Genomic DNA, 57,671 nt, shown 5'->3' with positions numbered 1-57,671 from the left:
TTCGCAAGCCACGCGTACTGGATAGTGATCTCTATGCGGTTCACGATCCTTCTTACCAACGAAAAAAAGAGGCGATCCTCCAAAAAGGAACGTCTCTCTTGCTAACATCTGGGCTCGGTATGATCTTGTTTTCTCTCGTCCTTACTTGCTTCTACTACGTATAAATAGTAGTCGCTCTCCTGTACACCGCTGTTCTCGCAACCCATCCCACACATACATAATGACGCTCTCGTCATCAGAGCGTCTTTTTTCTATTCGGTTTCGATGGTTAGTTCTCGAACAAATGACAGGCGACCCAGTGCCCGGCTTCCGCCTCTTGCCAGATCGGTTCTGCTTGCGAGCAACGCTCCATGGCAACCGGACAGCGAGTCCTGAATCCGCATCCGCTAGGCTTGTTTGCCGGACTTGGCAGATCCCCTTGTAACACAATCCGCTCCCGTTTTATCGTGGGGTCTGGCACAGGAACGGAGGAAAGCAGCGCCTTTGTATAAGGATGCAGTGGTCTTGCGTACAAAGCGCTACTGGAGGTGAGCTCCACCATTTTCCCCAAATACATAACACCGATCCGGTTGGAAATATGCTTCACCATCGATAGATCATGAGCGATGAACAAATAGGTCAACCCTCTGTCGCGTTGCAAATCCTCCAACAAATTGACGACCTGTGCCTGAATAGAAACGTCCAGCGCAGAAATCGGCTCGTCCGCAATGATGAATTCTGGCTCAACCGCCAACGCTCGGGCAATCCCGATGCGCTGACGCTGCCCACCGCTGAATTCATGAGGGAACCTCTGTGCGTGGTCTTTATGCAAGCCGACCAAGGAGAGCAGCTCTGCCACGCGTTCGCGGCGCATTCCTTTGTTGAGTCCGTGGATATCTAGACCTTCGGCAATGATATCTTCCACCGTCATGCGCGGGTTCAGGCTGGCCTGCGGGTCCTGAAAGATCATCTGGACATCGCGATTAAACTGCCACGCTTCTTTTCCACGCAGCTTGTGCACATTCTTGCCTTTAAAGAGCACTTCCCCGTCCGTATTTTCATAGAGTCGGATAATCGTGCGGCCAAGCGTCGATTTGCCGCATCCGCTCTCTCCGACTAGACCTAGCGTCTCACCTTTTTGAATGGTAAAGGAAACCCCATCTACTGCCTTGAGCTCAAAATCAGCGCCAACAGCAAAGTACTTTTTCAGATCGCGAACTTCTAGTAATGCCTCTGTCATATTTCCTGCCTCCCTGCAGCTACCAGCTCATCGATGCGAGGCGCACGCGAATCGTGCAGCCAGCAAGCGGCTCTGTGTTCGCCACCAAACTCCGTCGTCACTGGCATCTGCTGATCACAAATTTCCATCGCAAACTCGCAGCGAGCTGCAAATGGGCAGCCTGTTGGGGGATTAAACAGGTCAGGAGGCGTGCCTTCGATGGGAACCAGTCTCTGTCTTTCTCCTTCGTCCAATCGAGGTAACGAACGCTTCAGTCCCCACGTATACGGATGCCGCGGGTTGGCGAAAACATTTTCTACTGTCCCTGTCTCCACCACGATCCCGGCGTACATCACAACCATGCGATGAGCAATCTCGGCCACGACACCTAAATCGTGCGTAATAATAACGACGGACAGCTCCTGCTCCTCCTGCAGTCGCTTCAGCAAATCCAGAATTTGCGCCTGGATCGTCACATCGAGTGCGGTAGTCGGCTCATCGGCGATCACGAGCTTGGGCTGACACGCGAGAGCGATCGCGATGACGACACGCTGTCGCATACCTCCACTGAACTGATGGGGATATTGGTCGATCCGCTGCTCCGGGTCCGGAATACCGACAAGCCGTAGCATCTCGATGGCTCGTTGGCGTGCTTCCTCTCGCGTTACCTTTTGACTGCGGACAAAGCCTTCTACAATTTGCGTGCCCACTTTCATTGTGGGATTGAGCGCCGTCATCGGGTCCTGAAACACCATGCCGATCTCGGTACCGCGAATCGCGAGCAGCTCTTTTTTCGGGAGATGGCTGATTTCTCTTCCTTCAAACAAGACCTTTCCACCCGCCATCTTGCCCGGTGGATTGGGAATCAGCCCCATGATCGCTTGCGCCGTCACGCTTTTTCCGCAGCCGCTCTCACCGACAATCGCAACCGTTTCTCCCTTGTCGACATGGAAGCTGACACCGCGAACCGCCTGCACTTCTCCGCCGTACGTTTTAAAATTCACTTTCAAATCATCGATCTCAAGCAAATGTCTGGTCATCTCTCTATGCTCCCCTCCGTTCCTAATCGCGCAGACGTGGATCCAGTGCGTCCTGCAAGCCATCACCGAAAACGTTGAACGCGAACATCGTCAGCGAGATCATCAACGCCGGGAAAAACAGCCGCCACCAGTCTCCGGTCAAAATAACGCCCAATCCGTCGTTCGTCATCGTCCCCCAGCTCGCGACAGGTGCCTGAACACCCAGCCCCAAAAAGCTCAGGAACGACTCAGCAAAGATCGCAGACGGAATCGTAAAGGTCAGGTTCACGATGATGACACCAAATGTATTAGGGATCAAATGCTTCAGCAGGATACGCGAAAACTTGGCTCCCAAAACTTGTGCAGCCAGGATGAACTCCTGATTTTTCAACTGGAGAATCTGCCCGCGCACCAGCCTCGCCATTCCTACCCAGCCTGTCGCGGAGAGCGCGATGATGATGGTCAAAAGCCCAGGTTCCATCACGACCATAAGCAGGATGACCACGAGGAGGTATGGTAAACCGTACAAGATTTCGATGACCCGCATGATGATCGTATCGATCCTCTCCCCACGCTTGCCACGTCCTGCCATATAGCCAGCCACGCCACCTACCGCCACGCCAATAATTAAATCGATGAGCGCAGCGACCACCCCGATGGTCAACGAGATTCTGGCACCGTACCACGTACGCGCGAACATGTCTCGCCCGAGCTCGTCTGTTCCAAACCAATGCTCGGAGGATAACTCCTGATTTTTCATTAAAAGACTTTGATCCGAATAGCTGTATGACACCAGATTGGGCCCAATGATCGCCATCGCGATCAGCGCCACGATAATGATGAGCCCTAGCATCGCCAGTTTGTTTTTGATCAGTTTCCTGATGACTTGCTGCCCATTACTGAGGCTCGGCCTCGCGATCACAGTGGCCTGCGTGTTCTTGGTCAACGGGCGAAATAACGGGTCTATTCTTTGTTCCATCGCCACAGTCTATCTCTCCTTGTTGGTCAGCTTGATCCGCGGGTCAATCAGCGTATACGCGATGTCGATAAGGAAGATCGTGACGATCAGAATCGCGCTGTAAAAGATGGTCGTACCCAAAATGACAGGATAGTCCCGATTGAAAATGCCATCCACGAAATATTTCCCGATGCCAGGAATTGCAAAGATCTTCTCGACGACAAAGGTTCCCGTAATCAGAGAAGCAATGAGCGGCCCCAAAAAGGTGACGACAGGCAGGATCGCATTGCGGATGCCGTGTCTGACCACGATGAGAAAGGTAGGTATTCCTTTTGCCTCCGCTGTTCGGATGTAGTTCTGATTCATGACCTCGATCATGCTCGCGCGCATGTACCTGGTGATGACAGCTACGGGCCCAAATGCGAGAGCGAGAGAGGGTAGTACCGTATGCATCCACGTCCCCCACGTCGCAACTGGGAAGATCGTCAGCTTAATTGCAAAAAAGTTGATCAAGAGCGGCGCCATGATGAAGCTGGGTACGGCCACCCCGAGTACGGCGAGTGCCATCGCCACGTAATCCAGCCACTTGTTTCGATTGAGAGCAGCAATGATTCCAAACGTGATCCCGAAAATCAAGGCAACCACGATCGCTTGCCCCCCTAGCCATGCGGACGCGCCAAATCCGTCTGCGATCATGTCGTTGACACCGCGTGAGTCTGATTTGATCGAAGGTCCCAGGTCCAGCATGACCAGATTTTTCAAATACAACAGATACTGAATTGGCAAAGGCTCGTCCAAGTGATACTTGGCACGCAGATTGGCAAGAATTTGCTCCGGCAGCTGATCGGATTCAGAAGCAAATGGGTTTCCCGGAATGGAATGCATCAAGGAAAATGTCAGCGTCACGATAATCCACAAGGTGACCAGCATCATCAAAACGCGTTTTACCAGATAGTTGGACATGAAGCGCCTCCTTGTTTATTTGGCAAGCTCGCTGATGGCGTCCGCATAGATCGCCATTGCACGCAGCAGGTCGTCGATTTCGGCATATTCATCCGTGAGGTGCGCCATGGATTCCTTGCCTGGAAAAAGAGGGCCGAACGCTACTCCCTCGCTCATCATCTTGGCGTAGGTAGCTCCTCCTGACGATAGCAGGTTGGCCTGCAAGCCCGTATGCTCCTCATAGACGCGCGATAGCGTCTGAATGACGGGACGGTCTTTCGGTACGTAGTGAGATTTGGATGTGCGGAGGTGGGAGATCTTCCAGCCGAGCTCCTCCACTCTACGTTTGAGCTTTTCCACGTACTCCTCGTAGGCGACAGTGGCAGGATAGCGGATATTGAGACGCACGCTTCCCCCATCACTTCTGCTATAGCGGAGAATGCCCGCGTTGACTGACAGTTTGCCTGATACCTCATCCTCACATGCGATGTGAAGATTTTGACCGTAGTAATCCTCATGTAGCACTTGGCCTAACAGGGATAAGAACGAATAATCAGAAGCTTTAAATGGCAGTGATAGCAAAAAATACGCGAGCAGTGTACCAGCATTTTTCCCTTGCTGAGGGATCATCCCATGCGCGGGCTTGCCATGGAGACGGAACGTTACTTCTCCTGCTTCCGAAATGTCTACGTGCCCTGTCGTCGCCTTTGCGTGCAAAAACGCTTCCCAGCTCGCAGTCATTTCTCGCTGCCACTCTGCGTTCAACGATTGCTCTGCGCTTACCACTGCCTTCGCCTTTTCCGGTACACTGTTTCCCTGATCCCCTGATACAAAGGAAAGCAGCTGATAACCTGCACTCTCTACCTCCTGCTCCTGTACCGAAAGTGCTAAGGTCGGATTGATCTGTCCTTTTTCGGCGTGCGTCATCGGAAAAGAGGAGTCCGGTGAAAACCCTACCTCTGGAACCTTGTCGTGCTCGGCAAAATGCTTCATACAGAGCCATCCGCTCTCTTCATCCGTACCGATGATTAGTCGGACCTTTTTTGATAATGGAAGCCTCGAGTCCTTTACCAGTTTCAAGGCGTAGTAGGCTGCCAGCGCAGGTCCCTTGTCGTCAATGGCGCCACGCGCATAGATCCTGCCACCACGGATATTGGGTTCAAAGGGAGGAGTCGTCCAGTCATCTCCCACTGTGACGACATCGACGTGGACCAGCAAGCCGATCTCTTCCTCTCCCTCTCCGTACTCAATCACCCCTGCATAACCGTCCACATTTTTCGTACGAAAGCCGTCTGACTCTCCCCGCGCAAGCAGATACTCCAGTGCCTGTGCGACTCCCTCGCCAAAAGGCTTGCCCTCAGCCGCGGTCGCCATGTCTTCGATGCTGTTGATGGACAAAAACGATAGCAGCTCTCCCACAAACCTATCTCGTTGTGAGAGCGCCTGCTGCTTCCAGTATTCACTCATGGACACCCTCCTCTCATCATTTTGTTGATTGCAAAAAGGCGAGGAACGATTCTCCTTTGGAGGAAATTTGACTGCCTTGTCTTCCTTTACCGACGTGAATCAGCTCATCCTGCTGGAGCAGTTTCAACCGATAACGAAGCTGCTGCGAAGAAACTTGCAGACCTTGCTCTTGCAGCTGCTCCACGAGATTGTACCGCCCTTGGCCACCTTGCTTAAGCTGATGTAAAATGGCTGTCATTTCCTCCAGAAACCCGCGCTTTGCATATTCGGCAATCATCCCTTCACACTCCTGATCCATTACTGCTGCCTGCAACGAATCGTGTGAAACCTCACGTAGAAAGGGAAGATGACACACGTACGCCTCGTCGTCTACGATATGTGCCATATACTCCACGACGTTTTCGAGCTCACGAATATTTCCTGGCCAATCGTAGTCGAGTAGGGCTTTCATCGTTTCGTTTGACAGCGTAAAAGGAGGACGGCGCAAATCAAAGGAATACTTTTTCACGAAATGATCGACCAGCCAAGGAATGTCTTCTGGACGTTTTCGCAATGGAGGCAAATGAATCGGAAGGATGTTCAATCGGTAGTACAGATCAGCACGGAAGGTTCCCTCCTGCACCATTCGTTGCAAATCCTGGTTGGTCGCTGCGATGACTCGAATGTCCGTAGGAATAACCTTGTTACCTCCGACCCGCATGATTTGGCGCTCCTGTAGCACACGCAAGAGTCTGTTTTGAATCGCCCCGCTGGCATCCCCGATCTCATCGAGGAAAATCGTCCCCTTGTGGGCTAGCTCGAACCAGCCGATATGGCCGCCTTTTCGCGCCCCTGTAAAGGCACCTTCCTCGTACCCGAACAGCTCGCTTTCCAGCAAAGACTCAGAAATGGCTGCGAAATTGACACCCACAAACGGTTCTCTGCGGCGCGGTGAAGCGTTGTGGATAGCCTGGGCGAGTAATTCCTTACCTGTCCCCGTTTCCCCTAGCAGCAAGACGGTAGAATTGCTCCGGGCAATCTTGCGCGCGATTTGGATCACTTGCTGAAACGTGGCGCTCTCTCCGTAGATGTCGTCAAACTGGTATTTGGCTACAAGTCCTTTGCTGTAAAGACGCATCCGGTAGTCGTGCTCCAGTTTTTCAATATCCGCTGCCTTGCGAAACAGGATCAGGCTGCCGAGAAAGCATCCTTCCATCACAATGTGCATCTTGCGAAAAAAGTAGGTCTTGTTCGCCCAATCTACCAATACATCCTCATTTTCCTCACATTGTCGGATGGATTCATAGAAGTCCTGCGGCAGGCAATCCACTGACTTTTCCCCTACCACTTGGATCCCGTGAAGATTGAGGGAATCCACTGCCTTTTGATTTACAAACCGGACGATCTCGCTTTCATCAAACGCGATGACAGCATCCTCGATGCGGTTTACAATTGCCTCTAAATATTTGCTCAAGAGGTGTGCGTGCTGAATTTCCTTGTTTAATTCCTTCGTGATGTAGACCAATGACTGCATGGCTCGCGCCGTCACCTTTTGGAAATTGTCGCTATTGAAATGAGCGTAGATCGCAAGCAGTGTAGACAGGTCGATGACGCGAAAGCCGATGTCCACAACTTTTCGGATATGAGCGGGAACGTGCTCGGCTTCCCCTGGTGTCACGGCAATCTCGACGTCTGGTGGGTAATCTGCACCCGGGGAGTACGGATACACCTCGAAGTCCATCCCAGATGCCCGTAGGAGCTCTACGTTTTCCTGAGCCGTTTCCGGAGTATCACTCACTAACAGCACTTTGACCCCTTTCGGAATCTCCAGCATTTCTCGTAGATTGTGATAGGGCAGCATTCGTTTGGCGACAATCAGCTTTGACCCCTGCGGCAAATACGACTCTACTTGTGCCACAATACTTTTGGTCGAGAGCACGACCAGCGCCCCCGGAGTAATAGGGCGCAACGGAAGCTGATCGACTCGAATCGCCTCAATGTGAATGTCCTCCGAGATTCCAAGCTCGTGGCATTGGCTGACAACGGATTGCAAAAACTCATCCATTTTGGCTACAAACGTGACTGTTTTTTTCTCCATAGCATTCTCTCCATACTCTTCTTAGGTGATCGTCGTGCCAAATAGGGAAAGAGGCTTGATGGAAAGGGAAGACAAGGGCTCTTCTCAGGCAGCCCTTGTCTTCCTTTTTACCTACTTTTTCCCGATTTCCACCCATTTGTAATCAAGGGTTCCTACTGGATGGCGGATGATTCCTTTAATAGTAGACTGATCCATGTACACTTTAGTTCCAAAATAGATCGGTACGAGCGGCATGTCATCCATAAAGATTTTCTCAGCGTCATGCATTAGCTTGAAGCGCTCGGTCTCATTTGCCGTATTGCGAATTTTTTCCACGATCGCATCGTAGTCTTTGTTGCTGTAGTTGATGCGGTTGCCTGGGTGATCGGTCACGAACAGCTCCAGGTAGTTGACTGGATCGCCGTAGTCGGCTGGGATCGTGGAACGCGAGAATTGCAGCTTGCGTGCACGCTGATCAGCCAGGAACACGTTCCATTCTTTGTTCTCCAGCTTCACGTCGACACCGAGATTTTTCTTGTACATTTCTTGCAGAACTTGTGCAATGGCTTTATGTGTATCGCTCGTATTGAAGGTCATGGTGACTGGAGGCAGCGTGGTCCAGCCCTCTTCTTCCATTCCCTTCTTCAACAGAGCTTTCGCCTGTTCGACATCATTATCCTTGAAGAAGTCTCCCCCTTTTTCGCGGAAGTCTCCTCCTTCAGGCTCTGGGAAGCCCAGTGGCACATGCGCGAGCGCAGCAGGTTGTTTCCCTTGCACGACGTTGTCAATTAACGTTTTGCGGTCGATGGCAAGTGCAAAAGCTTTGCGCACATTCGCATTCGTAAACGGTGGCATTGTAGTATTCATGCGATAGTAGTAGATCGAAGCTTCCGGCTCTACCTTAGCTTCCCCGGAATCAATCAATTGCTTTTTCATATCGATCGGAACGGTCTGCACCATGTCTAGCTGACCAGTCTTGTACATTTGATATTGAGTATTTTCGTCGTTGACCATGACCCAGTCGATCCCCGCGAACTTGACGGAATCCTTGTCCCAGTACCCGTCGTTTTTCACTACTTTCACGGATTGGTCATGCACCCAATCCTCCATTTTGAATGGTCCATTCGTCACGAGACTGGAGGCGTTTTCTGCCCACTTCGGGTTGTCCTCCACTACTTTTTTGTTTACAGGGAAGAAGGTCGGCTGGGTAATGATGTGCAGGAAGTAGGCGGCCGGTGCTTTGAGATGCACCTCAAACGTCTTGTCGTCTACCGCTTTCACCTTTACGCTGTCCGCATTCCCTTCCCCTTTATTGAACGCTTCGCCGCCATCAATGTAGTACGCGAGGAATGCAGACGGGAAGGCATTATTAGGATCGAGAATTCGCTTAAAGGCAAACTCGAAATCTTGAGCGGTCACCGGGTCGCCATTGGACCATTTGCTATCACGAAGCGTGAACGTGTAAGTCTTTCCGTCTTCGCTCACCGTCCATTTTTCCGCCATCGCTGGTTGTGGCTTGTGATCCTTATCCAGTCGGACCAAACCCTCCATCGTTGCATTCAGTACCTCATTGGAAGTACTATCAAATCCTTTCGGCGGATCGAGGGAAGGCGGCTCTGTTTTCAGATTGAGTCGCAGCTTGGCTGTCATGTCAGCTTGTCCGCCCGCATCTTGTGCCGGTTGTCCAGCTGTAGAGCCAGAACCCGTTCCTTGCTGGGACGGTGCAGCTGATTGGCTACAACCCGTAATAGCAAGTACTGCCAGAAGAGCGGCGGTGCTCAGAACCTTCCATCCTTTTTGAAGCTTCATTACCAAAGTCCCCCTTTTTCTTTCTCACAGGAATGTATTTAGATAAACAGCCCCGAGTATAGGCGCCATTTATGCACGGAGAGAATGATTGACAGGTTCGAGAGTAAACACGGTCTCGATGCGGCCGACCGTCTCCCCACTCATGTTCGTAATCGTCGGGTTTGTGTAAGCAACAAGTTCTTCGAGCGGCCCATCTGTTCCAATGCCCAGCTGACGGAGCACTTCGTTTACGACAGGATTGATCGCACGGGCGCCCCCATCCTCGATTTTCACTGCAATGCCCAGACCCGTTTTTCGATCTCCCAGGCAGTAGACCGACTCTGCTCCCGCTTTCCCGACGATTCTTCCGCGGAAGGCGGTCATCAGATCTGTACAGTACCGGTTGTTGCCGCCTACCATTTCGGGATGTGCTGTCATGGCGTCGGTAATCCGCTGAATCGCTTTTTGACGGACAGGGTTTTCGACGACTTCAGGCTTGGCCAGCTTGGCAAAAGCCCAGGCGTAATGGGCGAGCGGCAATTGATGAACGGGGACTCCACAGCCGTCTGTTCCCATGTAGATCTTCTCTTTCGGGTACCCCGCGATGTCTTCCACAACATCTAGAATTCGCTGCTGTACTGGGTGGTCGGGCAAGTGATAGGTCGTGACGTCCTCTCCCATGTGAGTCGCTGTAGCGATCATGCCGGAATGCTTGCCAGAGCAGTTGCTAAAAACGGGCGTGAGTGTCTTTCCTTCGCGGATCAGCTGTTTGTAACTCTCCTCGTCACGCGGCACGTGCGTCCCACATTGCAGCACGGCTTCCGGTTGTCCGGCGCGATCGAGTATTCCCATTGCCCTTGATCGATGGCGCTGCTCGCCACTGTGCGAGGCGCAGCATAGGGATAAATCAGCAGGCTCGAGCTGAAATCGATCCGCTGTCCCTGTCTCCACGATCGGGATCGCCTGCAACGGTTTCATACTGGATCGGGCGTACGTGAGTCGATGCGGATCGCCAAATGAATAAAGTAAAGTACCATCAGGATGGACGACAGCAATATGGCCGAGATGGGAGCTTTCCACCATCTCGCCCCGGTATACGTTGGCTACCACGTTCATAACAAGTCTCCTTTGACTGCGAAAGTTTGAATGTTTGTACTTTTCTTTCGAAGCAAACATCGTGCCAAATATGATAATCCGTACGAAGCATCGATGCTTACCGCTGATTCTCACAGAATGGGACAGCCCGTCCCCTCTTTCTCTGCGAAAATAGGTTAACCTATTGATAAAATGGGTTCGTGTCATTCAACAACAGGGTGACATTTCTTTTTCCAGGTTTGTCTTATCATCGATTCCCAAACAAAAAACACCCCTTCTCCCTCTCTGTCGGGAAATAGGGGTGCCATATGGGCAAATCACATGGTCTATTATTCGTCTAAGGGGAAAAACGGACATTGCGGAGGAAAAACAGATGGCGGACAACGGAATGCGGGAGTCGGTGAAGGAAGGGGGATATTGTTAGGACGCGGAGAACAAAATTCCCCAAGCACTTCCATCTTGATCTCTGCCTCTACCTGAATCTCCTTGCATACCACGATATCCAGCTCTACCATCCCGCCAAAGAGAAAGTGCGTATTCACGCTACACTCGATACCGGTGATCCGGCAGAAGATGTTGTTTTCGTCCAGCGGCTGTGGCAGGCACAGAAGCACCTCATCGTAGAACTGAACAGTAACCGGGAACTCGCAAAGTAAGTCTCCATCCGCAAAAATGCTGACCAATACGGTTGCCCGGGATACAAAGCGTACAATTCCTACGAGAAAACTCGTTTGATTGATGGTCATCTGAGCTCTGCGAACGCTCACGATCCCGCAGGAAAAATCGGGTACAGATTCGAGCCTCGGGCTCTTGCTGAGTGGAAATACTGGGGGAACGGCAGGTTCGATACACCGCACAGCAATGTCCATGCCTGACTGGATGGCAGCATCGACCATCGGCAGGCATTCCTCTGGGACAGGAACTTTGCTTCGTTCCCGATTGGAGGAAACGATCCAGTCGTACACCTTCTGCACTCTGATGCAACTTGCCTCCAGATTGATGGGTGCCGGAGGTGTCTCAGTGGGAAAAACTTCGAATACGGTCACGGTAAACGTACAGGAACTCGTATTTCCAGCCGCATCAGTCGCCGTGCACGTCACCTCCGTCGTTCCACGCGGAAACATCATGGTCTCATCCGCTTCAGCTATGGGGACGGACGGGAAATTGTGAACGACACCGGACGGGCTGCAGGAAATCGAAACGATGCCGCAGCCAGGACTTGCCGCTGTTACCGTGTACGTTACGGTGGCGAAATCCTCACCTGGATCCGTACCGGTGAACATATTGGGGGGGCATGTGATGATCGGGGGCTCGACGAAAGGAAAACTGAAGATGACCACGCCATTGTCAAGCCCAATCCTCGTCAAGTTAAGCTGATTGGTGCCCCCGTTGAATGAGCCGCCTCCGCCGCCGCTCCCGGCGATTATGGGAAACGCGGGATCTAAGCCGTTTCCGCCGCCTCCTCCACTAAAGCCTCCGCCACCTCCTCCACCACTAGCTCCGCCTCCGCCTCCGCCTCCAAAACCGCCAGTTCCCCCGCTTCCGTCAGGTGCTCCACCCGCGCCACCGGCATTGATCGCGAATCCGCCGCCTCCACCCCCTGGGGAGGAGAAGCCATTTCCGACTATGCCTCCCCCCCCTCCCCCTCCATCGTCTGGCGCTCCCGCAATGCCACCTAACCCATTGATCCCTCCTGTACCGCCAGGCGATCCGGCCGTTCCGCCTGTGGTTAGCACTGCATCCTTTCCAGGCAATAAACTGGTGCCTTCCCCACCGCCTCCACCCGCTGCTACGAGCAGATTGGCAGCTGTCACCAGGTTTGTAGTCCGCCATACAAATGTACCGCCACCGCCGCTATGATTTACCCCCTTTCCACCAACCAGAACGGTCAATTCCTCACCGGGCGTGACGGGAAAATCCCCCTGGATGAACGCTCCTCTGCCGACGTCAAGAAAACCGCCGGTAAAGCCGCCTCTCGCCCCTACTGCCTGAATCGTCAGCGAAGTAACGCAAGGAGGGACGACGAAGGTCTGAAGCCCGCCCGTAAAATTCAGTGTGACAGCCGCAAACGTGATGACGACGGCACCATTGCCTGTTCCCACCCCGGAAACGTTTTTCTGATTGGTGCCAGAATTAAAGGAACCTCCGCCTCCACCACCTCCAACCGCTTCCAAAAGGTTTGTGCCGCCTCCACCTCCGCCGCCGCTATATCCTCCACCTCCGCCGCCACCGGAGCTCCCTTCCCCGCCGCCGCCAAAACCTCCAGTAACTCCTCCCCCGGCTCCCCCAGTACTAATCGCTTTTCCTCCTATGGCACCCGTGGAGCCGTTGACACCGTTTCCAATGATGCCTGCTCCACCAGCGCCTCCACCTCCTACGAACCCGGCGCCCCCGTTTCCTCCGAGGCCATTCATTCCCCCTGCGCCTCCTAATGTCTCTGCTCCTGCTTGACCCGATGTACTCTCCTCATTCGCATTGCCGCCTTGGGAGCCTTGGGCACCGCCCCCTCCACCGCCTGCTGCAATCAAAATGTTGGCAGCATCAACGGGACTCGTGGTGCGCCAAACGAATGATCCGCCGCCACCTCCCCCTGCAGTAAGGTCATCTCCGCCGCCTGCTCCTCCTACGAGAATAGACAATACGTCACCGGGTGTAACGGGAAAGTCGCCCTGGATATATGCCCCCCTCCCCCCGGTTGAGAGTCCGTCGCCTCCTCTCGCGCCTACCGCCCGGATCGTCAACGAAGTAACGGTTGGAGGAACGATAAAGCTTTGAATTCCGCCTGTAAAAGTAAAGTTCTGTGTTGGCATTGCCGATCATTCCTTTCCTAGCGTGGTTTTCTACGCACAAATCCCCACTTCTATGTATATGTGCGGAGGGTAAATGCGCCCTGGGCGGATGCAAGGAAAAAAGACGTCCCTCAACTGGACATCTTTTTGATTGGAACATTTTGTTCTTCACCAAGGCCCCGAAAACACACGTCTCAGTCTGTCACAAACCTTTTGGCAGGCGGCAGGATAAGCCCCCCCCTTCACCGCTTCACGCGGATTGGGAGGGGGCGCTTCAAAGCGTATACGTTTACTCCGATGCAAGACGCAGTTGGCCCGCAATCGTTACATGTGCCTCGCCTGCGACGCGAATGACCGGGTTAGCAGCAGATGTATCTACGCTGATGTACAACGTGCTTGGACGACCGATGGCGTTCCCTTGTTCCTCTTCTCGATCGGGCTAACCTGTTTCTACTACCTCTAGTTCACTCCAACTTCTAACATGTGGCAAGCCACCCAATGCCCGGCCTGCACCTCCTCCCACTTCGGTTCCTCCTGTGCACACAACTATCGTGTTCGTACACTATTTGCTTCTAGAAAGGGAACAGCGAATGCTTTTGAACCATCTAGTTACACCTCTCCTTTGCATATTTAGTTAATTTTTGCAAGAAAGGTGAAATTTTCTCTTCGACGCTCATTGCTTTTTTCAATTTACGAATGATCTCACTTTTTTCTTTTGATCCTGTCGCTCTCTCATATCGAGTGAGAATTCTGCAAGCCTTGCCGGGAAATTGGAGCCAGACGCTTAATAATCCATACTCGTCGCTCGTAAGCTCAGATACAGTACAATAGCTGTCTACTATCGTTTGGGCAATCGAAAAGTCCCAACCGTTTTTCTTGCTAGCTAAACGAATTAGACGGAAAAGGTCGTATACACGTAAATCGATTCGCAATGTCTCGAAATCGATAAGGGATGGGCCTTCAGCGGTAATCACAAAGTTCTTAGGTCCGCTATCACCATGACATAAAGTACCTTCCCTTTCTGCCTTTTTGCAAGTCGCTTGATAATCGCTTTTTTTTAATATCTCAAGTGCTTTATTCGCTCGCTCTACTAACTGATCCCCATGCGCTCTAAGTATGAGATCCAGTTCAGATTCGCCTTTCCAATATTTTGCTTTATCTACTTCACGTTGTAGTACCTCAAAACGAGCCTTTAACATGCTCGGCCACTTTCCAAGCAGGTTTTGTTCCCCTTTTTTCGAAACCCTAACAGCTCGACCCGCTAAATGAAAATAGGATAAGGCTTTTGCCACTTCGATCATATCTTCCGAAGATGTTGGGTCCGGGTGACGACCTTGTAACCATGGTGTTAAGATATAGGGCGAATCACTTGGGTTCGCCATTTCAAAAAGAATTTTTCCTTGGGGTGCCTGCGGATCACGCCAAGCAAAGGATTTAAAGCCCTGACGTCTTAAATCGTGCAAGGCAGAATCCATCCAGCTTAGATAATCCAGCGGATAACCCATGCGTTTTAAACAGTGCTGCTCACCTGTTCTGGTAACGAGACGATAAACATCGGGTTTAACCATATCTACGGTAGTTACATCTAAGTTAAACTTTTGTGCAACCTCAACAATTGATTGGTTCGCCTGCATCTGCGCTCTCTCCCTTTTTTCCATTTTTTAGTATATGGCGACAGCAATCCACAAGAGCTAGAGAAAGCGTACATATTACAGGAACAAGCGGGCCTTTGGCTCGTGATCGGTCAACAATCTTTTCCAACTCAAAAAGAGTGGGGTATTTCCCACTCTTTTGTCCTTGTCCTTCCGTATCATACATGAACCATGATGCTGTAGGTTAACGAATGGCTATCTCCGAAGCTTTGAACACGCGCGTTGTCTACAAATAATCCGGACCATCATCTGGCTACATAGCAGCATTTACCTTATATCCTCCTGCGCGATCATTTGTAACTTTTTCAAAGCAACCTGAATCATTTCTTGACTCCTCGTTTCTATTCCATGAAATAACTTCCAAAAACTAGTCACTTTTAAGTAAAAATCATTGATTCGCTTAAAAAATGCATGATCAACCGTTGCGCCGTAGGAACGTATGACCTTTTTTGCGAATTCCTCACCATATGCTTTGTGCAAGCCTACAAAGTCATATGCCGGGTCTCCTACCCACATGGACCCAAAATCGATTACGCCTGAGAGTTTTTTCTGTTCAGGGTCATAAAGAATGTGTTCGGGTTTAAAATCATTGTGCAGTAGACAAGGGGAAAATTTGAAGGAATCTGAGTCGGATAAGAAGTCGGTAAATACACGATCAGTCCACGCTTTAAGAGTTGGATCCATATAAGGAAAAGCATTTTTTTTAATTCTTTCGTAGATTCCCTGCCACGTACTTCTTGTTCCTGAGGCATCAAAAGCGTACGAAAAAGCATTTTCTATTGGATAGGTATGAAGAGCCGTCAAAAATGCCCCCAGTTCTTGGGCCAACTGCTCCCTTCGTTTTTCCGTAAAAGAATTAAGCACTTCTTTTTGTAGAGGAATCCCCTTAATGATGGGATAACCGACATGAATGATTTCATCCGACGGTCCAGATGAATAAACAAAGTTAGGGACAAATAGAGGAAGATAATGACTCAACCCCGGCAAGAGACGCTGCTCCATTTGTAATACTTTTTTTGCGTTTTCCGTTCTTGGAAAGCGGAAAATTAATCGTCCTCCTACCATTAAAACAAGATTTGACCATCCGGAATCATTTATTCGAATCAACTCTTTTGATAATTCAGGATACTTGGTTTTTATAAATGTGATCAATGTATTTCCAGGCAACAACTCCATCATCCTCTCGCCTGTAAATTCTCAATGATGCATCATATGAAGTATCCAAAAAAATGGGAAGCGAAGATGTCGAAGGAGAAACAAAAAACGAGCTGAAGACGGGGCTGAACGGTGCCGATGCTCTCCACCGTGAGAGGCGCAGCAAAGGAATAAATCAGCACCATGCCAATAACTGAAACCAGCTGGCAACATCGATATTCCTGCTATATCCCAGAGAATAGAGACTGCCTGTTCCTTTTACTTGTGTATTAACATATGAACCCATTGCGTTTAATTGGTTCATCGCATTCCGCAACAGGGTAACAATTCTTTCTCCAAACAAAAAAACACCCTACTCTCCCACTCTTTCAGGAAGTAGGGTGCCATTTTTGCAAATAGCATAGTCTGTTATTCACTTATGGCGCGAACCCTTTTTGGCTCAAATAGAGCTGATCGTCTGCAAACACACGTCTCAATCTCTCATAGACGATTTTGTACGCCGCAGGATGATACCATTCTTCCAGCCCCAACTCCTTGTACAGCTTGTAGATACCGAGGCTGCGCGTACGTTTGCCCCCACTGCCATCCCCCATAAAATAATCGTCCACACAGACGCGATTGACGAGCGGAGCTAGCAATTCCGGAAAGGCTTCACTGCTCGGCAGTAATGGAGCAATCGTCGCTTGTGTCGGCACTCCTGCCTCTTTTAGCTGAGCAAGCGCCTTGAGCCTCGCCTGAATAGGAGGTGCCTGTGGGGAATAGGCTTTGCGTATGTCTTCGCGGTCCGTCTCTACCGTCATGCTGACCCGGACGCGCTCTCGCAGTCGCAGCAGTAAATCACTATCGCGGGTAACGAGTGGGCTACGGGTCTGCACGAACAAAAAATCAGGAGGCTCTTGGACCATGACTTCAAGCAGCGATCTCGTCACTTGTTCCTTGTATTCAATAGGCTGGTACGGGTCTGTGCTAGAGGACATGAAGATGGTGACTTTCCCCTTTGCTTTGGCTCGCGATAGCTCTTTTCGCAAGAGACTAGCCGCTTCTTTCTTGATGTCCACCCAGGTTCCCCACTCGTCCTGTCGGAAAAGCGAAACGGGCATCTGCCGGACATAGCAGTACGAGCAGCCAAAGGAACAGCCCGTATAAGGATTCAAAGAATGACTATAATCCGTCAGAAATCCTGTTCCTTTATTCAGCAAGGTCTTCGGATACTTTTCACGAATCTCCATGTTCATTTCAAAACGTCCCTCTCTGCACGTGCCTACTCACTTATTTCGCATCATGAAAAATGATCCCGAGACTATACCTTGTCCCAGATGTGATCGTGCTCACGCCATGGCGAAGAGTGGTCTTGTAATAACCGCGCGCACCTGCCACCGGTCTGTGTTGGGTAGGAAAGATGAGGCCCGCTCCCTGCTCTAGCGACAGGACATGACCTCTGCTCTGTGCACGTGGTCGCTGTTCGACGAGCAGGAACTCTCCTCCTGTATAATCCTTTTCCTTTTGATTTAAGACGAATACGACCTGGAACGGGAAAAATACGTCACCGTATAAATCCTGGTGCAGACAGTTATATCCGCCAGCTTCGTACTTTAAGATCAGCGGTGTCGGACGTGATTGTCCGTGCTGGTGGCAATGATCGAGAAATTCTGACAAGCCAGCCGGATAGATCGCTTCTCGTCCGAGCTGATTCAGCCAACGATTCGCAGCTATCGCCAGCTGAGGGTAGAATCCTTTACGCAGCTCCTGGAGTAAATCCGGCAACGGCGCAGAATAGTATTTATATTCTCCCATTCCGAAGCGATATCTGGCCATATCGATCGTGCTACGAAAAAGGGGTGGCTGTTCATACGTCTCTATCATTTTCTGGCATTCCTCAGCGCCTAGCAAGGGCGGCAGTACCGCATAGCCTTGTTCGTCCAGCATTTGTTGCAGATTCTCCCAGTCAAGTGCGGCGATTCGATCCATCATACGCTCAGGCACGCAATGGCCTCCTCTGGGCACGCGTCTCTACCTGTTCGATCTGGAGCAGGACTTCTTTCATTTCCATCCCGCCACGATAGCCAGTCAGTGCACCATTTTTTCCGATCACCCGATGGCACGGCACAGCAATCAATACAGGATTGGCTCCGATCGCTGCTCCTACCGCACGCACCGCCGCAGGCCTTTGAATCTGCGTCGCGATTTCGGAGTAAGTCCGTGTCTGCCCAAAAGGAATCTGGCAAAGTGCCTCCCAGACAGCGAGCTGAAAAGGCGTGCCGTGAACATCGAGAGCAATGTCAAAGCTTTCTCTCTCACCGCGAAGGTATTCGATCAACGGCGCAACGTACGGCTGCAGCCTCTCATCATCACGTACCAGCGTGCTGCCAGGGAAGCGCTGACTGGCCCACTGAGCCAGTTCGTCCCACGGCTGATCCTGGGAACCGACGAAGCATAAGCCTCTTGAGGTCGCTGCCATGTACAGATTCCAGCCCTCATAGCTCAGCCATGTCCAGTACAATTCCCGTTTCTTTTCATTTTTCATGAACAAACACCTCCGCAGACGGTAGATTATGAGTAAATTGGCGATACTCTGTAGGGGTACGCCCTGTCATTTTTTTGAATAAAGTCATGAAATACGGCGTGTTTTGCATACCTACCGACGAGGCGATCTCCGCAATCGAATGGTCTGTATGAACGAGCATCTCCTGTGCCGCTTGGATCCTCGTTTGCTGCACGTACTCGACCGGAGTGACTCCCTTGATTCGTTTGAAGGTGCGATGCAAATGGTACGGACTGCCATGGCATTCCTCTGCCAAGCTCTCGAGCGTTAGCCTCTCTCGGAAATGCTCATCGATGTACTGGGTGATTTGCTCCACCCACTCCCTGTCAGGCAAACGTTGACCTGTCGGCTTGCATCGTTTACATGGACGAAATTTGGCGGTAAGAGCTTGCTGCGGATTCGCGAAGATACGCACATTTTCCTTATTCGGTGCTTTGGACTTGCAAGACGGCCTGCAAAAGATGCGAGTAGTCTTGACCGCGTAGAAGAAGCTCCCATCATACGAAGCGTCATTGTGGATTATTGCCTGCCATTTTTCATCCGTCAGCTGATGTTGATTGGTACTTGCTGTTTCCATTCCCACTTCACCTCCTTCGTCAGTATACCCTCTGCCAAGGCGTTCTGTACTCATTCTCGAATAGGTTAGCAAGATATCGAAGCTCGAAATACTCCAATTTATATACCATCTGGATGGACTAATTGGGCATCTTACGCTATTTTATGAAGGAGACACTTGTAGCTTTGCGCTCTACCAGAAAAGAGAGGAATGATTGCTGTATGGTAAAGATCGGATCGCACGTATCGTTCTCTGGCAAAGGACTGCTGAATGCAGCGGAAGAAGCTGTCGCTTACGGCTCGAGCACGTTCATGATTTATACAGGAGCCCCGCAAAATACACGGCGCAAACCCATTGAAGACCAGTATATCGAGGAAGGCAAAGCTGTGATGGACAAGCAAGGCATGGACGAAATCGTCGTCCACGCGCCATACATCGTGAATCTGGGTTCTTACAAGGATGACACCTACGAGCTCGCCGTCAATTTCTTGCAGGAGGAAATTCGCCGGACGAACTATCTGGGCGTAAAGAACATCGTACTACACCCGGGTGCCTTCACAGATAAGGATGCAGAATTCGGAATCGCACGCATCGCGGAAGGCTTAAATGAAGTTCTCAGTGGCATCAAGGACACAGATGTCAACATTGCCCTGGAAACGATGGCGGGCAAAGGGACTGAAATCGGCCGCAGCTTTGAAGAGCTGGCGGCGATCATGGAAAAAGTAGACGACAACAGCCGACTCAAAGTATGTATGGACACTTGCCATATTCATGATGCTGGCTATGATGTCGTCCACGATTTCGATGGAGTACTCGACCAGTTTGACCGCGTGATCGGTCTGGATCGACTCTCGGTTGTCCACTTAAACGACAGCAAAAACTTCCGCGGGGCGGGCAAAGACCGTCATGCTCCTGTAGGTGCAGGGCTGATCGGCTTTGACGCCATGAAGTACATCGTGGAGCACGAAAAGATTCGTCACCTGCCACTCATTCTGGAAACCCCTTGGATTTCCAAGGAAAAAGGCAATGAACGCCCGATGTACGAAGCTGAAATCGCGCTGCTGCGAGGAAAAGCAGAAGAGCGTTTCGGTAGTGATTTCCTCGATCATGTCGAGCGAATCGAATTTTTCTTTCACAAGCAAGAAGTCGACCGCCGCGACTTTGTCGTACACACGTGGGAGCTCCTGAAAAACGATGCCAAAGCAAAAAAAGCAGATGGCCGAGAGCCGATGGAACGCCTATACGACATGATCGTAAACGCCCGACTGTTTGAGGATCTCTCCGAGGAAGAAATCAACAAGCGCATGATTGCGTGGTTCGCGGGAAAAGCTGCTTTTTAATAACCTGGATCATTATGTACATGAAAAACGAGGTTGCTCTGGGCAGCCTCGTTTTTTTCGTCTTCGTCATCATGGAGTCTTTGCCACACGCTGCAAATCTGCCTCGACCATCATGTGAATGAGCTGCTCGAGCTTGGTCTTCGGCGTCCAGCCCAGCTCCTGCTTCGCCTTTTCAGGATTGCCCAGTAGGATGTCCACTTCCGCGGGCCGATAAAACTCAGGATCGATGACCACGTAATCCTGGTAATTGAGGCCGACATAGTCAAAAGCAATTTTGCACATCTCCTCGACCGTCGAAGTTTTGCCTGTGGCGATAACAAAGTCGTCTGGTTTTGACTGCTGCAGCATCAGCCACATCGCTTCTACGTAATCCCCCGCAAAGCCCCAGTCACGTTTCGCCTGAATATTGCCCAGTCTCAGCTCTTTTTGCAGATTGGTTGCGATCCGTGCGACTGCGTGTGTTACTTTCCGTGTGACGAATTCAAGTCCGCGCAGAGGAGATTCATGATTGAACAGAATGCCATTGCAGCTGTACATCTGAAAGCTCTCCCTGTAGTTTTTCGTCATCCAGTAACCAAACAATTTGGATACGGCATACGGACTCCTCGGATAAAAAGGCGTCTCCTCGGACTGCCGCGACTCCTGGATCAGGCCGTACAGTTCACTCGACGACGCCTGGTACATTTTAATGTTTGGGTCGGTTTCGCGAATGGCCTCCAGTGCGTACAAAACACCCATCCCTGTAGACTGTGCCGTCAGGATCGGCTGCTCCCACGAAGAACCCACGAAGCTTTGAGCTGCCAAATGGTATACTTCATCCGGCTTCGATTTTTTGATCCCCCTGGTTAGTGACGAGAGATCCAGAATATCTCCATCCATGTATTCCACTTCATCCGCAATATTCAAGTACTCCAATCTCCAGCGATCCAGAGTGCTACGACGAGGAACCAGCCCCACCACCCGGTAGCCTTTTTCCAGCAGGAATTTTGCCAGATAGGCACCGTCTTGGCCGGTGATTCCGGTTAGGAAAGCTGTTTTCATTGGCCCATTTCTCCCCCCTTCACATGATTCCAAGAGGCATCTCGCTCTCCATGGCAGTGTTTCTATTGCCATTTTATTGGTGGTTATTCGCTTTGTATCGCCTGTTTCATGGAATAAACCGTAACTTTATCGTCTCCATAATTGGAAACGGCGAGATAATTGTCGTCAGAGGAAAGCGAAACACCATGCGGAAAGCTAAGTTGAGCTTCCGGATTGGTAAAGGCAAAGAATTGAGGATCTATCTGGCTGGTCCTTTTATCAAAAGGATAAAAAAGAATCGAATGGTCTCCCTGAGTCGGAACAATAAGAATGCTGGACTCTTCATCATGAGAAAAACATGCATCGTCCGGATATTGCAATTCTGGCAATCCGATCCGTTCACACAGAGGTTGCGGACGAATGGTCCCCGTTTCGTTGTCAAAGGCATATATAACCAACGCACCACTGTGTTGATAAATTCGATCCGCATTGGGAGAGTAACAAACAACCATGAGTGAGCCGTCACTGGAAAAGTTAACCGATTTCGGTTTCAAGGGTAAGTAGGGGTTTTGCACAACCTGTGAAAGCGTGACGTCGAGAGTGCCATTTGGCTCACGCTCAAGCTTGTAGATAAGAATCAGGCCTTCGTCATCTATCGTACTGCTAACCAAGTATTGACCATTCGGCGTAAACCGCACACCATGGTTAGCATGGGAGTGTTCGATCACTTTGAAAGGAACGGGATTAATCAAGTGCGTTTGAGAATCAATGCTGTACAAATTGAGTGAAGGCAAATGGCCTTTGATATTCGAAATGGCAAGATAGCGACCGTCTTTTGAGAATGCCATTTTCTCTGGCCATTGCATTTGCATGCCATCTTGGTTGCTCCATGTTTGCACAAGAGTAAGTGAGTGATCTTGCGGATGAAATGCATAGACATGAAGGGTTTCCGCCGCAAAATTCAACGTAGCCAGGTACCGGTTGCTGTTGAACCATCCAACATCTGTGCATGTAGAAAAACGTGTCCCGTTTATCATGACGCAAGCGGGTGCAACAGTCTGTGGTTGACTGAGATTCAGTACGGAATTGGGAGTGAAAGCCACGGCTACGGGAGTCTGTGGCAACTGCTGGAGTTTTGAAAACATTCACATTCCCTCCTGATCAAATTAATGAACGCCCGCAGCCCTCAGCTGCTTTGCTAATTGACCAATGTTGACAGTGATGTCGGCTTCCAATGCGATTTGAATATCAGATAAGGGGGAGGACAAAATGACAGATGACCCGTGTCCAATTCCTATTAGTCGGGAATAATCCAGGTCGAAGTGTTGACTGATGATACAGTAAGTGTGGCGCAGCCAAAGCGGGGAAAACAGTTCGATGACCTTCGTGCCTGGTTTGCTAAAGACGAGGTTCGTAAGGGCTGCTCCGTGGGGAGCGATGACCACTTCCGCCGAAAAAAAGATTTGTGCCTGTTCAGCTACCGATAATCCATCCAAGAGCACACAATCGAATCCATATCTTTTCAAATAATCCATTACATCTTGCTCATTTTTTACCTGTCTTCGTTTTGCATCGCCACGGCTTACGTAAATCCGTTTGAAATCCCGTGATGGCTTTATCCCCGGCTTTTCCAAGAACTCTTCCCTGAGGAATTCACAGACCCATTTCGGTGTCATTCCCGTATCGGCCACCAAAGGAGTGACAATCAGTTCAAGTCCTTGAATATGGGTATGATTGTCGCAAATGATTTGTTTTTCACATGTGACACCCAGCCTCAGTAACGTCTCTTCCTGAAACGCACGTGTCATCGATGTGAAGACATACCTGTCTATTTGTATGTCATTGCGGCGAAGTAACTCAATTCGTGCCAAAACATCAAACATCCAAAAATAATAACTGTATCCTTCCATATGGGTGAGTACCGCCAAATTTTCTGGAATGAAGGTGACAGGAGGCAATTTTTGCTGTGAGAAGAGGGAATGTTCATGAGGTTTCGTCATGATTTCATGGGAAGCATCCCAGATCAATTTGTTGTCGGGGCTAATGACCGCACCATTTTCCCCCCAGACCCTGCCCATAGGCATCGCGACGATATAATGTGGTCGCGGTTTAACCAGCTGGGGCCACCCCATCTTCTCCTTACTGGATATCGCTATAAATGGACTGTTTTCAGCGAGACATTCCTTGTAAAATGGTTGAAGTTCCTCTGGATGTTCAAAACACGAATGAATCCATTGCTTTGCAGAAAAGTAAAGATCTTTAGGAGGGTCTGTTTTATCGAAAATACTCCCCATGACAATCCCCCGACACGATGTATGAATACATTGCTTTCTCCCTCAATCGTTTATCTCTTATAAATATGTCAATAAGCTGTTTTTCGTTCTATGCTCCGCATAAGTGAACAATCATCCATTACGAAAACCGTCAGGGTTAAACACTCTGACGGTTATTGATTCTTCTCTCCCAGGACACCACTCATCCAAAAGTCATCTTCTGAAAATGGCCTATTTATCCGACCAGCACAAGCCGGTCATTATTCAATAGATTTCTAGAGGCGACAAAAATTTCACGGATAAGCCGTCCATTGTTGTAGGACGCATAATCATATTTTTTTTCGTGAAGAAAATCAGGATGAGCAGGCTTTTCTACAGGTGGATAAACATATGGAAAACCCGCTTTTTTCAAACAAAATATGACGTAGGCTGGACTCGTACGGGAACCGGCATGATGAATAGATTGGGAATTGTTCGTACCGTCTTCGATCTCGATTTTACATAGCGGTTCCAATGCATCGGTAATGCATGTTTCAATCAATATCATGTCGCTGCACAATTTTTCAGCGTTCTTTATAAAATGCAATGGATCTGAAAGACGATACAAAATCCCATAATAAAACACGATGTCAAACGGACCGTACTTTAACAGATCATCGGTTTCCAAATCCACAACTTCTACCTCTACGTTTGAATAGAAAAGTCGCATCTGCTGTATGTTGTCTTCCCTTCCGTCCACGCCAAAAACGCTTGCTCCTTGGCCTATGAGAAACTCCGTCAAACGCCCAGTTCCACAGCCTACATCGATGACTGATTTTCCAGCTAACGTAAGATTCATGGAAGCCAGGTGGTCAAGCCTTGCTTTCGTGATTTCAGTATACCCAGGTAAGTCGAAGACACTAGTCTTCACATTGATATATGGTTCCACTTTTGTTCTCCCCTCATTTCAATATTTATCTACTTTTCCAATACTGGGTGTCTTTTGGAACTGGTGGAATGCGTGGGGAAATGCGGCCAGGCATCAACCGTCAATGTATATACGGTGCGGAAAGCTTCCGAAGCCGGCCGTTGACGGAGGTAGCTTAAAAAAAAGTAATCGCCATCGAGGATTATTTGGCAGGCACGCACAAGGACGTAAAAACCGGAGCCGTCGTGCCGCTTGCACTGCCAACACCTAACGTGATAAAAGTCCATCTGGAGGACGACTCCTGGTTTTGCGTTCGGCCATCGGGCACAGAAGCTAAATTAAAGATATATTTCGGTGTGAAAGGTCACTCCATGGAAGACGGTCAGCAAATGCTTGCCCTCGTGAAACAATTTGTACTGAACTATATAGAAAATACATGATGATATGAACTACTTCTCATACACAAATGGGCTCTGGAAAAGCGGGAACGGCACCAGCGAACTGTCCTTCTGAGACAGGACAGGATGTTCGTCTTCCCAGGGTATCCCCACCGAATCCCATCGGATGCCGCAATCATATTCAGGCGAATAGACACTCGAGGCATTATTCACGACAATGGCGCTTTCACTCACGACATAAAAACCGTGGGCCATGCCCTCTGGAACATAAACCATGTTCCCCTTCTCCGCACGCAGATCAAACAAGGCAAACTGCCCATAGGTTGGAGAGCCTACCCTCAAATCTACTACCGCGTCGACAATAATCCCAAACAGGCAAGTCACGAGCTTCACATGCTGATGAGGGGGTAGCTGAAAATGCAACCCTCTCAGCACTTTCTTCCGTGAACTAGAATAGTATTGCTCGACAAAGCGTGTTTGAAGCTTATGGGCCGCAAACGTATCCTGATGAAAGGTTTTAGTCAATCTGCCCCGTTCATCGTGGTAGATGTCGGGAATGATTTCATAGCAATCAACTAGTTTTGTTTGCTGAATGATCATGGTTGTCACCCCACATGCGACACTATTTTTCTGATCCCCGTTTCCAGATCAATGAGAGGCAGCCAATTCGGCACAGGTTCCCACCGATTCCATGGGGTCATCACTTCACGCGGACGGTAAGGACGGGCTCCCCATTGAATGGGTAATGTCTTACCCAATACCTTTTCATAGACAGAAACCAGACCTTTTAACGTCACGGGGTTTCCGGAGCTAACGGCAAAACTTTCACTTTTTTGAGCTGTTTTTCCCTCCAACAAGCGCTCTGCCGCTAAGCAGTAGGCATTTACGACGTCATCAATGTAAACGAGGTCAATCAATTGCTCTCCGGCAGACATGGGCAACGGATTTTGCTCTCTTGCGGTTTTTTGCAGTAAGGAAAACAGTTTGGGTCTCGCATCAAGTGGCCCATAGGTATCGAACAGTTTCAATGTGGCCGCTTGAAGCGGGGTGGCTTCCGTGTAATACGTCAAGACGGATTCAAATGCTTGTTTGGTTGAGGCATACAGACAAACCGGACTGTACGACTTGTTTTCGTAATGCTGCCAGGAAGTGCCGGTATTGACGAAACGGTACACGCCGCATGCGCTCATCGCTTCCAGTAGCTGCGTTCCAAAGGTAAGGTTTGCATGGATCATAGGTACAACATCTCTCTGCTGATGTTGGGCAAGGAATAGAGAGGCCAGATGGAATACAATATCAGGCTTGATTTCCTTTACGAGTTCTATCATTTCTGCGGTCGATCCGTAAAAGCGGTGTATCGTTAGCCGATTCCCCATCTGTAGAAGCGAGAGCGTCTTGGACTGTGGTCGAACGATGGCATGGACAGTCCACCCGCTTGCAACCAGATGCCGGGTTAGGTGATAGCCGACGAACCCGGTAGCTCCGGTGATGATGGCCGTCCTGGTACCCAAGTCAGGATTCATTTAAATTACCTCCTTTGACTTGTGGAATTATTCCTCCGCTCTTATACATATGAAGAAGGATATCAAATGAAACATCCATCGTATAATTGGGGAATGGTCCATACCTAAAATAAGGAGCCAAGTCTATGGAGACAGCTTGGCTCAAGAAATGTCCCTTATGTTTCATGCATGGGAGCTATATCTTTTTGAACATTCTAAAAACAAATGTTCCCCCGACAATTTTCTTCACTCGCTCAGCTTCTTCATACACCTGTACAAACCCCAACGGCTCAAAAACTTCCTTGTAATTCCGAGGAAAATGACGCAGCGTAGTCGCAACTTCATCTTCAATCGTAATTAAATAGGTTTTTGTAATCCGGCTTATTTCATGAAATATCCATTCACTTTCCGTATGGATATGTTCCAAGACTGCCATTGTGTAAACCAAATCATAACCATTTTCAGGTAAAGTGGTAATGATCTCTTCAACCGGAGAGTTGTAAATAGTAGCCTTTTGCGCTAAATCAGGATAGGTTTTCTTTAACAATTCGGTGGCATAGTTGCTAATTTCGATACCAGATACATTTTGGTAGCCTGCTTGAAAAAGGTGGTTGAGATTTCGCCCAACATTGCAACCTATCTCCAGAATATTTGCATGCAAATCGAAATACCCTTTCATATTTTCAAGCAAAAATTTACTGTTCTCGATTCCCTCAATATAATAGTCTGCTCGATTCCCATCCATTGGATCTCTCCAATAATTGTGCAGTGCATGACGAGAAAGGTGCATAATTGGCCTCCCCATTATCATGTTCTTGTGATAAGCTTTTCCACATTGTTATTCATATGCCACCCGAATGATTGGCGTAATAAGCAACGAACCTATTCTATCAGTTCGATTTTCGTCCAATTATGCGTTCAACGGGCTGCACGGTAATGGTTTAGTACCTTCTTCACAGCGATGATGACATCGCTGGCATCCTGATCAGACATAGTCGGGAATAACGGTATGGTCAAAATGGTTCCGTATTCAGCCTCAGCCACCGGAGCAATCCCTTTCCTATACCCTAATCTTTGGTAGTAGGGGTGCAAATGAACGGGAATATAATGAACATTGACGCCTATATTCTCTTGGTGGAGAGCTTCAAATATCTCCCTCCTCCCTGCCCGCAGATGATGCAGGTTGAGACGTAAGACATATAGATGCCAACTTGAGATACGGTCATCCTTCTGATAAGGAATGATGATTCCCTCAAGCCCTTCAAAAGCCTCGTTGTACCTTTTTGCTATCGCTTTGCGGCGTTCGAGGAATGAATCGATTTTTGACAATTGGGAAAGCCCCAACGCTGCTTGAATGTCTGTGATCCGGTAATTAAATCCAAGTTCTAGCATTTCATAATACCAAGGTCCTTCGGTTGTTTTTTCCAGCAAATTCAGATCCCGAGTAATGCCGTGGGTTCGGAACAAAATTAACCGCTCGAAGAACTCATCGGAATCAGTAGTGATGATGCCACCTTCACCAGTGGTAATATGTTTAACGGGATGGAAGCTAAACATCGTCATGTCTGCAATTGATCCTACTTTTTTTCCTTTATACATAGCTCCCAAAGAGTGTGCGGAGTCTTCGATGACGACTAAGCCATGATCTCGGGCAAAATCCATTATTTCATCAAGATCCGCTGGTTGTCCCGTATAATCGACTGGAATGATCGCTTTGGTTCTATCCGTCCGTTTCTGTTTGATTTCATTGATATCTATGTTGAGCGTATTTGAATCAACGTCCGCAAAAACCACCGTACCTCCACAGTAAAGAACGCAATTTGCGCTCGCCGCGAATGTCATGGGAGTCGTGATGACTTCGTCCCCCATCGTGATGCCAGCGGCAAATGCTGCACCATGTAAAGCTGCTGTGCCATTGCAGAACGATACCGCGTATTTTGACCCGGTGAAACGGGCGACCTCATCTTCAAATGCCTTGATTCTCGGCCCTTGGGTAAGGAATGGGGAACGCAACGTGCTGATCACCATTTGAACATCTTCGTCATCGATAGATTGTTTACCATAAGGAAGGTAAGTCTCTCGCACTGGCTTCCCGCCGAAGATGGCAAGGGTCCCCTTATCTGATGTATCCACGATCATCACCTGACTCTTCCTATCCGTTTATGTCGTCCTCCAAATTTTCCACTATCCATTTTTCCGTCAATCGGATCCCTTCTTCCAGAGAAACTTTCGGCTCCCACCCCAGTAGTTGTTTTGCTTTCTCAAAGTTGCATAAGAGCTTCTGAATCTCACTCTGTGGATGGATATGACTGATGTGTTTGATTTGATTTTCATCTCCCGCAATCAAACGTGCGAGATCATTAATTGAAATGTCCCTTCCAAGCCCGGCATTTACGATGTAGCCATTCACTTTGTCAGAATAACCCGCTTCCGCGACAAAACCCGCACAATCCTCCACATAGAGCAGATCACGGGTTTGAGTGCCATTCCCGTAGATGGTTAGCGTTTCGCCCTTTGCTTTCTTTTTTAGGAAGATCGCTACAACCCCGCCTTCACCGCCAGACTTTTGAAAAGGGCCGTATGTATTGAACGGCCGTATGACGACTGCAGGCAAAGAGTAAGCAAAGTAGTAGGATAACACCATATTTTCGCCAGCGATTTTTGCGCCGGCATATGGGGATGCTGGTTTGATCGAATGTGACTCTTCTATTCCCTTCTCATCATAGCAACGGTCGTATACCATGCAGGTGCTCATAAAAACAATTTTCACTCGATGTTTGCGGCATTGTTCCAAAACAAAAAACGTTCCCACGGTATCATTGTGAAAAGTCGTACCCGGATCATCTATACTGTCTTGCACATTAATACTTGCGCCCAGGTGGTAACAAATATCAAATTGATTGCGGAAAAGCTGTTCCAAGATTGCTTCATCTTTGATATCTCCCTGGACAAATGCCTTGAAGTTGGGGTGGTTTCGATATTCCTGCAAGTTATATTCACTTCCGTTTGACAAATCATCGAGCACCCACACTTGATGTCCGTCTGCCAGCAGTCTTTTTACCACCCAGCGACCGATAAAACCGGCACCACCCGTTACGAGCATGTTCATGAGATTCGTCTCCTTGATTACATGGTAATGTTCTAAATGTCCTTTTGCTTAACATGCGAATTGATTTGAGCAAGTTCTGGATGTTCCAACAAATAGTCCACAATGGATTGGGAAGGAACCAATAGATCCCCGTTGAAATGTTGTGCTACTGCATGACAAAGGAGATAATCATCCTCGGTATCCAATGTGATTCGAATTTCCGGATGGCACAAAGAGATCGGAGCTTGAAACGATGTCGTTTGAAACTGATGCTTATGCTCATACGCGTAGTACGTCACATGTTCGCGATATTTCGCCTCTCTTGCCACGCGATTCATTGTCTCCAATGCCGAAAATGATGCGATTTCAGCTTCCAGTCCGCGAGGCAGGGCACCATTAACGAATACGAAGTCCACCGGCTGCTCCTCTACCTGCTTCATGATCTGATTCATCATCTGATAATCCAAAAATGGACAATCACTTGTGACGCGGATGAAATAATCAGGCTGGTAAGCTGTGGCACAATCATAAAATCTCGATAAAACATCTTCCTCTGATCCGCGAAAGCAACTTACTTGGTTTTTCTTGCACCATTCCCAAATTGGAGTGTCTTTGTCTGATGTTGAGGTGGCGATAATGACGTCTGTTACGCCACCGATTTGTTTGCTTCGCGACACCACATAGTCAAGGACGACAGTCGATCCCAATGGCAGCATTATTTTCCCTGGCAGTCGGGTCGAACCCATTCGAGCTTGGATGATGACGATGACTTTTATTTGGTTAGACGTCATTTGGCAATCCGCCTTTTTTCTATGTCTTTCTTATCAGGTAATTGTATCTTGTTGGAACCTCTACAACATTCTCATCGGAATCAATCGTTTTATTTTTTGAATATTTAAACACATCTAAACCGATGTCCTTACAGATTTGGATAAATTCTGCTGGTTCGATATGAAAGTGCGTTTTAGGATTAATGATTAATGTTTCTTTGGTAAGTAGCGCAGTAAGTACCTTTAAGAAAGCTTGTGCTGCAGCAAACATCCCTTTTTGTCTAAACTCGGAAAAGAGCCATTTCGTGATTGAATCGCCATAATTTTTATGATAATACGCAAACTCATTAACATGTGGTAGTTCGCCTATCCAAATGGTTGCATTTTTCCTTGAGACTCTGTGAATCTCTCTTAGACTGGCTATGAGCTCTTCTGTAGATTCCAATAAGATCAGGACTCCATTACATATCACTATCGTCGCCATCTCGTTCTCACAAGGTAATTTGATTGTTACTCCCTTTAAAAAAGAAAGGTTTGGGATGGAGTATTCCGATTCAAGCCGAGACTTCTCCTCTGTCGTGGGAACAATTCCAATACCTTTTGCGATGCCTTTATGGATTTGCTGCAGCAATGAACCATCCCCACAGCCGATATCAATCACTACATCATCCTTGCTAGGCACAGTTTCTCTTTCTATTTGTTGGTTGCAAAATGTTGTTATTCTCTTATCATGCCTACCACTCATCTGATGGATATCTTCTGCCGATGACCTGATTTTGTAAACGTCTATATAATTTTTCGCCTTAATGATTGGCACAATAAAATCCCCCCTTGTCCTTTTGCCAAGGATTACAGCCATCGTCCCAAGATCTTAAAACGATACCTTGCCCGTCATCACATACTCTCTGGCCTGATCCCATCCCAAGTTAGCCAGCACATCCACGACCGATAAATGACTGACAAATTCGCTTGCTCCCTTTTGCGCATAAGGAGACAATTGGTAGTTCTGAAAAGTAAGCCTGACTGGAGATGATTGGTCAAACACTCCATCCTTCTGTAAATAATCAGCGGATCCAACAGGGCTTACATATTCATCACACCCTAGTTCTTGGCAAATATGAAACAGACGGTTGGATCGTTTCCCTTCAATCGGCAAGGTACTAGATAGTACGAATAATGCTTTCAATCCCAGAAGATGGGAGAAACGTTTTATGAGCTGAATATTAAGGTCAGCCAGCCTGGTGATTGATCTATCTTGAATGAGATCAAAGGTAGCTTCGTACATTTCATCGTGAAATGCGTGTTTTGCGTACGTGTATTTCAGCATTCGCACGTGTTTTTCTCTCCACTTATGTTTGTCTTCACATTCCACTTCACCTATTTTCTGGGTTAGGCTGACGTGTCTGACTGGGACAGACAAGAAATGATAGGTCTCGTTCAGGAGAATCCGGTTACGGCTTTGCCAGCTTTGCTTTTCAAACTGCACGTCATCCAAAAAGACAAAGAAGTCTACCTGGGAAATCAAGTTGAAATATCCCGCCCAAGGCAAATAAGTGGGTTGCATGATGGCACATCTCATGTCTGTCATCTAACCTACCTTTTATAGACATACACCGCAAATTCAAAAGGAATTACCCCGTCCCTGATCTGATAATCATTCCGAATCGCTACATAAGGGGAGACTTCATTTTTTATAAACTGAAAGACATTTTCAGGTTTTTCATAGTAAAGCCCTTGATCGTAGTAGTCTACATACGAGCTCATCATATTGAATGACAAACCTTTTTTCGCCACCTGATAAAGTTGCTTCACTGTTTCCTTATAAAAATTTTCATTATTTTCCATCACATTATTGAAAACTCCACTCACGAAGGCATAGTCATACGTATCTTGCAACGCTTCATCGAGTGAACAAAATTTCGACTCCGGATGCTTCTCTTTGGCGCATTGGAGGAATTCGTTGACGAAATCTACCCCCGTATAGTCCACCTGGATGCCTTTTTCTTTGAGGAACGTGGCAAAATGCGCTGTCCCGCAACCAAAATCCAAAACTTTGCTGCCAGTAATGTTAGCTATTTCAATTAAGATCTCATAACGCTTCACTTGGGTAATTCGGTCCCTGTATTGGGCAGACTCCGCACTATCCCCGAACTTGAGGAATAAATTCCTGTAGTGAGTTTCTAAGTCGGACATGTCTTCACATTCCTTTGTCTTTAGAATCAAGTTGTGTCCACTTTATTTGTACCCATTGCGTTATTTTATGCAGCTAAACTATCACTGTACCTGTCCCATTTATCAGACATTGCTCAACCCGTCATTTCCTAAAGGTAGGGCTTGATATTCGGGAGCAGGTAGTTACATATATTCCATTTCATTTATGATCCGCACGATTCCCTGTCCATCTATCATTTCCATTCCTATTCGGCTCATTTCACGTAGTCTATTACTATCTTCAAGCACGGATTGAATGGCGAGGTATATTTCTCTAGTCGTAATACTTCCATCATCGCCCAAATGAATGACAGCGCCCATATTATCCAATTGTTGATTAAGAACTCGTTGGTTATCCGCAATGGTAATTACCAAGCTTGGCAAACCTAAGCAACACCTTTCCCAAATCATCGTGCCACCCGCGCCTATTGCCAGATCGGATTGTGCCATAAGGCATGCTACATTTTCTACCTGATAATGGTATGAAAATGAGGGTTCTACCAGACAAAGTTTTTCCAATGAATCTTTGTGTAGATTGGTTTGGCCAACAATTACATACGTTGGGATTTTTTTGGGGAACATCAGCAAAGCATCCAATGATTTCAAAGTACAATTGGTGCTGTCGCTTCCACCAAATCCAATCAGCAGCGATTTCACTTCGCCATTACGTCTTCTGATCATTTTTCGTGCATGCGCAAACTGGGGACGCAAGGTCGCATACTTTGCTCCCAGTAAAAGCCTCGTATCTTTCCCTACCAAATGCGCATAAAGGTCATGTGGGTTTTCGAGTAAATCTTGATTCACTAGGATATCACCTTCAAGCGAACGATTGGCTAGCTCATCAATGATCAATATGCGTTTGACAAATGGACGCATCTCCTGCCCCCAGCTGGCATCCAGTTGATAATGATCGACTACGATCCAATCAATATTTTCGCCTTTAATGATGTTTATTGTAGACTGCGCATCCATCGCATTGATCTCTTCCAATGAATGGGCTTCGCTGGAAGTAACTGATAGTAATCGGTGGACAAAATACCCGTTCTTTTGAATATATTCACAATAATGCCCAGGGTTCTCCCTTGATATGAAAATAATGGAGTGCCCTCTCGACTTTAATTCATCAGCAATTGTGACACAGCGGATTACATGCCCTGCCCCTAATTCATATCCCGCATCCACCCGAAATGCGATTTTCACGATCCATCTCCCTTTTTATCGATCATTGTTAGCCAAACAGGTCCCAACTGGCTGGCGTTCCTTTTTTGACATGTCGATTCACTCTTTTCCCCAATAAGGTTTCGTAGAATTTAGGCGGCAAGCCCAAACCCGGACGAATAGCTTTTACGGTTTCTTCAGTGATCATGTCCCCTTCTCGCAAATCTTGGACGATATACAGAGAGCGTCGATACTGTAGGGACTTCTGATCATTCTGGCCCGGGCCATAAGAGATCCCCCCTATGGATTTCCATGCTCTTTCGCTTTCCAAGGCCAACAAACGCATTTCCTTCGGTTCCAACGAAAATTCGGAATCCACCCCGCCATCCGCTCGGCATAAGGTAAAATGTTTTTCGATTACAGACGCACCCAAAGCAACACTCGCTACCGCTACGCCAATCCCCAACGTGTGATCAGAGAGACCCGCTTCACATTGAAAAAGCTCTCGCATATGGGGAATAGTTACGATGTTGCTATCGTCCGGTAAAGCTGGATAGCTACTGGTACACTTAAGCAAGATCAGGTCTTGGCACCCTGCTTCCCTTGCGGTGCGAACTGTTTCATCAATCTCCGCCAACGTTGCCATGCCGGTTGATATAATCATTGATTTCCCTGTCCCTGCGATCTTGCGCACAAGCGGCAAATCGGTATTCTCAAATGATGCAATCTTGTAGCAAGGAACGTCCAATAATTCCAAAAAATCAACCGCGGAAGCATCAAATGGGGAACTAAACCCGATCAATCCCAATTCTTTGCATCGTTCAAATATTGGTTTGTGCCATTCCCAAGGGGTGTGCGCTTGCTGATATATGTTATACAAGGAATTTCCTTTCCAGAGACTCTGTGGGTCACCGATGAAAAACTCCGGTTCATCACAATCAAGAGTCATCGTATCCGCCGTATAGGTTTGTATTTTCAGGGCATGTGCACCCGCTTTTGCGGCAGCTTCAACGATCTCCAGCGCACGGTTCAACGATTGATTGTGATTGCCGGACATTTCCGCAATAAGAAAAGGCGTGTGATTTTTTCCTATTTTCTTATTTCCGATTTGAATTTCGCTCATGTGAATTCTCCTAAACCTGTTATGAGATTCTGTTTGAGATTCATACACTCTTCAAATGATTTTTTCATCGAGAATCAAGCGACGGACTTCTTCTAAGGAAATCGGCTGTTCTGATTGCGAATCATACTCTTTGGGGGTTGATTTTATCGCACTCGGATATTGATGAGAGCTTCTGAATTTTGATGGGATGATAAACATATCCGGGAGCTCCCATGCCGATTCAGATTCCTCATAAGTCATCAATTCCTCAAACTTTTTTTCCCCTGACCGCAAGCCGATTTCTTCCATTTGGACATTTGCAGTATCGATTCCGTATATTTTGCATGTTTCTTCAATCACTGCCGTCACTAGATCTCGCAGAAAAATAACGGGCATCTTTAGGACAAAGATTTCCCCTCCCTTTGATTCCTGCATCGACCTGATGGTTAAAGACGTTGCCTGATTCAAAGTCATCATGAAACGGCTCATGGACAAATCTGTAACCGTCACTTTCATGCTTTCTAAAATTTGCTGGCGAAACAAGGGAATGACTGATCCTCTGGAACCCATGACATTGCCGAATCTTACCATGGAGAATATCGTTCCGGAAGTTCCCTTACTGTATTCGGCCGAGATCACCAGCTTTTCCGCCGCAAGTTTGGTAGCACCATAGATATTCGTAGGAGAAATGGCTTTATCCGAGCTTGTGAAAACGACCTTTTTGACATTTTGGGCAATCGCCGCTTTAATGACATTATGTGTGCCAACGATATTCGTCAGCACGGCTTCATACGGATTATATTCACATGCGGGCACATGCTTCATGGCAGCCACATGAAATACATAGTCGATATCCTGCATGGAGCTGTGAACGCGCTCATAATTCCGGACATCCCCGATTAAAAAACGCAATCGATCCTCTACGTGTTTCAAGCGATGGGCCAATTCAAACTGCTTGAATTCATCTCTGCTGTAGATCCGGATTACTTTGGGTTGTTCTTCAAGGATTTTCCGGACTAAACTTTGTCCTATGGTGCCTGTTCCGCCGATGATTAGGATCTTTTTGTCTTTGAAAAACATCTATCGATTCCTCTCCCCTCTTTAGGATTTGGTAAGGGAGTATTCGTGTTACTCGGGTTTATCCTGAAAACGGTCGGTTAACGGGGTGATTGTACCAGCTTCCAGTCAAGTGATGAATTAATTCCAATATCGCCCTCATAGAAGCTTTTGTTGGATATCGCGAGGACACAAACTCATTTCTTTTGTTATGGTATTCGTGATAGAAAACACTGTGAGGAGAAATTAAATCGACGGCGGCTGCCGCAAGAAACCTGGCATCCGAACTGGAGAAACGCCCCATCTCATCAAAAAAATCGGCCACATAGAGCGGATGCTGTTTCTGCACATTCTTCAAAAATAACACTGGTTTGTTAAACAACAGACCCTGTAATCCGATCGTTGATTGTTCAACAACCAAGGTTACATCGCAATTGTAGAGGACATCATGCGCATTCATTCCGGTTACCAACTTTAGGCTCGGAAAGCTAAGAAACAATGGGTCGTACATATTGAGTGTCTGAAACGCAAATTCGTGCGGGTGCGGTTTCAGAAGTAATTCCGGAGAAGAAAGCTGGTACACGGTCTTAATAAAATCATGGATCAACATGGGATCTGCCCCTGGCTCAGTAGCGATCAGGATCGATTTTTTCCGTGGATCCAAACCATGTATCTGTTGAAACGTTGCTAGTGGCATACGTGGTTCATAAAAGATCCAGTCGAATTTGGGATGGCCTGTTATTGCGATTCGGTGCTCGGGAACACCGCGATTCCTATACCATTCTCTTTCATAATTTCCCGTAACACCAACTTTTGTTGAATATACGGGCATGAATGATTCTTCTATTCCGATCAAGCCATGCTGCATGCATATACTTGGAATTCCTTTTTGACCTGCAGCAACGCATAAAATCCGGCTAAATGCGTCAGTCGTCGTGCCAACAAATAGACACGAAATGGGTACCTCGTCAAAAAACTTTTCAATGTAATAAAGGCAGTGCAAAAACGCTGGAAACTGTCTGTCAAAAACCAATGCTTTAAATCCATGTTCGGAATAGATGGGGTGCGCTTTCATCTGATCCAGCAATTTACCGCTTTCTGCGGATAGTTCACTCCATATCGAACTCGTATCCCCCATGTAGTTTTTCATTTTTTCCTCAACATCCCCGCTGGTGCATGCGAACACCCTCGAGGGATCAAGGTAATGCAAAAAAGTATCATTCCCTAACACATAATCGTACAACATGACCTTACCATTAGCGTGTTTGTTGGTGTTGCTCATGATGGGATCCATGATCGCGTCAAGTCGCTGTTGAATCTCGTAGGGATTGTTGACTTGATTTTTCAATTGATATCTGAATGATTTATCTGTCAGTAAAGGGTTCTCATGTCCCATCAGGTTATACAAATTTAAAAATAACGCTAATGGAATCCCCTTGTATTGAACGGTTTTAAATTCTTCAATGAAATCTATCATTAAAGAATAATAATTCAGCATATAGTCGTCCATCGTATTTCCTCCCGCACATACCTAACATCTTTTCTTGATTGTTGGTTGGCTTTTTTTATCATATGTATGTCTCTTCGATTTCTGAGGAAATGATTTACAGACCCATTTATTAGTAAAATAGTTACTTATCTTGCCAAGATTCAGCTAAAAAGGGGCTTATTTAAGGAAATAAATAAGACTCTGCCTCATACGTGGCTGAGTCTTATCTTTTTACATGTTCTAACCGGAAAAATGCTGATTACTAGGATGTGAGAACGAGGCTCCGGTTATATCTTTCAATAGCTCTAGCATTGTCTTCATGGAAGCTTTCACCGGATATCGTGAAGACACAAAATCATTCCGCACTTTCTCGTTTTCGTTGCAGTAAATGCCGTGATCTGATAGGAGGTCGACAGCCATCTCCGCGAGCACAATGGGATCTGAACTGCAAATGCGTCCCATTTCATCAAAGTAATCCGTAACATAGACAGGATTTTGCCCCTCGTTTTTCAAGAATAATACGGGTTTATTAAACAACATGGCCTCTAGACCCAGGGTTGATTGATCCACACAAACGACAAGATCGACGTGATGGAGGATATCATAGGGAGAAAGGTCTAATACCATCTTCAAGTTTTGGTGACGATAGAATAAGGGATCGTAAGTCTTTACCTTTTGAAAGGCAATGTCATGCGGATGAGGTTTCAAAAGAATTTCGTGAGACGAATGTCGTGATAGATTGTGGATAAATTCGGATAAGAGCGTAGTACCAGATTCAAAATGTATGGGTATGAGTATTGATTTTTTCAGAGGGTTAAGTCCCAGCTTACTTTGGAATGTTGCTTTTGATATCCGCTGTTCTAAGAAGACTCTATCATATTTCGGATGTCCTGTTACTTTGATATGGCGCTCAGCAGCCCCACGCCGCTGGTATCATTCTTTTTCATACATTCCGAAAACGCCATTCAGATTTGCAAACATCGGCATGAATGCTTCTTCAATTCCTATCAACCCATGTTGCAGGCTCATATTCGGTATTCCTTTTTTGCCAGCCATAGTGATAAGGATTCTGCTGAAAGGGTCTAGGGTCGTACCGACGATGACACACGAAATAGGTTCTTCATCTAAAAATTTATCTACCATGCAAAGCTCATCTAAAATGGTAGGGAAATGGTTATTTAAAACAAATGAGTCAAATCCCTAAATGGAATAAAATGGATGTGTTTTACATCTTTCAAAAAGGTTTTTTCCATTAACATCGGATGCTCATGATTACAAAAATTAAATAAGCTTAAGAAAATGGCTAAGGGAATTCCCTTGTATTGTATGGTGTTAAATTCTTCAATGAAATTGAGGGTTAAAGAATAATAATTCAACAAGTATTCGTTCATCATTATTCCTCCAGAAAAGTTAGTGTGACAAGTTCAATTGATGAGGAAAAAGACTCTGCCGATGAATGGCGGAGTCTTCTCACGCTTACTCTTCCTGATAAGAAAAGGGACTTGCAAATTGATGAAATGGTGGGAAGTTGCTATCTCTCTCTGAGATGATGGGGTTTCGGCTAGGCCATGGAATTCCTAGAGAATCCCACCGTATGCCAAAATCAAAATCTTGCGAGTAAACTGATGAAGCTTTGTACATCACCAGAGCCGGTTCTTTTGAAACATAAAATCCATGAGCTAATCCTTTGGGAATGTATAGGATGTTCGCTTTATCCGCTGATAACTGGAATATTTCATAGGTTCCGTAAGCGGGAGAGCCTACCCGTAGATCCACGACAGCGTCCATGACCTCGCCAGTCAGACAATAAACCATTTTCACATGATCATGAGGCGGCAGTTGGAAATGCAATCCTCTTAGCACATCTTTGTTGGAAATGGAATAGTAATCCTCGGCAAACTGGACTTGCAACTCGTTTTTTTGAAATTCATCTACATGGAAGGTCTTCGTGAAGCTGCCCCGCTTATCCATGAACCTTTTCGGCGTAATTTCATAACAACCAGGTAGAGTGGTTTTTGTTATGTCAAAGGTCACGATTTTTCCCCCTGCCCATGCTCTTGGTTATTTCGTCCTCCTCCAATAAACACCTGCGTTATCAATCTTGACGAGAGGATCATCTATCCCGAATTCTCGCCGATAGTCACATACAGCAGCCGCACAAGTCGGTACGGCAGCGAAATCATCGATAATAATGTACCCGCCAACGGAGACCTTCGGATAAAGGCTGCTTAAACTGTCCATTGTTGACGAATACATATCACCATCCAGTCTGGCAACAGCAATTTTTTCAATCGGCGCCGTAGGTAAAGTGTCTTTAAACCAGCCTTTTAAAAAGCGGACCTGGTTATCCAACAAATCATATTTACTAAAATTTTCTACAACTTGCTCCAAAGAGACTTTTAAATAATCAATCGTATGGAACAAATAACCCTTATCATTCGGATAATTAACGACGTCAGGTTCAGGCAATCCTTCAAAAGAATCGGCAACCCAAACGCGTCGATCCTCAATTCCATGGGCTTTGAGAAAGCCCCTCATAAAAATGCAAGCGCCGCCTCTCCAAACTCCGGTCTCAATAAAATCACCCTCGATGTTATCCTTCACAACCGATTCCATGCAATGCTGGATATTGTCCATCCGGACTCTTCCGATCATGCTGTGCGCAATCGCCGGCCAATCTTGCCCCAGCCTTCGAGCTTCCGGGGTTGCTCCTTGTTCGTGTTCTAGCCATATCTCATAGAGGATCGTTTTTTTTAGCAGTTCCAAATAATATTCGATTGCGTTATGTTTAGGCATTTCCACACTTCCTCTGCGTTTTATTGAAGTCAGAATCATACCTTGGCCCACGATTATCTCTTAAAAAACCGGGATTACATACCTGAATGTTTCGTAATCATTTCGATGTACGTATCCGTATCTCGGTTAGCCTCCGTGATGATTCCCAATCCGTTATTGGAAGTGAGGTGGAAGAACGAAAGGTGAATATTGGTTTCACCCAGAAAGTCTTCAATGGCTGTAAGTACCCCGTTTTTTTCTCCGTTTTCGTTGATGGCATGGTAAGCCCCTTCGCAGAAACCTCCTTGATCAGCCAATTGACTCTGCCCGTAGACAATGCCTTTCCTTTCATATGGCTGTCTGAATTCTGGCGATATATTTTCAGGATTATGATAGAGATCCCGTCGTCCATAAGGCCACTCTGTATCATGCAAAAAGACGAGCGGGAATTTGCCGGTTTGTTCCGCGATCATCTCAATCTGCTTCAATTCGTGATACACCGTGTACCAATTGTGATCGCCATCGATCAAAACTGCGTCAATTGAACCAATATTCGGCAAAGCCTCCAGGCTTTCTTCCCTTATCACTTGATAATGGGGACGATATCCATTAATCCGCTCATCTTCCTGAAAAACATTGAACGGATCAATGATAATTAGTTCTCCTTCTTTGTTATGGCAAAAGTGTAACAATTGGATCGCAAACTCACCCATAGGTGCGCCAATTGCGACCACCCTCTTCGGTTGCTCTTTTTGAAACAACAAGGAAATGATCCTGCTCCAAAACCTGTCCATGATAACGCCTCCTCATCATTTTCCTGCAAAGACATGCTCATGACATAGGCTTGATGTGCTAGCGCAGTCCAAGCGTTTACTAAATAGACGTCGACACCCATTGAAGAGAATTGTAATGGAAGTAATACGCTCCATTGGCTTTTCCGAGTAGATTTGGCTTATAAAAGTGCGGGATATATTTTTTATTGGCTTCGGAAGTAAAATGGACCGTATTTACATTCATAAACTGGCCCGTATCCATTTTCTTGCTGTATAAGGTGCCATTTAGCATATATATTTTTTTCTTATTATCCAGTGTTTCGACTCCTGGAAACGAAAAGAACAAGTTGTTATCAAAAAAAGAATTGTTAATAATCCCGTGAATCCGATCCTTTTTCAGAACATTTTCCAGATACAACCTTTGGGTAACCATATCAGAAACGGCCAGCATCCCCGTTTCTTTGATGTAGTTTCCGGTTTCCCTCGTATACTGCTTGAGGTATTCAAACAAATGGGGATTGCTGAAATGGTCTTGGGTGACCGCGCAAAGCTCCTCGACTTCCTTTAACGTGATGTACGTAGTCCAGGTAAATTCATTAGAGAATGTCTTGTATTCCTCGCGGCTCAAGTCGGCATACAACATGACGTCTGAGTCCAGGGTCCAACATTCGTTCAGATTGTTGCCTCTCATGTAATCCCTTAATATAAACCACCTCTGGAAACAAAATAAATTATAGTAATATTCACAGGGACTCAAGTGTTTGTATACTGCTGCGAATTCGTTTGCACCATGGCTGTAATCTTGGATTAAAGCATGCTTAATACCTTGTGAAGCGTATTTCATATTGGCCGGGCTCCCGATCAGAACGACATCCGAGCTGGGACTCGCAATTTTAGCCTGACGCAAGATATAAAACAAATAGCTGTCATCGGACCGATGAAGAAATATAATAGGCACCGACATTCTTTGATTCCTCCCATCCTTTTCGGATACTTCACCATTTCATCCATACACTGCGATGCATCATGCAATGCGAACAAGGGGGTCTCTTACTGGGAAACCTTCTTTATTTTTTCCACTCTGCCTTTCCCGATTTCCACAGCTCCTCCAGATAATTCTTATCCCGAAGCGTATCCATGGGCTGCCAGAAGCCGGGATATTTGAACGCCATCAGCTGACCGTCTTTAGCCAGGCCCTCCAACGGCTCTTTTTCCAAAGTCGTGTGGTCTCCTTCAATGTAATCGAAGACCTGTGGCTCCATAACAAAAAATCCCGCGTTGACCCAACCACCGTCTCCTTTCGGTTTTTCCTGAAATCCGGTGATCTTATTTCCATCCTCCAGGTTTAATGCTCCGAATCTTCCGGCTGGTTGCGTCGCTGTCACCGTTGCCCATTTTCCGTGGGAACGATGAAAGTCCACGAGCTCCTGTATGTTGATGCTTGAGACTCCATCACCATAGGTCAATAGAAACGTTTCTTCCCCGACATACGGTTGAATCCGCTTTACCCTGCCTCCTGTCATCGTGTCCTTTCCAGTGTCGACCAACGTGACTTTCCATGGCTCGGAGCAACGGTTATGGACGATCATTTGGTTCTCGTTGCGAAAATCAAAAGTAACGTCAGACTGATGCAGAAAGTAATGGGCAAAGAACTCCTTGATCAAGTAACCTTTATAGCCCAGGCAAATGATAAAGTCATTGAACCCGTAATGGGAGTAAATGGACATGATGTGACAGATTATCGGTCTTTCTCCGATTTCAATCAGCGGTTTTGGCCGGAGATGTGATTCTTCGCTGATCCTGGTGCCGTATCCGCCGGCCAAAATGACAACCTTCATCCTATGTCCTCCTTTCCGTACTCTTCAATCTGAGTCAAGCAAAGCGCCCGAAGATCCTTCTCTTGCTGGTAAGCGCGAGTCCAGTCAACGATGCGATCGAGTGTCTGATCGAGATTCCATTTTGGATTCCACCCCAGCTCGCCTCTAGCCTTGGAACAATCCAGCTTCAAATAATGGGCTTCATGCCATTTAGCATCTGGCACGATTTCAAATGCAGCGTTTTCTCCCCATTTGGCACACAGCTTATTGACGATCCACTCGACCGTTTGCGCATCCTGGTCGTTTGGCCCGAAATTCCAACTCTGCGAAAACCGCTTTCCGTCCACACATAACTTTTGGGCAAGCAACAAATACCCACCTATCGGCTCTAGCACATGCTGCCACGGCCTGATCGCACCGGGATTTCGGATTTTCAGTTTCGTCCCTCCGAGTAAGGCACGTATGAAATCGGGAATCAGGCGGTCAGTGGCCCAGTCGCCCCCGCCGATCACATTGCCTGCTCGTGCCGATGCTATCCCGACTCCGTGGGCGCTAAAGTCATCGGGATGAAAAAATGAATTTCGGTAGCTCATGGTGACCAATTCTGAGCATGCCTTGCTGTTGGAATAGGGATCATATCCTCCCAAAACATCCTCCTCGCGATAGCCCCATGCCCACTCCTTGTTTTCATAACATTTGTCGGTCGTTACGTTGATAACTGCCTTGACCCCAATCCCATTGCGCGTAGCCAATCGGACCGCTTCCAGCAGGTTAACGGTTCCCATCACATTGATCTCATAGGTATCACACGGAATGTCATAGGAAGCCCTGACTAACGGCTGGGCAGCCATATGGATAACGATTTCGGGCTGGGCTTGCACGAGTGCTTCTTGCAAGCTTCTCTTTGATCGAACGTCCCCAATTATGGAACGGACGAAAGAATCGATCCCGCATAGCTGAAATAAGCTTGGATTAGTAGGTGGAGGAAGGGAAAAACCGGTGATATTAGCACCCAACGAGTGCAGCCATAAGCAGAGCCAGGAGCCTTTGAAGCCGGTGTGCCCCGTAATGAATACGTTTTTGTTTTTCCAAAAGGCCTTATTTATCATGTTGGTCACCTTTTTTGCCTTGCATAGATATCGCCCCACATGAACGTCTCGGTGCGCTGTCCAAGATGGCTGCAAATCGTTGCCAAATCAACCCAGTTCGCCAATTCCAAAGACGTGTTATCCGCTTTTACGCAATTAAACTCATAATCACCCAATTGCTGCAGGCGGTGCATGCAATGAACGGAGTTATGAATGGTCTCTTCGGCAAATTCGATAGAGAGGGCTGGCAGCGGACGGGTCAAACCTTGCAAAATATGCCATTCATACCCTTCCACGTCTATTTTGCAAAAAGCGGGTACACCATGCTGCTCCATTAATCGATCCAGTGATGTCATCGGAACAGATATTTGGTTTCTCCAGAAATTTCTCTGAAAGCGTCCGCTTGCCTGCATCCGTTCGATCCACTCGGTAGACAATGTGGAAAGGACGTCGGCATCGTTCAGGTACATGACTGCTTCTCCCTCGCTAGCACCCAGTGCCTTTTCCACAATGGTGCAGTTTGGTTTCTGTCCAAATTTGTTTCGGAGAATATCTGCGCACTTTTTTTGTGGTTCCACCATCACGACTCTTGCACCCAATCCAAGGAAAACTTCCGTCTTGTTCCCTGCGTTTGCACCCACGTCAAAACAGAGGTCACCCGGCGAAATGAACTGCCTGTAAAACGTCGCTTGCGGAGATTCCATCGGCCCGTTCATTGCGCATGATTCCCTCCTCCAGTCAAATTCGCGTACCACTGGATCGTTTTCCTCAATCCCTCTCTCAGCCCCACCTTGGATTCGAAGCCAAAGTAGTCTTTCGCCTTTTGCACATCTAAGCATCTTCGCGGTTGTCCGTCCGGTTTTTCGGAGTCCCACCGAAATTCACCAGCAAAGCCCGTTTCCTCGGCAATCAGCTCAGCCAGTGCCCGAATCGTGATTTCCTCTCCCGTTCCAATGTTCACCGGCTGTTCTCCATCAAAATGTTCAGAAGCAAGCAGGATCGCTTCCGCGGCTTCCTCGACATAAATAAATTCCCTCGTCACTTTCCCTGATCCCCAAACTGTGATGTGGTCCTTATTTTGTTGTTTCGCCTCCAGGCACTTTCGGATGAGTGCCGGAATGACATGTGACGTCTCCAAGTCGAAGTTGTCACGAGGACCGTACAGGTTGACTGGAAGAAGGAAAATGGAGTTGAAGCCGTATTGCTGCCTGTATGCCTGGCTTTGTACAAGCAGCATTTTTTTGGCCAAACCATACGGGGCATTTGTTTCTTCCGGGTACCCGTCCCACAGATCCTCTTCCCGGAATGGAACGGAGGCGAACTTAGGATAGGAGCAGATTGTTCCGCAAGCCACGAATTTTTCGACATTGCAGAGTCTTGCTGCTTCCATCAAGTGAGTACCCATGGACAAATTATCGTAAAAGAACGATCCAGGATTTTTTCGATTCGCTTCAATCCCGCCTACTGAAGCCGCCAAATGGATGATCAAATCGGGTGCCGTTTTGGATAGGAGTTCCCTGATCGCCTGCGGATTGCGCAAATCGTACTCCCTGCTCCGTGGGACGATAATGCGCTGGCATCCTTCATTTCGCAACCGTTCCACCACGTGGGAACCGAGAAATCCCGCTCCTCCCGTCACCATGATGGTCTTGTCTCTCCAACGTTTCATAGGCTCCCCCCCTTATCGTTCCTGTTTAGGAATGCTTTCATCTCATCCCAGGACATGAAAAGACGGATGATATCCTCTTCTTGGAGCTCGCTTCCCATCTGCACCTCGATGATCTCGATATCTTTGATCGCTTTGATTCCATGTTTCGCGCCTACTGGAATTTGCAAAACATCTCCTGGACCGACAAGGCTCAGCCGATCATTTAGTACAAACTCACCTTCGCCCGCAACGATCACCCATACTTCACTGCGCTTTCTGTGGTACTGGTAGCTCAGGTTTTTTCCCGCATGAATGTGAAGTTTCTTTGTTAACACTTCTTCCTTTTCATACATTTTTTGGAAGTTAAGGACGTGGTACCATCCCCATCGGCGTTCTTCGTACATCGGCCTTTGATCCATATCCTTCATAAGGTTTTTAACGAGGTGGCTCTTTGCTTTATCGGAAACCAAGATTCCGTCAGGACTGACTGCGATCACCATATCAGATACGCCGATAACGGCAACCGGCAAATCCAATTCATTAATGACATGGGTATTGGCGCAATCCTCGCCAAGAAAACCTCTTCCGATGAGATTGACATCCATTTCCTCCGTCAGCGTGTTCCAGGTACCTAGATCTTTCCAATCTCTCTCATAGGGGATTACCACGACATGTCCGGCCTTTTCCACCACTTCATAGTCGAAGCTAATTTTAGGTAGATTGCCGTATTGCTCTGTGAGCTTGTCGTAATGGCTGGGTAATCCTTTTTCTTCAAGGAGATCTATGAGATAACCCAGTCGAAAGGCAAACACCCCGCAATTCCACAATGCGTTATGTTCCAACAGCTTCTGCGCCTGCTCTACAGACGGTTTTTCCTTGAAACTGTGAACTTTTTGATAGGTATGTGACTGCTTCTGTCCCTCTTCCTTGAGCGGGATAATATAGCCATATTTTGTTGATGGATAGGTGGGCGTTACTCCGATTAGAGCGAGGTCTGATCCTGATTGGTTGATCGCATCCTCTAATTGTTTGATCTTCGTAAAAAACGCTTCTTCTACATATGGATCAACAGGCATGACTGTAATGACTTCAGAAAGCTCGGCCCCAATCTTCGAATAAAGATAGGTAGCGGCCAATGCGATAGACGGGAACGTATCCCGTGATTCGGCTTCGATGATCATCCGCACATTCGTACCCAATTGGCTTTGGATCAAATCCCCTTGGGAATTTGTCGTTGAGATGAACACATCATCCGTTAACTGATTCGCATCCAATTGTCTCCAAATCCGTTGGACCATGGATTCCCTCTCGCCATTGGGAGCATGCAGCATTTTTAAAAATTGTTTCGACCTCACATCATTGGACAGCGGCCACAACCGTTTCCCGGAGCCGCCCGATAGCAATACCAGTTTCATCCGATGCACCTCTGTCCCGATTTTCTCGTGGCATGACTCATCATATGACCGCAAACGAGCCGATGCTCTATAAATCAATGAAAATGGTCGATTCTCCCGATTTGCGTGAAAGACGCCTATCCTTCCGAAAAAGAAAAGAAGACCGACACAAGATTGTGCCGGTGCCTTTATCTTCTAAGGAATATGCCATCGAACTGGAGAACCTCTCCCGTGGTCTGGTCGGAAAATCCTCTTTCCATCCAAACCAGATCAAAGCCCATGATGTCCATATACTTGATCAGCTGCTGGTATAAAACTTGACGATCATATAGAGGAACAACGGTTAACTCCAATTCGACCGCCTCCACCTTTGGGAGCATCCTTTCAGCACCTTTGAGAACCTCCAACTCGTAACCTTGCGTATCAATTTTCAGGTAAATGCGTTCATTTTCCCCTATGGTCTCCTGTCCAAGCGAATCCAGCCGCGTAATCGAAACCGTTTCCTTGCCTACATATTCGGAGTCCGGCGCATTTAAGACATGTAGATCCAGCATGGGGAGGATTGAACTGCTGTAAGAGTTGCCCGCCCTGTTCATCTCACAAAGTCCGTTGTAACTGCCTAGCGCTATTTGCTTGCAATTCCAATTGGGGTCGTGGGAGGCATTTTCACTTAATCGGGCAAACTCCTCTGCCAATGGCTCGAATGATACTATCGTTCCTCCATACCCTTGCTGTCTTAACGAGCCTACATATTGACCCGTATTAGCGCCGACATCCAAAACAAGCGAGATATTCTTATACTCAATGAGTTTACATCTAATCGAGAATTCCAGGTATAAGTTAGCAAAATCAAAATCTTGCAGCGCTTTTGACACCAACGCTTTATAATTCAGCAGATCGCTTTGACTCAGCATGTTAGTCCCAGTTCCTCCTTTTTTCGTCTAATCAACTTTTCCCTTCAGCTCAGTCGAAAGGAACCCGCAACACTATAAGCATATGTTGAACGAGGAATGCCAGAAACGGCTATTTCTCTATGAAAATGGCCCGAAATGGTACCTCTTCGAATCCCACTTGAAATAATGAACCTACCCCGGTTCAAACTCGAGCCCTTGTACATAACCTGAAGGTATCATTGCCATGTACTTCCAGAAAATTATCCCAAAATGGAGTGAAGCCAGTGGTTTATCAAAGCTTTCCATTGGTAAGTATCATCACCCCTTCCTACAATCAAGGCAAATATATCCGGGAAACGATAGAAAGTGTCCTCAGCCAAGACTATCCCAACATTGAATTTATTGTGGTTGACGGGGGATCCACGGATGACACGCTTTCCATCCTGAAGGAATACAGCCACATTGAGGAGCGTTTTCGTTTCATTTCGGAGAAAGACCGTGGCCAATCCCACGCGATTAATAAAGGACTGGCCATGACAAAAGGGGAGATCATTGGTTGGCTCAATTCGGACGACACTTATTTACCAGGCGCGATCCGAAAGGCGGTAGAGGCGCTTCAGAGGCAGCCTGACTTGGCGATTGTATATGGCAAAGCTTATACGATTGACGAGAACAGCCAAAAAATAAGCGACTACTATGTGGCACCCGCTAATTTCAATCAATTGTTTGATGGATGCATGATCTGCCAGCCTGCAGTATTTATCAGAAGAAATGTGTTTCTGGAAGTAGAAGGAGTGGATGAGAGTCTCCATTTTTGTATGGATTACGACTTGTGGATCAGAATTGCTAAAAAGTATCCCATTGGATTCGTTCCATACGCATTCGCAAATGCAAGAACTCACAATACGTGCAAAACATCCACCCTCTGGAACACGGTTGGGATCCCAGAAATTCTCAGGACCAGCGTGAAACATTACGGTACCATTTCGAAAACGTGGTTGCTAGCTTATCAGAGCCACCATGGTTACAAAGGAATTACTGGCCTCTTGCATTACCTGAGGGATCAGTCCACCCTTGATTGTTTGCCAACAGTAACCAACATGAACCGATATGAAGATTTATGGGTTCCGCCACGATTTACCTTTACCGTCGAAACAGATCTTCGCTGCCCGGTGAATTCTATACTCATCAAAGGAAAGATCCCCCCAGAATCCGCTCCATTTCTGCCCCTACATTACAAGTTTCGATTTGTCGTCCAAGTAGACGGACAGCCGGCCGGAAGCCATATCGTAGGATCGACTTTTTTGCTGAATATACCTGTACAGCCGATCATGAAAGAAAAATTCGAAATGGAGATCCTGTCTTCATTCTTTCTTACTGACTCTGATAAACGAATGATCAGTTTCGTCGCAGACGAAGTCATACCTTTATCACTAGAAGAATCTAACGTGTTTAAATCGATATCAAGTTCTTCCGTTTTTCTGAAAATTGGATAGTTGAATTGGAGTGATTACTTGTGGATCATCAGGGCCTTCCGTTGGTAAGCGTGATTACCCCTTCCTTTAATCAAGGCAGATTTATCAAAGAAACGATAGAGAGTGTCCTTGGCCAAGATTACCCGAACATCGAACATATTGTTGTCGATGGTGGATCGACTGACGTCACGATTTCGATCCTGCAGCAATATAGCCATTTTGGGGACCGTTTCCGATTCGTTTCTGAGAAGGACCGCGGCCAATCCCATGCAATCAACAAGGGCTTGTCCATGGCCAGGGGTGAAATCATCGGTTGGTTGAACTCGGATGATACTTATCAGCCGGGAGCGATCAGGAAGGCAGTCCAGGCGCTTCAATCTCGCCCCGATTGCGGGATGGCACATGGTAAATGCTATGTCATTAACGAGCACAGCCAAGTGCAGACTGCGCTTCATGTCACGCCTGCCGATTACAACAATCTTTACCACGGGTGTGTCGTCTGTCAGCCAGCCGCTTTTATTAGAAAAAACGTATTTCAGCAAATGGACGGAGTGGATGAGGCCCTAAACTTTTGCATGGACTATGACCTCTGGATCCGGATTGCTCAAAGCTACCCCATCGCCTACGTCAATGATTTTTTGGCGAACGCCAGAGTTTACAGCACGACCAAAACCGCGACGCAATGGCATACGGTTGGAATCTCTGAAGTTCTGATGACGGTAGAAAAACATTACGGATCTGTCTCACCTACGTGGTTGAGACATGCCCCACACTACCGGAAAAAACCAGTTCAAGCTTCTCCTTCTGTGAATGCGAACAGGACGGACATCCCCGCTACATTTGGACATCCCGACAAAATAAGCAGCATGAACAGGTACGGAGATTTGTGGGCTCCTCCCTTGTTCCGCATTACCGTTCAAACAGATCCAAGCATTACTACCTTGCTTGTGAAAGGCAAAGCCCAATCCACATACCCCGGACATCCGCTTCATTTTCCCTGCAATGTTTTGGTAAACGGGGTGGCAGTTGGTACCTTTATGGCATCTTCGCCTTTCTTTGTTTGGGACATTCCCCTGGACAGTGGCAGACCTGTGAATCAAGTAGACATCCTTGCCTCCAAATTCATGAAGGACCCAAGTGGAAGTAACCGTATGATCAGTTATATCGCAGAAAATGTGATGCCCCTTACTGCTGCAGAAACAGCGTTTTTCAAAAGAAGTCAAAACTTTTTCAAGAGATGATAACCGGGACTCACTCATCCCGAATACATTTTCGTCTCAATCACGGCTGCTGCCCCTGCGATCGCAAGTATCAACAACACCGGATAAGCAGCCGGTACATACAGGAACAAGCCCACAATGACCACCCCACACCAGATCCCAACGCACCAATGGCAACTGAGCAATTTCCCGATCCACTGACGCAAGCCACTTCCCTTAAAATGGGTATTCCGAACGACCTGTCCTGCCGAATCCACCTCATAGGTTACGCTTAAAAAAGGATCCCGAAGAAACGTCGTGATTTCATCAAATACAATTAAATGAGTGAGTCGAAAGCTGGCCAAGACAAGAATAACCAGATCGAGCCAAGATAGATCAAACATGATTCTCCATCCCTTTCCAATATATGTGGCTTGTTTTTCGAAACTGGACTCTAGTAACATTGGGGGCGACAAACCAGTGAAAGGCGTGATGACATGAATCGCAACATTCCGAGAATTGCAGCAATCCTTTCCCTGTCCGTCTCGCTCTCCATTATCGGACAACCCGCTTTCGCCAAAACGACATTCACCCCTTTGAAAACGGGGATGAGAAGCGCAAAGGTGCAGGAAGTGGAAAAAATGCTTGCCGCTTTGCATTTTGACACGAAGCTGAAGGTGGACAAGTATTACAATACGTACACGGCATCCAACGTAAAAAAATTCCAAAAGAAATACAAATTGAAACAAACGGGCGTAGTAGACTCCAAAACATATGCATCGATCAAACAGCAATATGACAAGCTGAAAAATCAGACTCCGAAACCAAATCCGTCCACGAAACCGGCACCAGACAACAAGCCAGTGGAACAATCCACAACACTGAAGCTCGGCTCTGCGGGAGATAAAGTCAGTGAGCTGCAAAAAATGCTTGTTGCCCTGGGCTACCCTGCCAAAGTAACAGGTCAATACGACGAGTCCACCCGTTATGCCGTTATGCTGTTCCAATCCCGGAACAAAGCCACTCTGACGGGTGAGGCAGATTCCAAGACGTATCAAGCGATCAAAACCAAGTACGAACAACAGCCATCTCAGCCGCAGCCAGGCACTCCCACTCAACCAAGTACTCCGAGTCAACCGAGCAATCCTAGTCAACCGAGCACGCCACAGAAACCGGATCCGCAAGTACCATTGCCTTCGGACTTGACGGCAGATGAGAAAGAAATGATCCAACTTTTGAATAAAGAACGTGTCGATAATGGCCTTTCCCCGCTTCAAGTCGACATGAAGCTGGAGAATGTCGCTCGTGTGAAGGCACAGGATTTAGTGAAGAATAACTATTTCAACCACAACTCGCCTACTTACGGGACGCCTTTCCAGATGATGAAATCGTTCGGCATCAACTACCGTTCTGCGGCCGAAAATCTTGCCCAAAACTGGACTGTTGTCGCAGGCCATAAGATGTTGATGGATTCTTCCGGGCACCGGGCCAATATCTTGAATCCTTCCTATGAGTATGTTGCGATCGCCATCGTCGACGGTGGCCCATATGGCAAAACGTTCGTGCAAATGTTCGTAGAGTATTAAGACGAGAAACAGCAGCCATCGCTCCCAAAAGCGATGGCTTTTTCCTCTTGTTTTATCAGAATGAAATAGCAATTCGGTTATTCGCTGGAAAATGGATTTCCTGTTCGTCAAACAGGACAACCGCCTCAACCGTAACCGTGCTCCCGTTTTCCGGTTTCTTGATGGAAATCTGGAAGTTTTGGAAAGGCTCCGTCGCTTTCGGCGAAATCAGAATGGGCTGGATCGGAGCAATCCAGTATTCTCCACGTTCTTGCGCTTGTGAAAACCAGTCATTCTCCAAATATCTCCACCCTTTGATTCCAGAAGAGCTTTGCACACCCATGGTTTCCACCAAATTTGGCGGAAGGATTTGTCCGCCTAGCTTGATGCTTTCCATTGGCGATACGCGGAGGCAAATAATCGGATTGATCAAGTCTTCCGTCCCCGTGTTTTTGACATACAAGTTTCCGATGAGCAAAAACGGCCTATGCTCTAAGTCTGAATGGAATAAGGTGTAATCTAAAAACACTTCCGCCTCCAGCCGTATTTCTGCAGGCGCTTGATTGATTTCATGAAGCCAGACAGCCTCTTCCACTGTTCCTTTTTGTTCTTCTTTTACAGGCTCTTCCACAAGCTCTGATTGTACTGGCCAGTGAATTCCAATTGTTCGCGTTAGATCCTCTTCTTGCTCTTGTTCTATCTCTAATTCTTGTTCTTGTTCTTGGTCTTGGTCTTGCTCTTGTTCTTGCTCTTGCTCTTGCTCTTGCTCTTGTTCTTGTTCTTGTTCTTGTTCTTGCTCTTGTTCTTGTTCTTGTTCTTGTTCTTGTTCTTGTTCTTGCTCTTGTTCTTGCTCTTGTTCTTTCTCTTGCACTTGTTCTTGTTCTTGTTCTTTCTCTTGCACTTGTTCTTGTTCTTGTTCTTGTTCTTTCTCTTGTTCTTGTTCTTGTTCTTGCTCTTGTTCTTCATCGTATCCGTGATTTAGCATTCCCACTCGATCTATCAATGCGCTACTAAAAAATTCCTTTAAAACGTTCATGGGAAGATAAGAAATGGGGTAAATTTGCTGCGCAGTCTGAAAGTATTGAAGAATTCCTGAGGCCAGGTAAAACGCAATCTTCTCTCCATAGGCTTTCCGCCTAGATACATCAGTGTCTATGGGGAGAAGCAATTTTATGGCCAAAGAGGGTTGGGCGGAACGCTGTTCTTTTTGTGCTTTCAACACACAAGTGATCCCAGTATGCTTCAACTCCGCATGAAGACTGTTGATCAAGCTTTTGCGTTTCTCGTCTTCACCCTGGAACAATTCCAATTTGGGTTTGAATGCCGTTCGCAGTTCTTCTAGGCTAAAGCGTATCGCAACATCCCTGTTTTTCGGAATGTCCGACTTTTTTTCCGTGCGTACTACTTCAATTCCAAAATCAGAAAGAAATCTCTGCACTTTGCCCAATATTTCCGCTACATAATAAGTATCACCGACCGTTCTTCCCGGAGACAGAACGCAGATCTTTCCCTTCAGCCCTGAATCCAGATCAATCCTTTTGTTTTTGGGGTCCCACTTTATTTGAAATCCGTTCTGTTTACAGAACAAACGAAATGCCGGCAATATCGTATACGGCATCGTTCCGCCCCGTAGCCCTCCATAATAGACCTCGACATCCATGCTGCCCACCCCTTTGTAAATCCTAGGATACATCCGTGTCTATTGTATGAATGCCTAGCTGATGGAGTGATGAAACAGCGGTGAATTTCTCAGGTATGGATATCCCCTTGCATAGGCTGTGCATACCATGTCAGGGAGAAAGGAGTGATCAGATGTCCGTTGAGCAGCTGCCGTTGGTCTCCATCATTATTCCTGCGAAAAATGAAGGAGAAAATGTGCGCAATACGGTAACGTCCGCTCTTCAATCGAAAACCGATTATCCGTTTGAAATCATCGTGGTAGACGACGGCTCGACAGACCAGTGTTGCCGGCTCATCGCACCTAAAGTTGACGGGAATCGGGTGAGATTGATCACCACCCAGGGAATAGGAGCGGCACCCGCAAGGAACCTTGGAGCAGAACATGCCAAAGGAGACTACCTGATTTTTTGCGACGCTCATCTCTATTTTGAAAATTATTGGATTGATCAATTGCTGCAACTGATCCGTTCCGGAGTGGCAGACGCCGTTTCTCCAGGGATCGCGTCTACAGAACACCCAACATACGTTGGATACGGTCAGACACTGAATCCGCGATTAGGCATCTCGTGGCTCCGCCAACAGACACTCCCTACAGAGGTTGCTATTCTTCCCGGTGGATGTTTGGCGGTATCGAAAAACGTTTTTTTCGATATCGGCGGATTCGATCGCGGATTCCGTGTATGGGGTTTTGAAGACATCGAGATATCCATCAAGCTATGGCTGTTCGGATACAAATGCTTCGTTCAGCCGGCAGTGAAAGTGCTCCACCTGTTTCGCAAATCCCATCCTTACACCGTAACCAACGAGCACGTGTACTACAACATGCTGCGAATGGCGTACAGCCATTTTAACGATTCCAGAATATTGGCGTCTAAGAGGCTAATCGTCCATTCCAATCCCATGGCGATCGATAAAGAAGTGTTGCTACACGGCGCGCTAGCACAGCGAATCAGGTATCATGCAAGAAGAAAACATGATGACGATTGGTTTATCCAGAAGTTTCAAATACCGTTTTAAGACTAGTTCTTGTACGACTACCTAAAAAATAGGCATTCGTTGACAAGCAAAAATCCATTTTCCCCATAGAATGTAAATGCAAAAGCAAATACCCAAGGAAAGGAAGGATTACACCGGTGAATCATATGAAGCCCATTAAGGGTCGCCAGTTACCGACACCGACGCCTACACCAACCGCACTTCCACCTATTCCTAACAATCTGCAGGAAGAGTGCATCCGCGTCCAAAAGGTATACGACTGGGTAGTTGCCGCCAATAGGGATAGGAACAAGGTTCCAATCCCAGACGATTGCCGACCGCTGGTAGATGCAGCGATCCGTGCCGGTCAGAACATTACTATCCAATGCGTGGAGCCGATGGTTCCTCCAACATTCCCGTTAATCCCTAAACCACAACCCACACAGTCTCTGGACTTTTCTTGCACCGTCATTGGCATCCGGCGCGAAAATATCATCGTAAACGGAAACATCGTCCGTGTCGGTATCGTCCGCTTCCTGTTCGGCGCAACGCTCTTGATCCGTGTATTTGCCAATGGCACGCTGTTGTGCGAATTCCCGGCCACCATTCAATTCGATGACGAAATCGTGCTGTGCCTGCCGGAACCGTTGGATGAATCCAACATCCTCTGCCGCATCACTGCTGTCGAGTGCAACCCAATCGGCAATGTGCTGCTGGGAGGCATGGTGGAACTGGAAGTTACCATCTGCAAAGAGATCCAGGTAGAAGCGGAAGTGAAGCTGGAAGTGTTGGCGAAGTTCTGCTCGCCGCGTCCGATTATTCCTGTGCCGACGCCGACTCCTTCGTTCGTCTGCCCGCCGATCGTGTTCCCGCCTCAGTGCCCGGATATCTTCCCGCGCAGAAACTGCGACTGCCAGGGAACAGCCAACGCTCTCTTGACCAACTCTACCGTCTTCTTCGACGGTGTGGCAGAAACGGGGACAGAACAATTGCTCGCCGATATCTGCCCGAGTTGCGATCCAGGAAGCAGCACGTTCTCCTATACGTTTGTCGATACGGTGCCAACTACTCCGACACCGACGCCGACAGACGAAATCCTTGGCGATTTCAGCTTTGTCTTTACGCCTGTTCAAATCAGCTCGCCTGTTTGCACGGCCCTCCCAAATGGTGGCCTGCAACTGGTCATTACTGCTACCGGTATCCGGACGTTCACTTTAACCGGAACGACCGAGACCCTCAGCGCCGAGCTTACGCTTAGCGAACTTCCAGGCGCATTTGACACATTCCGCCTGATCCTGAGGAACTCCTTCGGAGCGGTCGTGTATGACACATTGGTCAAACAAGTATCCGATGCCAATATCAACGTTCAGGATTGCATCACTTTCCCTGATGTGATCCCGGCACCGTCCTTCCCTTAATTGCATTGAGAGAGACGCTTCGTGGACGGGAGAAGAGTGATCTTCTCCCGTTTTTCTTTTCGCCCACGTTCATTCGAGCTATAGTGAGCCTCCTGCTCCGATAGGGCATGCACACATTCTTTCTCCTTACATATGTCTATAGGGGAACGTACACCCAAAAGGGAGGGACGAGTGTGGCACTTAAAAAGAAAAGCGCCAGCAAAGTGACAACCCCCAGCAAGACTACAAGTCCTGGGAGAGAAAAGCTAATTTTGCTCAAGCAACAAGCCCTTTACTACGAAGAAAAAGCCATTCGATTGAGCAATGTTAACAAAGATCTGGAAGAGCAGCTGCAACAGTACCACGAACGAGATCAATGTTACTCCCAACAGTTAGAACAGCTGGATCATGCGAGTAAGGCTTACCAATCAAAGGAAGAAGAATTAACCCGAGTGACAGAACGCTCCAAAGGTGTAATCGACAAATTGGAAGACAAAGTGGATAAGTTTGAAAAGTTGCTGGAACAAAGGGAAAAGACAATCTCCCATTACAAACAAAAAGAAGTGAAATGGGAACAACTTCTGGCACAAATGCAGGAGAAATTGCGAGATGCCGAGCAATCGCAACAAGATCAAGATTATCAGCACATAATGAGGCAAAAGGACGAAGCCCTCTCACGATACCAGACTCAGGAAGCGACATGGAACGAAACCTTGAGCCAAGCGAACAGTCAACTCCAGGCGTACAAAGCCAAAGCAGAAGAATACGATCAGCTTCTGTCCAAGTTCAACAAGTTGATCAGCCATTTTCAGTTAAAGGAATCGGAATGGAGCAAGACTCTGGAACAGTTACATCGGCAGCTTGAGGATTCTCGACAGTCGGAAGATCAAAGGAACCAAAATCTCGAAGAGCTGAACGGGCAATTAGAGGAATATCGTTTGCAAGAAAAGGAATACGCAACGCTTCTCAAACAGCATGAAGAGACCATTTCCCATTATGTGTCGCAGGAATCCGAATGGAGCACGACGTTGGATCAGCTGAATCAACAGCTCGAAGCTTCTCATCAAACAGATGAGAAGAGGAACGAAACCTTCGCAGAGCTCAATCGGCAGTTGGAGGCTCATCGTTTGCAAGAAACGGAATACGCAACGCTTCTCAAGCAACATGAAGAAACGATTTCCCATTATGTGTCTCAGGAATCCAAATGGACTATGACGTTGGATCAACTGCGTCAACAGCTCGAGGCTTCCCAGCAAACGGAAGAGCAATGGAATGAAACGCTAACTGAGCTTAACCGACAAGTGGAGGCTCATCGTTTGCAAGAAACGGAATACGTAACGCTTCTCAAGCAGCATGAAGAGACGATTTCCCATTATGTGTCACAGGAGTCCGAATGGACCATGACGTTGGATCAGCTGCGTTTGCAGCTTGAGGCTTCCCATCAAACAGAAAAGCAATGGA

At 47.4% G+C, this 57,671-nt stretch carries 55 protein-coding genes (2 of these 55 only partly in view); 9 read left to right on the top strand and 46 right to left on the bottom strand.

The genetic code is table 11. The features are described 5' to 3' along the window. Positions 1–164, top strand: partial view of a DUF3899 domain-containing protein gene (locus AN963_RS02885; RefSeq protein ID WP_055743055.1) — the 3' end only. 214 nt of this gene lie to the left of the window's left edge; 164 of the gene's 378 nt are visible here — the last part of the coding sequence; its start codon lies off the left edge, out of view; its stop codon occupies positions 162–164. Positions 165–268: 104 nt separating this feature from the next. On the opposite strand, the gene AN963_RS02880 is transcribed toward AN963_RS02885, so the two are convergent. From AN963_RS02880 to AN963_RS02810, 15 genes are all read right to left on the bottom strand, one after another. Then, the gene (locus AN963_RS02880; RefSeq protein ID WP_055743054.1) at positions 269–1,219 is read right to left on the bottom strand and encodes an ABC transporter ATP-binding protein; all 951 of its coding nucleotides are present in this window, start codon (positions 1,217–1,219) and stop codon (positions 269–271) included. Further along, on the bottom strand, positions 1,216–2,238 hold the full coding sequence (locus AN963_RS02875; RefSeq protein ID WP_055743053.1) for an ABC transporter ATP-binding protein: 1,023 nt from the start codon (positions 2,236–2,238) through the stop codon (positions 1,216–1,218). Before AN963_RS02875 ends, AN963_RS02880 begins: the two co-directional genes overlap by 4 nt. Before the next feature lie 22 nt (positions 2,239–2,260). Then, positions 2,261–3,196: an ABC transporter permease gene (locus AN963_RS02870; RefSeq protein WP_236707931.1), complete on the bottom strand. Its 936-nt coding sequence runs from the start codon at positions 3,194–3,196 to the stop codon at positions 2,261–2,263. Positions 3,197–3,205: 9 nt separating this feature from the next. Next, positions 3,206–4,138 (bottom strand): ABC transporter permease, encoded by a 933-nt coding sequence (locus AN963_RS02865; protein WP_055743051.1) that lies wholly within the window; start codon positions 4,136–4,138, stop codon positions 3,206–3,208. A 15-nt stretch (positions 4,139–4,153) separates the two neighbouring features. Further along, entirely contained in the window at positions 4,154–5,584 is a 1,431-nt protein-coding gene (pepV, locus tag AN963_RS02860; protein WP_055743050.1) for a dipeptidase PepV, read from the bottom strand. A gap of 16 nt (positions 5,585–5,600) precedes the next feature. Continuing rightward, positions 5,601–7,661, bottom strand: a complete 2,061-nt coding sequence (locus AN963_RS02855) for a sigma 54-interacting transcriptional regulator (RefSeq protein ID WP_055743049.1) — start codon at positions 7,659–7,661, stop codon at positions 5,601–5,603. A 111-nt stretch (positions 7,662–7,772) separates the two neighbouring features. Beyond that, positions 7,773–9,449, bottom strand: a complete 1,677-nt coding sequence (locus AN963_RS02850) for a peptide ABC transporter substrate-binding protein (protein ID WP_055743048.1) — start codon at positions 9,447–9,449, stop codon at positions 7,773–7,775. A gap of 69 nt (positions 9,450–9,518) precedes the next feature. Further along, the gene (locus tag AN963_RS02845; RefSeq protein ID WP_055743047.1) at positions 9,519–10,544 is read right to left on the bottom strand and encodes an asparaginase; all 1,026 of its coding nucleotides are present in this window, start codon (positions 10,542–10,544) and stop codon (positions 9,519–9,521) included. A 308-nt stretch (positions 10,545–10,852) separates the two neighbouring features. After that, positions 10,853–13,333: a BMQ_0737 family morphogenetic spore coat protein gene (locus tag AN963_RS32215; protein WP_055743046.1), complete on the bottom strand. Its 2,481-nt coding sequence runs from the start codon at positions 13,331–13,333 to the stop codon at positions 10,853–10,855. A gap of 584 nt (positions 13,334–13,917) precedes the next feature. Next, complete coding sequence (locus AN963_RS02835; RefSeq protein ID WP_055743045.1) at positions 13,918–14,946, bottom strand: CotS family spore coat protein; 1,029 nt, start codon at positions 14,944–14,946, stop codon at positions 13,918–13,920. Positions 14,947–15,231: 285 nt separating this feature from the next. Beyond that, the gene (locus AN963_RS02830) at positions 15,232–16,143 is read right to left on the bottom strand and encodes a phosphotransferase family protein (protein ID WP_083496771.1); all 912 of its coding nucleotides are present in this window, start codon (positions 16,141–16,143) and stop codon (positions 15,232–15,234) included. 392 nt (positions 16,144–16,535) lie between these two features. Next, on the bottom strand, positions 16,536–17,354 hold the full coding sequence (locus AN963_RS02825; protein ID WP_055743043.1) for an SPL family radical SAM protein: 819 nt from the start codon (positions 17,352–17,354) through the stop codon (positions 16,536–16,538). 34 nt (positions 17,355–17,388) lie between these two features. Next, entirely contained in the window at positions 17,389–18,090 is a 702-nt protein-coding gene (locus AN963_RS02820; protein ID WP_083496876.1) for a 2OG-Fe(II) oxygenase, read from the bottom strand. A gap of 4 nt (positions 18,091–18,094) precedes the next feature. Then, a complete protein-coding gene (locus AN963_RS02815; RefSeq protein WP_055743041.1) occupies positions 18,095–18,643 on the bottom strand; it encodes a methylated-DNA--[protein]-cysteine S-methyltransferase in 549 nt (182 codons plus the stop codon). After that, positions 18,633–19,238, bottom strand: coding sequence for a bifunctional transcriptional activator/DNA repair enzyme AdaA (locus tag AN963_RS02810; RefSeq protein ID WP_055743040.1), 606 nt, complete (start codon positions 19,236–19,238; stop codon positions 18,633–18,635). Before AN963_RS02810 ends, AN963_RS02815 begins: the two co-directional genes overlap by 11 nt. 200 nt (positions 19,239–19,438) lie before the next feature. Here AN963_RS02810 and AN963_RS02805 point away from each other — a divergent pair, with 200 nt between their 5' ends. Further along, positions 19,439–20,557 carry a deoxyribonuclease IV gene (locus AN963_RS02805; RefSeq protein WP_055743039.1) on the top strand — a complete coding sequence of 373 codons (1,119 nt, stop codon included), beginning with the start codon at positions 19,439–19,441 and terminating at the stop codon, positions 20,555–20,557. A gap of 69 nt (positions 20,558–20,626) precedes the next feature. Here the strand turns inward: AN963_RS02805 and gmd are convergent, their stop codons facing one another. From gmd to AN963_RS02785, 4 genes are all read right to left on the bottom strand, one after another. Next, positions 20,627–21,598: a GDP-mannose 4,6-dehydratase gene (gene gmd / locus AN963_RS02800; protein ID WP_055743038.1), complete on the bottom strand. Its 972-nt coding sequence runs from the start codon at positions 21,596–21,598 to the stop codon at positions 20,627–20,629. Between the two features lie 83 nt (positions 21,599–21,681). Beyond that, positions 21,682–22,722, bottom strand: coding sequence for a beta-propeller fold lactonase family protein (locus AN963_RS02795; protein ID WP_055743037.1), 1,041 nt, complete (start codon positions 22,720–22,722; stop codon positions 21,682–21,684). 21 nt (positions 22,723–22,743) lie between these two features. Next, positions 22,744–23,709 (bottom strand): glycosyltransferase family 61 protein, encoded by a 966-nt coding sequence (locus tag AN963_RS02790; RefSeq protein ID WP_161827250.1) that lies wholly within the window; start codon positions 23,707–23,709, stop codon positions 22,744–22,746. 376 nt (positions 23,710–24,085) lie between these two features. Then, positions 24,086–24,778, bottom strand: a complete 693-nt coding sequence (locus AN963_RS02785) for a class I SAM-dependent methyltransferase (protein ID WP_055743035.1) — start codon at positions 24,776–24,778, stop codon at positions 24,086–24,088. A gap of 224 nt (positions 24,779–25,002) precedes the next feature. On the opposite strand from AN963_RS02785, the gene AN963_RS31755 reads away from it, so the two are divergent. Then, entirely contained in the window at positions 25,003–25,197 is a 195-nt protein-coding gene (locus AN963_RS31755) for a hypothetical protein (protein WP_330218827.1), read from the top strand. A 9-nt stretch (positions 25,198–25,206) separates the two neighbouring features. Here the strand turns inward: AN963_RS31755 and AN963_RS02775 are convergent, their stop codons facing one another. The 25 genes from AN963_RS02775 to AN963_RS02650 all read right to left on the bottom strand — a co-directional run bounded on the left by AN963_RS02775 (position 25,207) and on the right by AN963_RS02650 (position 47,940). Continuing rightward, complete coding sequence (locus tag AN963_RS02775; protein WP_055743033.1) at positions 25,207–25,755, bottom strand: dTDP-4-dehydrorhamnose 3,5-epimerase family protein; 549 nt, start codon at positions 25,753–25,755, stop codon at positions 25,207–25,209. Between the two features lie 5 nt (positions 25,756–25,760). Beyond that, positions 25,761–26,678 carry an NAD-dependent epimerase/dehydratase family protein gene (locus tag AN963_RS02770; protein ID WP_055743032.1) on the bottom strand — a complete coding sequence of 306 codons (918 nt, stop codon included), beginning with the start codon at positions 26,676–26,678 and terminating at the stop codon, positions 25,761–25,763. A gap of 175 nt (positions 26,679–26,853) precedes the next feature. Then, positions 26,854–27,402, bottom strand: a complete 549-nt coding sequence (locus AN963_RS02765; RefSeq protein WP_236707860.1) for a class I SAM-dependent methyltransferase — start codon at positions 27,400–27,402, stop codon at positions 26,854–26,856. Between the two features lie 173 nt (positions 27,403–27,575). Then, entirely contained in the window at positions 27,576–28,796 is a 1,221-nt protein-coding gene (gene pseC / locus AN963_RS02760; RefSeq protein ID WP_055743030.1) for a UDP-4-amino-4,6-dideoxy-N-acetyl-beta-L-altrosamine transaminase, read from the bottom strand. 13 nt (positions 28,797–28,809) lie between these two features. After that, a complete protein-coding gene (locus tag AN963_RS02755; protein WP_055743029.1) occupies positions 28,810–29,766 on the bottom strand; it encodes an SDR family NAD(P)-dependent oxidoreductase in 957 nt (318 codons plus the stop codon). Between the two features lie 32 nt (positions 29,767–29,798). Next, on the bottom strand, positions 29,799–30,521 hold the full coding sequence (locus tag AN963_RS02750; RefSeq protein WP_055744424.1) for a cytidylyltransferase domain-containing protein: 723 nt from the start codon (positions 30,519–30,521) through the stop codon (positions 29,799–29,801). A gap of 34 nt (positions 30,522–30,555) precedes the next feature. Continuing rightward, entirely contained in the window at positions 30,556–31,332 is a 777-nt protein-coding gene (locus AN963_RS02745) for a class I SAM-dependent methyltransferase (RefSeq protein WP_055743028.1), read from the bottom strand. A gap of 54 nt (positions 31,333–31,386) precedes the next feature. Beyond that, the gene (locus AN963_RS02740) at positions 31,387–32,103 is read right to left on the bottom strand and encodes a WbqC family protein (RefSeq protein ID WP_083496767.1); all 717 of its coding nucleotides are present in this window, start codon (positions 32,101–32,103) and stop codon (positions 31,387–31,389) included. Positions 32,104–32,108: 5 nt separating this feature from the next. Continuing rightward, positions 32,109–32,618, bottom strand: a complete 510-nt coding sequence (locus AN963_RS02735; protein WP_161827249.1) for a class I SAM-dependent methyltransferase — start codon at positions 32,616–32,618, stop codon at positions 32,109–32,111. A 252-nt stretch (positions 32,619–32,870) separates the two neighbouring features. Further along, positions 32,871–33,926 carry a UDP-2,4-diacetamido-2,4,6-trideoxy-beta-L-altropyranose hydrolase gene (gene pseG / locus AN963_RS02730; protein ID WP_055743025.1) on the bottom strand — a complete coding sequence of 352 codons (1,056 nt, stop codon included), beginning with the start codon at positions 33,924–33,926 and terminating at the stop codon, positions 32,871–32,873. 28 nt (positions 33,927–33,954) lie between these two features. Then, positions 33,955–35,007, bottom strand: coding sequence for a pseudaminic acid synthase (gene pseI, locus AN963_RS02725; RefSeq protein WP_055743024.1), 1,053 nt, complete (start codon positions 35,005–35,007; stop codon positions 33,955–33,957). A gap of 51 nt (positions 35,008–35,058) precedes the next feature. Further along, positions 35,059–36,066: an SDR family NAD(P)-dependent oxidoreductase gene (locus AN963_RS02720; RefSeq protein WP_055743023.1), complete on the bottom strand. Its 1,008-nt coding sequence runs from the start codon at positions 36,064–36,066 to the stop codon at positions 35,059–35,061. A gap of 58 nt (positions 36,067–36,124) precedes the next feature. Beyond that, the gene (locus AN963_RS02715) at positions 36,125–37,552 is read right to left on the bottom strand and encodes a glycosyltransferase family protein (RefSeq protein ID WP_055743022.1); all 1,428 of its coding nucleotides are present in this window, start codon (positions 37,550–37,552) and stop codon (positions 36,125–36,127) included. A 219-nt stretch (positions 37,553–37,771) separates the two neighbouring features. Further along, entirely contained in the window at positions 37,772–38,317 is a 546-nt protein-coding gene (locus AN963_RS32430) for a capsular polysaccharide export protein, LipB/KpsS family (RefSeq protein ID WP_407922537.1), read from the bottom strand. A 147-nt stretch (positions 38,318–38,464) separates the two neighbouring features. Further along, a complete protein-coding gene (locus AN963_RS02705; protein ID WP_055743020.1) occupies positions 38,465–38,674 on the bottom strand; it encodes a hypothetical protein in 210 nt (69 codons plus the stop codon). A 333-nt stretch (positions 38,675–39,007) separates the two neighbouring features. Beyond that, a complete protein-coding gene (gene rfbC / locus AN963_RS02695; protein WP_083496765.1) occupies positions 39,008–39,565 on the bottom strand; it encodes a dTDP-4-dehydrorhamnose 3,5-epimerase in 558 nt (185 codons plus the stop codon). Positions 39,566–39,592: 27 nt separating this feature from the next. Next, positions 39,593–40,327: a TylF/MycF family methyltransferase gene (locus AN963_RS02690; protein WP_055743018.1), complete on the bottom strand. Its 735-nt coding sequence runs from the start codon at positions 40,325–40,327 to the stop codon at positions 39,593–39,595. A 74-nt stretch (positions 40,328–40,401) separates the two neighbouring features. Continuing rightward, on the bottom strand, positions 40,402–41,100 hold the full coding sequence (locus tag AN963_RS02685) for a class I SAM-dependent methyltransferase (protein WP_055743017.1): 699 nt from the start codon (positions 41,098–41,100) through the stop codon (positions 40,402–40,404). A 79-nt stretch (positions 41,101–41,179) separates the two neighbouring features. Continuing rightward, a complete protein-coding gene (locus tag AN963_RS02680; protein WP_055743016.1) occupies positions 41,180–42,043 on the bottom strand; it encodes a hypothetical protein in 864 nt (287 codons plus the stop codon). Positions 42,044–42,146: 103 nt separating this feature from the next. Continuing rightward, positions 42,147–42,917: a glucose-1-phosphate cytidylyltransferase gene (rfbF, locus tag AN963_RS02675; RefSeq protein ID WP_055743015.1), complete on the bottom strand. Its 771-nt coding sequence runs from the start codon at positions 42,915–42,917 to the stop codon at positions 42,147–42,149. Next, positions 42,914–44,005: a CDP-glucose 4,6-dehydratase gene (gene rfbG / locus AN963_RS02670; protein ID WP_055743014.1), complete on the bottom strand. Its 1,092-nt coding sequence runs from the start codon at positions 44,003–44,005 to the stop codon at positions 42,914–42,916. Before rfbG ends, rfbF begins: the two co-directional genes overlap by 4 nt. A gap of 5 nt (positions 44,006–44,010) precedes the next feature. Continuing rightward, positions 44,011–44,700 (bottom strand): FkbM family methyltransferase, encoded by a 690-nt coding sequence (locus AN963_RS02665; protein WP_055743013.1) that lies wholly within the window; start codon positions 44,698–44,700, stop codon positions 44,011–44,013. Next, positions 44,697–45,653: a GDP-L-fucose synthase family protein gene (locus tag AN963_RS02660; protein WP_055743012.1), complete on the bottom strand. Its 957-nt coding sequence runs from the start codon at positions 45,651–45,653 to the stop codon at positions 44,697–44,699. The genes AN963_RS02665 and AN963_RS02660 overlap by 4 nt, the downstream gene beginning before the upstream one ends. Beyond that, entirely contained in the window at positions 45,650–47,047 is a 1,398-nt protein-coding gene (locus AN963_RS02655) for a sugar phosphate nucleotidyltransferase (protein ID WP_055743011.1), read from the bottom strand. Before AN963_RS02655 ends, AN963_RS02660 begins: the two co-directional genes overlap by 4 nt. Positions 47,048–47,214: 167 nt before the next feature. After that, positions 47,215–47,940, bottom strand: coding sequence for an FkbM family methyltransferase (locus AN963_RS02650; protein ID WP_055743010.1), 726 nt, complete (start codon positions 47,938–47,940; stop codon positions 47,215–47,217). A gap of 263 nt (positions 47,941–48,203) precedes the next feature. Here AN963_RS02650 and AN963_RS02645 point away from each other — a divergent pair, with 263 nt between their 5' ends. Both AN963_RS02645 and AN963_RS02640 read left to right on the top strand, forming a co-directional pair. Next, the gene (locus AN963_RS02645; RefSeq protein ID WP_055743009.1) at positions 48,204–49,415 is read left to right on the top strand and encodes a glycosyltransferase family 2 protein; all 1,212 of its coding nucleotides are present in this window, start codon (positions 48,204–48,206) and stop codon (positions 49,413–49,415) included. A 20-nt stretch (positions 49,416–49,435) separates the two neighbouring features. After that, positions 49,436–50,635, top strand: a complete 1,200-nt coding sequence (locus tag AN963_RS02640) for a glycosyltransferase family 2 protein (protein ID WP_055743008.1) — start codon at positions 49,436–49,438, stop codon at positions 50,633–50,635. Between the two features lie 14 nt (positions 50,636–50,649). On the opposite strand, the gene AN963_RS02635 is transcribed toward AN963_RS02640, so the two are convergent. Beyond that, the gene (locus tag AN963_RS02635) at positions 50,650–50,997 is read right to left on the bottom strand and encodes a DUF1360 domain-containing protein (protein WP_055743007.1); all 348 of its coding nucleotides are present in this window, start codon (positions 50,995–50,997) and stop codon (positions 50,650–50,652) included. A gap of 93 nt (positions 50,998–51,090) precedes the next feature. Between AN963_RS02635 and AN963_RS02630 the strand changes: the two genes are divergently transcribed. Continuing rightward, positions 51,091–52,179, top strand: a complete 1,089-nt coding sequence (locus AN963_RS02630; RefSeq protein ID WP_055743006.1) for a peptidoglycan-binding protein — start codon at positions 51,091–51,093, stop codon at positions 52,177–52,179. 55 nt (positions 52,180–52,234) lie between these two features. Here AN963_RS02630 and AN963_RS31665 read toward each other — a convergent pair whose 3' ends face one another. Then, positions 52,235–53,818 (bottom strand): hypothetical protein, encoded by a 1,584-nt coding sequence (locus tag AN963_RS31665; RefSeq protein ID WP_055743005.1) that lies wholly within the window; start codon positions 53,816–53,818, stop codon positions 52,235–52,237. 152 nt (positions 53,819–53,970) lie between these two features. Between AN963_RS31665 and AN963_RS02620 the strand changes: the two genes are divergently transcribed. The 3 genes from AN963_RS02620 to AN963_RS02610 all read left to right on the top strand — a co-directional run. Then, complete coding sequence (locus AN963_RS02620) at positions 53,971–54,855, top strand: glycosyltransferase family 2 protein (RefSeq protein ID WP_055743004.1); 885 nt, start codon at positions 53,971–53,973, stop codon at positions 54,853–54,855. Between the two features lie 125 nt (positions 54,856–54,980). After that, positions 54,981–56,231, top strand: coding sequence for a BMQ_0737 family morphogenetic spore coat protein (locus AN963_RS02615; RefSeq protein ID WP_055744422.1), 1,251 nt, complete (start codon positions 54,981–54,983; stop codon positions 56,229–56,231). A 173-nt stretch (positions 56,232–56,404) separates the two neighbouring features. Further along, on the top strand, positions 56,405–57,671 hold the start of the coding sequence (locus AN963_RS02610; RefSeq protein WP_055743003.1) for a hypothetical protein. Its footprint extends 2,234 nt past the window's final position; only the first 1,267 of its 3,501 coding nucleotides appear in the window; it begins with the start codon at positions 56,405–56,407; its stop codon lies off the right edge, out of view.

Source organism: Brevibacillus choshinensis (genome assembly GCF_001420695.1).
Taxonomy (GTDB): domain Bacteria; phylum Bacillota; class Bacilli; order Brevibacillales; family Brevibacillaceae; genus Brevibacillus; species Brevibacillus choshinensis.
Note: the sequence above shows the minus strand (reverse complement) of the source record. Positions and strands in the feature narration are given on the sequence as shown.

Bases quoted from the DNA above. Each gene is read 5' to 3' on its own strand.
- AN963_RS02875 (WP_055743053.1), bottom strand. From the start codon at position 2,238: ATGACCAGACATTTGCTTGAGATCGATGATTTGAAAGTGAATTTTAAA.
- AN963_RS02845 (WP_055743047.1), bottom strand. From the start codon at position 10,544: ATGAACGTGGTAGCCAACGTATACCGGGGCGAGATGGTGGAAAGCTCC.
- rfbG (WP_055743014.1), bottom strand. From the start codon at position 44,005: ATGATAAATAAGGCCTTTTGGAAAAACAAAAACGTATTCATTACGGGG.
- AN963_RS02830 (WP_083496771.1), bottom strand. From the start codon at position 16,143: ATGATGGAGTTGTTGCCTGGAAATACATTGATCACATTTATAAAAACC.
- AN963_RS02715 (WP_055743022.1), bottom strand. From the start codon at position 37,552: ATGGACGACTATATGCTGAATTATTATTCTTTAATGATAGATTTCATT.
- AN963_RS02855 (WP_055743049.1), bottom strand. From the start codon at position 7,661: ATGGAGAAAAAAACAGTCACGTTTGTAGCCAAAATGGATGAGTTTTTG.
- AN963_RS31665 (WP_055743005.1), bottom strand. From the start codon at position 53,818: ATGGATGTCGAGGTCTATTATGGAGGGCTACGGGGCGGAACGATGCCG.
- AN963_RS02690 (WP_055743018.1), bottom strand. From the start codon at position 40,327: ATGCCTAAACATAACGCAATCGAATATTATTTGGAACTGCTAAAAAAA.
- AN963_RS02810 (WP_055743040.1), bottom strand. From the start codon at position 19,238: ATGGAAACAGCAAGTACCAATCAACATCAGCTGACGGATGAAAAATGG.
- AN963_RS02865 (WP_055743051.1), bottom strand. From the start codon at position 4,138: ATGTCCAACTATCTGGTAAAACGCGTTTTGATGATGCTGGTCACCTTG.
- AN963_RS02615 (WP_055744422.1), top strand. From the start codon at position 54,981: ATGAAGCCCATTAAGGGTCGCCAGTTACCGACACCGACGCCTACACCA.
- AN963_RS02660 (WP_055743012.1), bottom strand. From the start codon at position 45,653: ATGAAACGTTGGAGAGACAAGACCATCATGGTGACGGGAGGAGCGGGA.
- AN963_RS02870 (WP_236707931.1), bottom strand. From the start codon at position 3,196: ATGGAACAAAGAATAGACCCGTTATTTCGCCCGTTGACCAAGAACACG.
- pepV (WP_055743050.1), bottom strand. From the start codon at position 5,584: ATGAGTGAATACTGGAAGCAGCAGGCGCTCTCACAACGAGATAGGTTT.
- pseC (WP_055743030.1), bottom strand. From the start codon at position 28,796: ATGATCGTGGATACATCAGATAAGGGGACCCTTGCCATCTTCGGCGGG.
- AN963_RS02770 (WP_055743032.1), bottom strand. From the start codon at position 26,678: ATGAATCCTGACTTGGGTACCAGGACGGCCATCATCACCGGAGCTACC.
- AN963_RS02685 (WP_055743017.1), bottom strand. From the start codon at position 41,100: ATGGACAGGTTTTGGAGCAGGATCATTTCCTTGTTGTTTCAAAAAGAG.
- AN963_RS02850 (WP_055743048.1), bottom strand. From the start codon at position 9,449: ATGAAGCTTCAAAAAGGATGGAAGGTTCTGAGCACCGCCGCTCTTCTG.
- AN963_RS32215 (WP_055743046.1), bottom strand. From the start codon at position 13,333: ATGCCAACACAGAACTTTACTTTTACAGGCGGAATTCAAAGCTTTATC.
- AN963_RS02880 (WP_055743054.1), bottom strand. From the start codon at position 1,219: ATGACAGAGGCATTACTAGAAGTTCGCGATCTGAAAAAGTACTTTGCT.
- AN963_RS02620 (WP_055743004.1), top strand. From the start codon at position 53,971: ATGTCCGTTGAGCAGCTGCCGTTGGTCTCCATCATTATTCCTGCGAAA.
- AN963_RS02655 (WP_055743011.1), bottom strand. From the start codon at position 47,047: ATGAAACTGGTATTGCTATCGGGCGGCTCCGGGAAACGGTTGTGGCCG.
- AN963_RS02755 (WP_055743029.1), bottom strand. From the start codon at position 29,766: ATGAACATGCTCGTAACGGGTGGTGCCGGTTTTATCGGTCGCTGGGTG.
- AN963_RS02825 (WP_055743043.1), bottom strand. From the start codon at position 17,354: ATGAACATGGAGATTCGTGAAAAGTATCCGAAGACCTTGCTGAATAAA.
- gmd (WP_055743038.1), bottom strand. From the start codon at position 21,598: ATGAAAACAGCTTTCCTAACCGGAATCACCGGCCAAGACGGTGCCTAT.
- AN963_RS02775 (WP_055743033.1), bottom strand. From the start codon at position 25,755: ATGATCATTCAGCAAACAAAACTAGTTGATTGCTATGAAATCATTCCC.
- pseI (WP_055743024.1), bottom strand. From the start codon at position 35,007: ATGAGCGAAATTCAAATCGGAAATAAGAAAATAGGAAAAAATCACACG.
- AN963_RS02765 (WP_236707860.1), bottom strand. From the start codon at position 27,402: ATGGATGGGAATCGAGCAGACTATTATATTGAGGGAATCGAGAACAGT.
- rfbF (WP_055743015.1), bottom strand. From the start codon at position 42,917: ATGAAGGTTGTCATTTTGGCCGGCGGATACGGCACCAGGATCAGCGAA.
- AN963_RS02650 (WP_055743010.1), bottom strand. From the start codon at position 47,940: ATGCTGAGTCAAAGCGATCTGCTGAATTATAAAGCGTTGGTGTCAAAA.
- AN963_RS02740 (WP_083496767.1), bottom strand. From the start codon at position 32,103: ATGACAGACATGAGATGTGCCATCATGCAACCCACTTATTTGCCTTGG.
- AN963_RS02705 (WP_055743020.1), bottom strand. From the start codon at position 38,674: ATGGTAGATAAATTTTTAGATGAAGAACCTATTTCGTGTGTCATCGTC.
- AN963_RS02790 (WP_161827250.1), bottom strand. From the start codon at position 23,709: ATGGGGTGGCCCCAGCTGGTTAAACCGCGACCACATTATATCGTCGCG.
- AN963_RS02835 (WP_055743045.1), bottom strand. From the start codon at position 14,946: ATGCAGGCGAACCAATCAATTGTTGAGGTTGCACAAAAGTTTAACTTA.
- AN963_RS02805 (WP_055743039.1), top strand. From the start codon at position 19,439: ATGGTAAAGATCGGATCGCACGTATCGTTCTCTGGCAAAGGACTGCTG.
- AN963_RS02635 (WP_055743007.1), bottom strand. From the start codon at position 50,997: ATGTTTGATCTATCTTGGCTCGATCTGGTTATTCTTGTCTTGGCCAGC.
- AN963_RS02820 (WP_083496876.1), bottom strand. From the start codon at position 18,090: ATGATGGATCGAATCGCCGCACTTGACTGGGAGAATCTGCAACAAATG.
- AN963_RS02680 (WP_055743016.1), bottom strand. From the start codon at position 42,043: ATGTCGGTGCCTATTATATTTCTTCATCGGTCCGATGACAGCTATTTG.
- AN963_RS02720 (WP_055743023.1), bottom strand. From the start codon at position 36,066: ATGTTTTTCAAAGACAAAAAGATCCTAATCATCGGCGGAACAGGCACC.
- AN963_RS02795 (WP_055743037.1), bottom strand. From the start codon at position 22,722: ATGTTTTCAAAACTCCAGCAGTTGCCACAGACTCCCGTAGCCGTGGCT.
- AN963_RS02630 (WP_055743006.1), top strand. From the start codon at position 51,091: ATGAATCGCAACATTCCGAGAATTGCAGCAATCCTTTCCCTGTCCGTC.
- AN963_RS02815 (WP_055743041.1), bottom strand. From the start codon at position 18,643: ATGAAAAATGAAAAGAAACGGGAATTGTACTGGACATGGCTGAGCTAT.
- AN963_RS02665 (WP_055743013.1), bottom strand. From the start codon at position 44,700: ATGAACGGGCCGATGGAATCTCCGCAAGCGACGTTTTACAGGCAGTTC.